This window comes from Nocardia sp. NPDC056541 (genome assembly GCF_042794235.1).
GTDB lineage: Bacteria > Actinomycetota > Actinomycetes > Mycobacteriales > Mycobacteriaceae > Nocardia.
The window spans coordinates 56,477-113,024 of sequence record NZ_JBHTUD010000003.1; the positions used below are offsets into that span (position 1 = coordinate 56,477).

The 56,548-nt window shown below is 68.2% G+C and carries 50 protein-coding genes and 1 pseudogene (2 of these 51 cut by a window edge); 26 read left to right on the forward strand and 25 right to left on the reverse strand.

Features of this window, described 5'->3' with window-relative positions; genetic code table 11:
- Both ACFQ9R_RS05785 and ACFQ9R_RS05790 read right to left on the reverse strand, forming a co-directional pair.
- On the reverse strand, nt 1-501 hold the 5' portion of the coding sequence (locus tag ACFQ9R_RS05785; protein WP_378989192.1) for a TetR/AcrR family transcriptional regulator. 99 nt of this gene lie to the left of the window's left edge; 501 of the gene's 600 nt are visible here — the first part of the coding sequence; the start codon lies at nt 499-501; the stop codon falls past the left edge of the window.
- Between the two features lie 86 nt (nt 502-587).
- Complete coding sequence (locus ACFQ9R_RS05790; RefSeq protein WP_378989193.1) at nt 588-1,766, reverse strand: glycoside hydrolase family 3 N-terminal domain-containing protein; 1,179 nt, start codon at nt 1,764-1,766, stop codon at nt 588-590.
- 114 nt (nt 1,767-1,880) lie between these two features.
- Between ACFQ9R_RS05790 and ACFQ9R_RS05795 the strand changes: the two genes are divergently transcribed.
- The 4 genes from ACFQ9R_RS05795 to ACFQ9R_RS05810 all read left to right on the forward strand — a co-directional run bounded on the left by ACFQ9R_RS05795 (nt 1,881) and on the right by ACFQ9R_RS05810 (nt 8,128).
- Nucleotides 1,881-2,348, forward strand: a complete 468-nt coding sequence (locus tag ACFQ9R_RS05795) for a universal stress protein (protein WP_378989194.1) — start codon at nt 1,881-1,883, stop codon at nt 2,346-2,348.
- Nucleotides 2,349-2,447: 99 nt separating this feature from the next.
- On the forward strand, nt 2,448-3,602 hold the full coding sequence (locus ACFQ9R_RS05800; protein WP_378989195.1) for an isochorismate synthase MenF: 1,155 nt from the start codon (nt 2,448-2,450) through the stop codon (nt 3,600-3,602).
- A 67-nt stretch (nt 3,603-3,669) separates the two neighbouring features.
- Nucleotides 3,670-3,840 carry a DUF2613 domain-containing protein gene (locus ACFQ9R_RS05805; RefSeq protein ID WP_022566695.1) on the forward strand — a complete coding sequence of 57 codons (171 nt, stop codon included), beginning with the start codon at nt 3,670-3,672 and terminating at the stop codon, nt 3,838-3,840.
- Nucleotides 3,791-8,128 carry an alpha-(1->3)-arabinofuranosyltransferase gene (locus ACFQ9R_RS05810; RefSeq protein WP_378989196.1) on the forward strand — a complete coding sequence of 1,446 codons (4,338 nt, stop codon included), beginning with the start codon at nt 3,791-3,793 and terminating at the stop codon, nt 8,126-8,128. The genes ACFQ9R_RS05805 and ACFQ9R_RS05810 overlap by 50 nt, the downstream gene beginning before the upstream one ends.
- 7 nt (nt 8,129-8,135) lie before the next feature.
- Here the strand turns inward: ACFQ9R_RS05810 and ACFQ9R_RS05815 are convergent, their stop codons facing one another.
- Nucleotides 8,136-9,329: an acyltransferase family protein gene (locus ACFQ9R_RS05815; RefSeq protein WP_378989197.1), complete on the reverse strand. Its 1,194-nt coding sequence runs from the start codon at nt 9,327-9,329 to the stop codon at nt 8,136-8,138.
- A 146-nt stretch (nt 9,330-9,475) separates the two neighbouring features.
- Between ACFQ9R_RS05815 and ACFQ9R_RS05820 the strand changes: the two genes are divergently transcribed.
- Complete coding sequence (locus ACFQ9R_RS05820) at nt 9,476-10,666, forward strand: DUF3068 domain-containing protein (protein ID WP_378989198.1); 1,191 nt, start codon at nt 9,476-9,478, stop codon at nt 10,664-10,666.
- Between the two features lie 84 nt (nt 10,667-10,750).
- Here the strand turns inward: ACFQ9R_RS05820 and ACFQ9R_RS05825 are convergent, their stop codons facing one another.
- Nucleotides 10,751-11,947 (reverse strand): polysaccharide biosynthesis protein, encoded by a 1,197-nt coding sequence (locus ACFQ9R_RS05825; RefSeq protein ID WP_378989199.1) that lies wholly within the window; start codon nt 11,945-11,947, stop codon nt 10,751-10,753.
- A gap of 209 nt (nt 11,948-12,156) precedes the next feature.
- Between ACFQ9R_RS05825 and ACFQ9R_RS05830 the strand changes: the two genes are divergently transcribed.
- Nucleotides 12,157-13,998: a hypothetical protein gene (locus ACFQ9R_RS05830; RefSeq protein ID WP_378989200.1), complete on the forward strand. Its 1,842-nt coding sequence runs from the start codon at nt 12,157-12,159 to the stop codon at nt 13,996-13,998.
- On the opposite strand, the gene ACFQ9R_RS05835 is transcribed toward ACFQ9R_RS05830, so the two are convergent.
- Entirely contained in the window at nt 13,995-15,161 is a 1,167-nt protein-coding gene (locus tag ACFQ9R_RS05835; protein ID WP_378989201.1) for a glycosyltransferase family 4 protein, read from the reverse strand. The two genes, ACFQ9R_RS05830 and ACFQ9R_RS05835, sit on opposite strands and share 4 nt — an antisense overlap.
- A 206-nt stretch (nt 15,162-15,367) precedes the next feature.
- On the opposite strand from ACFQ9R_RS05835, the gene ACFQ9R_RS05840 reads away from it, so the two are divergent.
- Nucleotides 15,368-16,168, forward strand: a complete 801-nt coding sequence (locus ACFQ9R_RS05840; protein ID WP_378989202.1) for a methyltransferase domain-containing protein — start codon at nt 15,368-15,370, stop codon at nt 16,166-16,168.
- Here the strand turns inward: ACFQ9R_RS05840 and ACFQ9R_RS05845 are convergent, their stop codons facing one another.
- Nucleotides 16,169-16,465, reverse strand: a complete 297-nt coding sequence (locus ACFQ9R_RS05845) for a hypothetical protein (protein WP_056823697.1) — start codon at nt 16,463-16,465, stop codon at nt 16,169-16,171.
- A 211-nt stretch (nt 16,466-16,676) separates the two neighbouring features.
- Between ACFQ9R_RS05845 and ACFQ9R_RS05850 the strand changes: the two genes are divergently transcribed.
- Nucleotides 16,677-18,131, forward strand: coding sequence for an aldehyde dehydrogenase (locus ACFQ9R_RS05850; protein WP_378989203.1), 1,455 nt, complete (start codon nt 16,677-16,679; stop codon nt 18,129-18,131).
- Here the strand turns inward: ACFQ9R_RS05850 and ACFQ9R_RS05855 are convergent.
- The 4 genes from ACFQ9R_RS05855 to ACFQ9R_RS05870 form a co-directional block, all read right to left on the reverse strand.
- Nucleotides 18,128-18,307 (reverse strand): hypothetical protein, encoded by a 180-nt coding sequence (locus tag ACFQ9R_RS05855; RefSeq protein ID WP_378989204.1) that lies wholly within the window; start codon nt 18,305-18,307, stop codon nt 18,128-18,130. The two genes, ACFQ9R_RS05850 and ACFQ9R_RS05855, sit on opposite strands and share 4 nt — an antisense overlap.
- 235 nt (nt 18,308-18,542) lie before the next feature.
- Nucleotides 18,543-20,372 carry a phosphoenolpyruvate carboxykinase (GTP) gene (locus ACFQ9R_RS05860; protein WP_378989205.1) on the reverse strand — a complete coding sequence of 610 codons (1,830 nt, stop codon included), beginning with the start codon at nt 20,370-20,372 and terminating at the stop codon, nt 18,543-18,545.
- 249 nt (nt 20,373-20,621) lie between these two features.
- Nucleotides 20,622-22,130: a hypothetical protein gene (locus ACFQ9R_RS05865; RefSeq protein ID WP_378989206.1), complete on the reverse strand. Its 1,509-nt coding sequence runs from the start codon at nt 22,128-22,130 to the stop codon at nt 20,622-20,624.
- Entirely contained in the window at nt 22,117-23,226 is a 1,110-nt protein-coding gene (locus ACFQ9R_RS05870; RefSeq protein WP_378989207.1) for a hypothetical protein, read from the reverse strand. The genes ACFQ9R_RS05865 and ACFQ9R_RS05870 overlap by 14 nt, the downstream gene beginning before the upstream one ends.
- Nucleotides 23,227-23,359: 133 nt before the next feature.
- On the opposite strand from ACFQ9R_RS05870, the gene trmB reads away from it, so the two are divergent.
- The 3 genes from trmB to ACFQ9R_RS05885 are packed head-to-tail and all read left to right on the forward strand — an operon-like array spanning nt 23,360 to nt 29,034.
- Nucleotides 23,360-24,163 carry a tRNA (guanosine(46)-N7)-methyltransferase TrmB gene (gene trmB / locus ACFQ9R_RS05875; protein WP_378635039.1) on the forward strand — a complete coding sequence of 268 codons (804 nt, stop codon included), beginning with the start codon at nt 23,360-23,362 and terminating at the stop codon, nt 24,161-24,163.
- A complete protein-coding gene (locus ACFQ9R_RS05880) occupies nt 24,160-24,876 on the forward strand; it encodes an NYN domain-containing protein (RefSeq protein WP_082844190.1) in 717 nt (238 codons plus the stop codon). The genes trmB and ACFQ9R_RS05880 overlap by 4 nt, the downstream gene beginning before the upstream one ends.
- Nucleotides 24,877-29,034, forward strand: coding sequence for an MMPL family transporter (locus ACFQ9R_RS05885; protein WP_378989208.1), 4,158 nt, complete (start codon nt 24,877-24,879; stop codon nt 29,032-29,034). It abuts the gene before it with no gap.
- A 58-nt stretch (nt 29,035-29,092) separates the two neighbouring features.
- Here ACFQ9R_RS05885 and ACFQ9R_RS05890 read toward each other — a convergent pair whose 3' ends face one another.
- The 5 genes from ACFQ9R_RS05890 to ACFQ9R_RS05910 all read right to left on the reverse strand — a co-directional run bounded on the left by ACFQ9R_RS05890 (nt 29,093) and on the right by ACFQ9R_RS05910 (nt 35,231).
- Entirely contained in the window at nt 29,093-30,826 is a 1,734-nt protein-coding gene (locus ACFQ9R_RS05890; RefSeq protein WP_378989209.1) for a DUF2339 domain-containing protein, read from the reverse strand.
- A 603-nt stretch (nt 30,827-31,429) separates the two neighbouring features.
- Nucleotides 31,430-32,101 carry a DUF1707 domain-containing protein gene (locus ACFQ9R_RS05895; RefSeq protein WP_378653837.1) on the reverse strand — a complete coding sequence of 224 codons (672 nt, stop codon included), beginning with the start codon at nt 32,099-32,101 and terminating at the stop codon, nt 31,430-31,432.
- A 62-nt stretch (nt 32,102-32,163) separates the two neighbouring features.
- Nucleotides 32,164-32,814, reverse strand: coding sequence for a response regulator (locus ACFQ9R_RS05900; RefSeq protein WP_378916257.1), 651 nt, complete (start codon nt 32,812-32,814; stop codon nt 32,164-32,166).
- A gap of 16 nt (nt 32,815-32,830) precedes the next feature.
- The gene (gene macS, locus ACFQ9R_RS05905; RefSeq protein ID WP_378989210.1) at nt 32,831-34,009 is read right to left on the reverse strand and encodes a MacS family sensor histidine kinase; all 1,179 of its coding nucleotides are present in this window, start codon (nt 34,007-34,009) and stop codon (nt 32,831-32,833) included.
- Complete coding sequence (locus ACFQ9R_RS05910) at nt 33,990-35,231, reverse strand: AI-2E family transporter (protein WP_378989211.1); 1,242 nt, start codon at nt 35,229-35,231, stop codon at nt 33,990-33,992. The genes macS and ACFQ9R_RS05910 overlap by 20 nt, the downstream gene beginning before the upstream one ends.
- Nucleotides 35,232-35,303: 72 nt before the next feature.
- Between ACFQ9R_RS05910 and ACFQ9R_RS05915 the strand changes: the two genes are divergently transcribed.
- Nucleotides 35,304-36,887, forward strand: a complete 1,584-nt coding sequence (locus ACFQ9R_RS05915) for an adenylate/guanylate cyclase domain-containing protein (RefSeq protein ID WP_378989532.1) — start codon at nt 35,304-35,306, stop codon at nt 36,885-36,887.
- A gap of 9 nt (nt 36,888-36,896) precedes the next feature.
- Nucleotides 36,897-37,970, forward strand: a complete 1,074-nt coding sequence (locus ACFQ9R_RS05920) for a YbhN family protein (protein WP_378989212.1) — start codon at nt 36,897-36,899, stop codon at nt 37,968-37,970.
- On the opposite strand, the gene ACFQ9R_RS05925 is transcribed toward ACFQ9R_RS05920, so the two are convergent.
- Together ACFQ9R_RS05925 and ACFQ9R_RS05930 are read right to left on the reverse strand one after the other, a co-directional pair.
- Entirely contained in the window at nt 37,971-38,327 is a 357-nt protein-coding gene (locus ACFQ9R_RS05925; RefSeq protein ID WP_378989213.1) for a DUF3054 domain-containing protein, read from the reverse strand.
- Nucleotides 38,328-38,399: 72 nt separating this feature from the next.
- Nucleotides 38,400-40,079: an NTF2-like N-terminal transpeptidase domain-containing protein gene (locus tag ACFQ9R_RS05930; RefSeq protein ID WP_378989214.1), complete on the reverse strand. Its 1,680-nt coding sequence runs from the start codon at nt 40,077-40,079 to the stop codon at nt 38,400-38,402.
- A gap of 396 nt (nt 40,080-40,475) precedes the next feature.
- Here ACFQ9R_RS05930 and ACFQ9R_RS05935 point away from each other — a divergent pair, with 396 nt between their 5' ends.
- Together ACFQ9R_RS05935 and aroQ are read left to right on the forward strand one after the other, a co-directional pair.
- A complete protein-coding gene (locus tag ACFQ9R_RS05935) occupies nt 40,476-41,036 on the forward strand; it encodes a hypothetical protein (protein ID WP_378635010.1) in 561 nt (186 codons plus the stop codon).
- Nucleotides 41,037-41,051: 15 nt separating this feature from the next.
- Nucleotides 41,052-41,498: a type II 3-dehydroquinate dehydratase gene (gene aroQ, locus ACFQ9R_RS05940; RefSeq protein WP_378989215.1), complete on the forward strand. Its 447-nt coding sequence runs from the start codon at nt 41,052-41,054 to the stop codon at nt 41,496-41,498.
- Here the strand turns inward: aroQ and ACFQ9R_RS05945 are convergent.
- Entirely contained in the window at nt 41,495-41,941 is a 447-nt protein-coding gene (locus ACFQ9R_RS05945) for a nitroreductase/quinone reductase family protein (protein WP_378989216.1), read from the reverse strand. The two genes, aroQ and ACFQ9R_RS05945, sit on opposite strands and share 4 nt — an antisense overlap.
- A 180-nt stretch (nt 41,942-42,121) precedes the next feature.
- On the opposite strand from ACFQ9R_RS05945, the gene ACFQ9R_RS05950 reads away from it, so the two are divergent.
- The 3 genes from ACFQ9R_RS05950 to ACFQ9R_RS05960 are packed head-to-tail and all read left to right on the forward strand — an operon-like array spanning nt 42,122 to nt 44,128.
- Nucleotides 42,122-43,051, forward strand: a complete 930-nt coding sequence (locus tag ACFQ9R_RS05950; RefSeq protein ID WP_378989217.1) for an ABC transporter ATP-binding protein — start codon at nt 42,122-42,124, stop codon at nt 43,049-43,051.
- Nucleotides 43,048-43,896 (forward strand): ABC transporter permease, encoded by an 849-nt coding sequence (locus ACFQ9R_RS05955; RefSeq protein ID WP_378989218.1) that lies wholly within the window; start codon nt 43,048-43,050, stop codon nt 43,894-43,896. The genes ACFQ9R_RS05950 and ACFQ9R_RS05955 overlap by 4 nt, the downstream gene beginning before the upstream one ends.
- A complete protein-coding gene (locus ACFQ9R_RS05960; RefSeq protein WP_056823747.1) occupies nt 43,886-44,128 on the forward strand; it encodes a helix-turn-helix transcriptional regulator in 243 nt (80 codons plus the stop codon). The genes ACFQ9R_RS05955 and ACFQ9R_RS05960 overlap by 11 nt, the downstream gene beginning before the upstream one ends.
- Nucleotides 44,129-44,174: 46 nt before the next feature.
- On the opposite strand, the gene ACFQ9R_RS05965 is transcribed toward ACFQ9R_RS05960, so the two are convergent.
- Nucleotides 44,175-44,840 carry an NAD(P)-binding domain-containing protein gene (locus ACFQ9R_RS05965; protein WP_378989219.1) on the reverse strand — a complete coding sequence of 222 codons (666 nt, stop codon included), beginning with the start codon at nt 44,838-44,840 and terminating at the stop codon, nt 44,175-44,177.
- Nucleotides 44,840-45,778: pseudogene (locus ACFQ9R_RS05970) on the reverse strand (NAD(P)-dependent oxidoreductase); the annotation flags it as partial. The pseudogene ACFQ9R_RS05970 and the gene ACFQ9R_RS05965, both read right to left, overlap by 1 nt.
- Before the next feature lie 119 nt (nt 45,779-45,897).
- Here ACFQ9R_RS05970 and ACFQ9R_RS05975 point away from each other — a divergent pair.
- Nucleotides 45,898-46,242, forward strand: a complete 345-nt coding sequence (locus tag ACFQ9R_RS05975; protein WP_378989533.1) for a winged helix-turn-helix transcriptional regulator — start codon at nt 45,898-45,900, stop codon at nt 46,240-46,242.
- A gap of 3 nt (nt 46,243-46,245) precedes the next feature.
- Here the strand turns inward: ACFQ9R_RS05975 and ACFQ9R_RS05980 are convergent, their stop codons facing one another.
- A complete protein-coding gene (locus tag ACFQ9R_RS05980) occupies nt 46,246-47,382 on the reverse strand; it encodes a glycerate kinase (protein ID WP_378989220.1) in 1,137 nt (378 codons plus the stop codon).
- 158 nt (nt 47,383-47,540) lie between these two features.
- Between ACFQ9R_RS05980 and ACFQ9R_RS05985 the strand changes: the two genes are divergently transcribed.
- Nucleotides 47,541-47,852 (forward strand): GNAT family N-acetyltransferase, encoded by a 312-nt coding sequence (locus ACFQ9R_RS05985; RefSeq protein ID WP_378634994.1) that lies wholly within the window; start codon nt 47,541-47,543, stop codon nt 47,850-47,852.
- Here the strand turns inward: ACFQ9R_RS05985 and ACFQ9R_RS05990 are convergent.
- Nucleotides 47,846-48,604 carry a lysophospholipid acyltransferase family protein gene (locus tag ACFQ9R_RS05990; protein ID WP_378634992.1) on the reverse strand — a complete coding sequence of 253 codons (759 nt, stop codon included), beginning with the start codon at nt 48,602-48,604 and terminating at the stop codon, nt 47,846-47,848. The two genes, ACFQ9R_RS05985 and ACFQ9R_RS05990, sit on opposite strands and share 7 nt — an antisense overlap.
- A gap of 105 nt (nt 48,605-48,709) precedes the next feature.
- Here ACFQ9R_RS05990 and ACFQ9R_RS05995 point away from each other — a divergent pair, with 105 nt between their 5' ends.
- From ACFQ9R_RS05995 to ACFQ9R_RS06005, 3 genes are all read left to right on the forward strand, one after another.
- On the forward strand, nt 48,710-49,348 hold the full coding sequence (locus tag ACFQ9R_RS05995; RefSeq protein ID WP_378989221.1) for a YqgE/AlgH family protein: 639 nt from the start codon (nt 48,710-48,712) through the stop codon (nt 49,346-49,348).
- Nucleotides 49,349-49,415: 67 nt separating this feature from the next.
- The gene (locus ACFQ9R_RS06000) at nt 49,416-49,925 is read left to right on the forward strand and encodes a sigma-70 family RNA polymerase sigma factor (RefSeq protein WP_067455024.1); all 510 of its coding nucleotides are present in this window, start codon (nt 49,416-49,418) and stop codon (nt 49,923-49,925) included.
- Entirely contained in the window at nt 49,922-50,620 is a 699-nt protein-coding gene (locus tag ACFQ9R_RS06005; RefSeq protein ID WP_378989222.1) for an anti-sigma factor family protein, read from the forward strand. The genes ACFQ9R_RS06000 and ACFQ9R_RS06005 overlap by 4 nt, the downstream gene beginning before the upstream one ends.
- A 52-nt stretch (nt 50,621-50,672) precedes the next feature.
- On the opposite strand, the gene ACFQ9R_RS06010 is transcribed toward ACFQ9R_RS06005, so the two are convergent.
- The 3 genes from ACFQ9R_RS06010 to ACFQ9R_RS06020 all read right to left on the reverse strand — a co-directional run bounded on the left by ACFQ9R_RS06010 (nt 50,673) and on the right by ACFQ9R_RS06020 (nt 53,058).
- On the reverse strand, nt 50,673-51,455 hold the full coding sequence (locus ACFQ9R_RS06010; RefSeq protein ID WP_378989223.1) for an ABC transporter permease: 783 nt from the start codon (nt 51,453-51,455) through the stop codon (nt 50,673-50,675).
- Complete coding sequence (locus ACFQ9R_RS06015) at nt 51,452-52,411, reverse strand: ATP-binding cassette domain-containing protein (RefSeq protein ID WP_378989224.1); 960 nt, start codon at nt 52,409-52,411, stop codon at nt 51,452-51,454. Before ACFQ9R_RS06015 ends, ACFQ9R_RS06010 begins: the two co-directional genes overlap by 4 nt.
- Before the next feature lie 119 nt (nt 52,412-52,530).
- Entirely contained in the window at nt 52,531-53,058 is a 528-nt protein-coding gene (locus tag ACFQ9R_RS06020) for an EXLDI protein (protein ID WP_378989225.1), read from the reverse strand.
- Between the two features lie 140 nt (nt 53,059-53,198).
- On the opposite strand from ACFQ9R_RS06020, the gene ACFQ9R_RS06025 reads away from it, so the two are divergent.
- The 3 genes in view from ACFQ9R_RS06025 to ACFQ9R_RS06035 are tightly spaced (at most 2 nt apart) and all read left to right on the forward strand, a layout consistent with a single transcriptional unit that may run on beyond the window.
- A complete protein-coding gene (locus ACFQ9R_RS06025; RefSeq protein WP_378989226.1) occupies nt 53,199-54,920 on the forward strand; it encodes a thiamine pyrophosphate-binding protein in 1,722 nt (573 codons plus the stop codon).
- Nucleotides 54,917-55,576, forward strand: a complete 660-nt coding sequence (locus tag ACFQ9R_RS06030; RefSeq protein WP_378989227.1) for an SRPBCC family protein — start codon at nt 54,917-54,919, stop codon at nt 55,574-55,576. Before ACFQ9R_RS06025 ends, ACFQ9R_RS06030 begins: the two co-directional genes overlap by 4 nt.
- Before the next feature lie 2 nt (nt 55,577-55,578).
- Nucleotides 55,579-56,548 carry the 5' portion of a 3-oxoacyl-ACP synthase III family protein gene (locus tag ACFQ9R_RS06035; RefSeq protein ID WP_378989534.1) on the forward strand. The gene runs 44 nt beyond the window's last position, so the window shows 970 of its 1,014 coding nt (coding positions 1-970); the start codon lies at nt 55,579-55,581; the stop codon falls past the right edge of the window.

Genomic DNA, 56,548 nt, shown 5'->3' on the forward strand with positions numbered 1-56,548 from the left:
GGCGATGGCCTCACCCGCACCGATCACCGCCGCCGCGACGACCTCGAAATTGGTGCCGGGGTCGGCGTTCTTGGCGCTGGATTCCAGCAGTTTCGCGGTGAGCTCGATGACGCGCTCACGGGCATTGTCGATTTCGGCGGCAAAGGTTTGCTGACCGATAGCCTGACGGTAGAGAACCTGCCAGGACTGCCGATTGCGGTCGACGAAATCGAGGAAACCCTCCAGCGCGGTGCGGACCTGTTCGTGCGGGGTCAACTGCGGGTTACCCGCGGGCGCGACGGCCTCGATGAAACGCAGACCCTCGCGCTGGATGCAGGCGCGGAACAGCTCGTCCTTGGAGCCGTAGTACAGGTAGAGCATGGGTTTGGAGATCTTCGCCTCGGCGGCGATCGCATCCATCGACGTGTCGTGGAAGCCCTTGCGTGCGAATACCTCGACGGCGGCATCGAGCATCTGTTGCTCGCGAACTGCCCGGGGAAGTCGCTTGGTCCCGCCTGCCATCCACTCTCCTACCGCAGGGTGAACCACCTATCTTACTCCAAGGTAAGTTCACCCGCGCTCATTTGCCGCACAGTCGCCGGGTGCGATCAGCAGCCCAGCGCTACGCCCTTGTAGCGCGCCATCCGCAGTACGGAAGTGTCGACCCGGTCGGCGGGCAGTTTGCCACTCGCGACCGACTGTTCCAAACGGTCGAGTACCTGCGGCACCGCATCGCTACTGATCCACAGCGCATTGTCGGCGCCCGCGACGAGCGTGGCCTCGACCGCGTCGGCGATGGACATCCGGGCGGTGATGGCGGCCATGCCGCTGAGATCGTCGGTGAAGATCGGGCCGTCGTAGGGGGCGGCGCCGTAGCCCTTGCCCTCGCGCAGCAGCGTCATCGCGGCCGGGCTGATGCTGGCGGGCACGTCGGGCTCGGTCAGGCCGGGCACGTCGAGGTGGCCGACCATCACCGCCGCGCCGGAGTTCACCAGCTCACGGAACGGCACCAGGTCGGTGTTCTGCATCTGGTCCAGCGGCGGGGTGGTGACGGCGCCGGTGTGCGAGTCACCGGAACCGGAGCCGTGGCCGGGGAAGTGCTTGATCACCGAACCGAGGCCCACCTCGTTGGCCGCGCGGATGTAGGCGCCCGCGAATTCGGTGACGACCTTCGGGTCGTCGCTGTAGGAGCGGTCGCCGATCACACTGTCGTCGGGCTGGCTGCTCACGTCGACATCGGGAGCGAAATCGACGGTGATGCCCAGATCCTTCAGCGCCTTCGACCTGGTCAGCGTGAACTGGTAGTACTGCTCAGGGGTCTGGGTCTGCGCGATCTCACGGGCCGACGGCGCGGCGCCGATCACGTTCTTCGCGCGCGAGACCCGCCCGCCCTCTTCGTCGATGGTCACCATCAACGGGACCTTGGCCTGCGCTTTCACCGCGTCGAGCGCCGACTTGTCCAGCAGGCTCGGATCGGTCCAGCTGCCGACGAAGATGCCGCCCACCTGCTCCGAACTCACCACGTTCGACGCGTCCGCCGAACCGGTGATGCCGACGGTCAGCAGCTGGGCCAGCTTCTCCCGCCGGGAGAGCTTGGCGAGATAGTCTGCGCCGCAATTGCTTTGGGTCGGAGTCGCCGACCCTGGCGAACTCGGCTCTCCGGCGGCAGAGGGGGCGGCCACTCCGCTGCTACCCGCCGCGGGCGTCGTCTCGTTCGACGAACCTCCCGAACAGGCGGTGGCAACGGCGGCGAGGACTGCGAACACGACCACAGGCGATTTCCGCATGCGCTCCACGGTAGCCCGCTCCCGGCGCGAACCCCACCACGGTGGTTCGGATTGATACACACATCCGCGGGTAACCTGAGGGAAAAGCTGCTCCGACCAGCGCAGGAGGTCGTCATGGCATGCGATCGGATGCTCATCGCCTACGACGGTTCCGAACACGCCAAACGAGCCATCGAGTACGCGGGACGATTCCTGACCGCCGAACGCGCGATTCTGCTCACCGCATGGGAACCGATGGTGCGCCAGGCCGCGCGCATCTCCGGGCTCGCCGGGGTGATGCAGCCGGACTGGGTGCCCGACGAGGAGGTGGAGGACATCGCCTACTCCGACGCCCGCAAGATCAACGCCGAAGGCGTGCACCTGGCCGAACTGGCCGGAATCGACGCCGAACCGCGCACCGCCGAGTGCACCACCACGATCTGGAACACCATTGTGGACTGCGCCGATGAGCTCGACGTCGACATCATCGTGGCCGGTACGCGCGGTGCCACGGGGTTGCGCGCGCTGCTGCACAGCAGCGTCGCCGAGGCCGTTCTCAAGCACGGGCACCGGCCGGTCTTCCTGGTGCCACCGGAGCAGTAGCGGTTCGCCACCCCGGAACTTCGTGGCGCCGTCGCGCGGTGAGAGTTCCGTCGCTCTCCCGGATCGGCGCCACATCGGCGGCGTTATGGTCGAAGCACCATGAACGAATTCCTGCTCGCTCGACCCGACGCGGTGTTGCGGACGTCAGGGGTGCGCCAGGCGTACTCCGACCCTCGGCAGGCAGTGGCGGCGCTGCGTGCGTGGCAGAAACGGCCCGACCACGTCACCGATTCGGTCGAGAAACAGCACGACTCGTCCGTCGCGGCACCGACATTGATCGTCGGAGCGCTCCCCTTCGATCCACGCGAACCCGCGGCACTCTGGCAACCGGAGACGGTGCTACACACAGCCGGACCGTGGCGACCCGCGGCGCTCCCGGAATTGCCCGGCGTCCGCGTGGTGGCCGAAATACCCAGTGCGGCAGAACATGTCGCGCGTGTGACGAAGCTGGTCGAGCAACTGGGTGACCCGGCGAACGAGCTGCGCAAGGTAGTGGCCGCACGGTCGATCGTGCTGGAGGCCGACGCACCGCTGGATCCCGAGGTACTGGCGGCACATCTGCTCACCAGGCATCCGAATGCCGCGGTGTACGCGGTCGACCTGTCCACGGCGGGACGATCCGGCGAGACGCTGATCGGGGCGACACCCGAGGTGCTGGTCGCGCGGCACGGCGACCGCGTCAGCCTGAATCCGCTGGCGGGAACCCTGCCGCGCCGCACCGATCCGGCCGATGACGCGGCCCAGGCGCGCGAACTGCTGTCCAGCACGAAGAATCACGACGAGCACGCCTTCGTGATCGACTGGATCCGGCAGCAACTGACCCCCGTCTGCACGGAACTGCGCATCCCCGACGCGCCCGAGCTCCTCAGCACTGAACAGGTCTGGCACCTGGCCACTCCCATTCACGGCGTGCTGCGTGACCCGTCTACCACCGCCCTCGACCTGGCCCTGCTGCTGCACCCGACCCCCGCCGTCAACGGCACCCCGTTCACCGCGTCCCTGGACGCGATCGCGACCGACGAACCGCGACGCGGCTTCTACGGCGGCGCGGTGGGCTGGTGCGGCGACGACGGCGACGGCGAATGGGTCGTGGCGATTCGCGGCGGCGAGCTCTCCGCCGATCGGCGGACGCTGCGGGCGAGTGCGGGCGGCGGGATCGTCGCGGCGTCGGATCCGCGCGCCGAGCTGGCCGAGACGACCGTCAAACTTCGCACCCTGCTGAGCGCCCTGCGTTGCGAGCTGCCCAACGACTGACCGAGCCCGGTAGACCTGCTAGGTTGGCCGGAGACAGGCCCCGTCGTCGAGCGTATTGGAGTGCGCGATGAAGTTTGCTGTTCCGGCTGTTGCCAGCGCGGTCGGCGGCGCCCTGCTGAGCGCGATCGCCGTCTTCGCCATCACGGCGGCGGTGCAGCAGAACACGGCGCCCTCGATCGACCGCAGCGGTGACAAAGACTCGTCGCTGCTCAACGCCCCTGAATACGGCAGCCGCTGACGCCGACGCCCGCGCGTCGCGCCCCGCATCGGGGCAACCGGACAAGGCGCCACTGGGCTGGCGCTGGCTCGTCGGCTCGGTAGTAGCCGCCTTCGTACTGACCTTCGCGCAGGCGCCCGGCCTCACCGTCGCCGACACCAAATACGACCTCGCGCAGAACCCCCTCGGTTTCCTCGCGCGAGCGTCGCACCTGTGGAGCAGCCAGGCCCCGATGGGCCAGGTCCAGAACCAGGCCTACGGCTACTTCTTCCCGCACGGCGCGTTCTTCTCCGCAGGGCACCTGCTGCACCTGCCCGCGTGGGTCACCCAGCGCGTCTGGTGGGCGCTGCTGCTGCTCGCCGGGTTCTGGGGAATCGTCAAGCTGTGCGAAACGCTCGGCATCGGCTCGCGCGGGTCACGGGTGATCGCGGGCATCGCGTTCGCGTTGTCGCCACGGGTACTGACCACGCTCGGCTCGATCTCCTCGGAAACCCTGCCGATGATGCTGGCTCCGTGGGTGCTGCTCGCGCCCGCGGCGCTGGGCACCGCGATCAAACGACGGCGCGGCGGCCCGCTCTCACCGGCGGGAAGCGCGCTGGCGCTGGCGCTGATGGGTTCGGTGAACGCTGTCGCGACCGTGGCGGCGTTCCTGCCGGCGGCACTGTGGTGGGCAACCTATCGGCCGAATCGGCAGTGGTGGCAGTTCACCCGAGCGTGGATTCCACTGCTGGTCCTCGCCACGTTCTGGTGGGTCGTACCGCTGCTGCTGCTGGGCAAGGTGAGTCCGCCGTTCCTCGACTTCATCGAGTCGTCCGGGGTGACGACGCAGTGGGCCGCGTTGAGCGAGGTGCTGCGCGGGACCGATAGCTGGACGCCGTTCGTCTCGCCCGAACGAATCGCCGGCGCGGTGCTGGTGACCCAGCCCGCCGCGGTACTCGCGACCGGCTTGCTCGCGGCGGCGGGGATGGCCGGACTCGCGCGGTCGACGATGCCCTATCGGGGCAGGTTCGCCTTGATCCTGTGCGTGGGACTCGCGGGGATCTGCGCGGGATATGTAGGCACACTCGGTGGGCCGTTCGCCGAATCGGTGCGGATCTTCCTCGACTCCGGCGGTGCGCCACTGCGGAATGTGCACAAGCTCGAACCGCTGATCCGGCTGCCGCTGGTGGTGGGGCTGGCGCATCTGCTCGGCCGGGTCGCCCTGCCCGCCTCCGTGCCGATGCCGGTGTGGCGCAGCTCTTTCGCCCATCCCGAACGCGACCGGCTCGTCGCGGTCGCCGCGCTGGTCCTGGCCGCGCTCACCCTCGCGACCTCACTGGCGTGGACCGGGCGGCTGGCCCCGCGCGGCGCCTACGACCGGGTGCCCGCCTACTGGACCGACACCGCCGACTGGCTGGCCGACAACGCCGCCGACACCCGCGCACTGGTGGTACCCGGTGCGCCGTTCGGCAGCCAGATCTGGGGACTCACCCGCGACGAGCCGCTGCAAGCCCTGGCCAGTACCCCCTGGGCCGTGCGCGATTCGGTTCCCCTGAACCCGCCGGGCACGATTCGCGCGATGGACTCGGTGCAGCGGCTCATCGCCGACGGCAGGCCGTCGACCGGCCTCGCCGCCACCCTCGCCGACCAGGGCATCGGAATCCTGGTGTTGCGCAACGACCTCGACCCCGAGACCTCGCGTTCGACTCGTCCGATGCTGGCGCACCGCGCGATCGAGGGCTCGCCGGGCCTCACCAGGGTGACCTCGTTCGGCGCGAACATCGGGCCGCGCGCGGCGGATGCGGGACTGGTGGTCGACAACGATCTCCAGCCCGCCTACCCGGCCGTCGAGATCTACCGGGTCGACGTACCGCCGCCCGGCACGCCCGTCGACGTGCGCAGCGGCACCGGCGCGCCGCCAGGGTTCCCCGGCGCGTACACCGTCCCGCTGGAGTCGACCCCCGTTGTCCAGGGTGGCCCCGAAGTGCTGGAGCGGGTGCGCCGCGACGCGGGGAACCCCACGGCGCCGGTGCTTCTCGACGCCGACGCGCGACGTGCCGGGTTACCTCCGCGGCCCGTGCTGCTGACCGACACCCCGATGGATCGCGAGTCCGACTTCGGCCGGGTCGACAACCACAACTCCGCGGTCCGCGCCGCCGACGACGCCCGGCGCACCCACAACCTGGTCCCCGACTACCCGGTCGAAGGCGCCGAACTCGTGCAGGGCGAATGGTCGGGCGCGAAGGTCACCGCGTCCAGCTCCGCCGCCGATGCCACCCAGATCGGCGGAGCGGCGCCCGGCAGCTCCACCGCGGCCGCCGTGGACGGCGATCCGAGCACCGCGTGGATCAGCAACGGCTCCGAATCCGCTCTCGGGCAATGGATTCGACTCGATCTCGACAAGCCGATCGCCAACGGCTCGCTGCGTTTCACCACCACGGCGGCGGCGCTGGGTGATCCCGTGAAGTGGGTCGAGGTCCGCACCTCGCGCGGAACGGTGTCGGCGCGGATCACCGAACCCGGTGAGCCCGTGTCCGTGGCGCTGCCCGCGGGCAAATCCGACTGGGTGATGATCAGCGCCGCTCGCACCGAAACAGGCACTCGTGGCGGGCAATTCGGGATCAGCGAACTCACGCTCGACGACTACTCCAACCGGGAAGCGCCGGAGCGCGTGGATATCCGGCACCGGGTCGTGCTGCCCGAGGTGGCCGCGGGAACCGTCGTCAGCGGGTGGGATCTCGGACAGGAATTCCCCGGCCGCGGTAACTGTTTCGACGGCCCCGACCGCGTGCACTGCAGCAAGGGGCTCGGGTTGCCCGCCGAGGAGCCGGGCGTCTTCGGGCGCACGCTGTCGGTGCCGGAACCACTCACCGTCGGCACCGACCTCACCGTGCGCACCCGGCCGGGGCCCGCGCTGGAGGCGCTGCTCACCGACCCGACCAGGCCGGTGGCACGGGGTCAGGCCGATGTCGCCGACCTGCGCGGCGCCGCCTTCGCCGCTACCGACGGCGATCCGAAGACCACCTGGACGGCACCGGAGTCCACCGTGCGTGAACCGGCGGGCGGCAAACCCACGCTGGTACTGGAACTTCCGGAACCGACACTGGTGACCGGACTCGACATCACCACCGCGCTCGGCGGCTTGCCCGCGACGGCGACCTCCGTCGCGGTGAACCTGGGCAACGGCCCGCAGATCCGCGAACTGCCCGAACGCGACCACGGCGATCCGGCCCGAATCTCGCTGTACCCCACCGAGACCGATCGCATCGAGATCAGCATCCAGAGCTGGAACGAGGTGCTCGACCGCACCGCACTCGGCTTCGTCCTCACCCAGCCCGCGGGCCTGGCCGAGGTCGACGTGCTCGGTCCCGAGTATCCCGCCCACGCTCCCGGCGACCGGCTCATCACCATCGGCTGCGAGGCGGGCCCGGTGATCGCCATCGGTGGACGCGCCGTGCACACCACGATCACCGCCACCGCCGACGAACTCCGTTCGGGTGCACCGGTTTCCGCGCGTGCCTGCCCCGAGGACGCAGCCGACATCGAGTTGCTCCCCGGCCGTCCCGACCTCACCGTGGTCCCCACCGAACTGTTCACCGTCGACCGCCTTCGCCTCCCCCGCACCGACCCTTACCCCGGCGCGCCCAGCGCGCCGACGGACGAGACTTCGGGCAACCCCGGCGAAACCGGCGAACCCTCCAACCCCGGCGAAACCACCTCAGCCGCACCTACTCCCGCCGACCCGACCGAGCAGAAGCCGGGCACTCAACTGCTGGTCCTTCCGCTCAGCACCAACGTCGGCTGGCAGGCGCACACCGCCGACGGACAGGAGCTGTCGCCTGTTGTCGTCGACGGCTGGCAGCAGGCCTGGCTCGTTCCGCCCGGAACGAACGGGGAGATCACCGTCTCGTTCCCGGCGGACCGCTGGTATCGGCTGGCGATCTTCGGCGGGCTGTTGCTGCTGATCCCCCTGGTGCTGCTCGCCGTTCCGCGCCGACGTGCCGTGCCCGACGCCGGGCCCGCACCGAGCACCTGGGGTGTCGGCTGGGTCGCGGCGATCGGGCTGACCGGTGTGATCGCGGTGATCTCCGGGCCGTTCGGTGCGGCGTTCACACTGATCACCTTGGGCTGCAATTATTTCCGGCCCGCGCTGACGGAGCGGACCCTGCCCTGGCTCGCGGGCCTCGGGACGCTGGCCTCGGCCGCGGCACTGTCGACCGGGACCTGGCGCTCCGGCACCGAATACATGGGCGGCTCGCTGCTGGCCCAGGCACCGGCCGTCATCGCCGTCGTCGCCGTCGGGGTGGCGGCGCTCCCCCGCCGTCGCTGAGCGCGACTCAGCGCACCGCCGGACGCCGCGCCGATTCCGGCCGGTGTTCGTCGACTCGCGCGGACCCGGTCCGCCGATCCCACCGGGCCGCCCAGCGGCGGGCCGGTTCCTCGATCAGGGCGAAGCTCGCGGCGGCCAACGGGAGCGTGAGCGCGGTGGTCAGGGTGATCACGTAGAGGAAGTCACCGTTGAAGGGCACGATGCCGAAGACCGGGAAGACCACGGTGAGCACCACCAGGTGCCACAGGAAGATGCCGTAGGACCAGCGGCCGAGCATCGCGGCGGTGCGCGATTCCAGCCAGCGGTGCGGGGCGCCGGACAGCCGCAGCACCGGGGGTGCGAGCAGACAGAACCCGAAGATCATGCCCAGTGCCATCTTCATCGCGTACTGCCACGGTTGCGCGCGTTCCAGGCCGGCCGGGCCGCCGAACTCGGTCGCCGAGAGCAGGAACGCGGCGAGCGCCACCGCCCACATCAGCGGCTGACTCGACAGCACTCGCGCCCACCGGACCTCGGGTCGCACGAGGTGGATCAGTTCCGCCAGGAGCATCCCCGCCGCGAACCACGGCAGGTAGGCGGGCAGCCAGTTGTCGGCGTGGATCGCCTCCGGCGTCGGGATCGGCCACAGGTTCCAGGTCAGACTCACCGCGACCAGCCCGCACAGCACCGGCACCCGCCACCGCGCCGCGGAGCCGCGCAGTCGCACGACCAGCCAGGCCAGCACCGGCAGCACCAGGTAGAAAGCCATCTCCACCGACAGGCTCCACATCTGGGTGAGCCCATCGGTCAATGTCAACGGCACGAACACCTGCAGCAGGAACAGATTCGACACCCACACCCGCAGGTTCGCCGAATGCGCCGCGCCGGGCAGCAACAGCAGCACGAACACCACGACGACCCAGTACGCGGGCATCACCCTGGCCACCCGGTGCAACAGGTAGCGAGAGGTCCGCGGTGCGCGGCCGAGCCCGTGCGCGGCCGCCGCGTGCGGGCGCCACAGCAGGAAACCCGACAGCGCGAAGAACACCGCGACCGCCATATCGAAGCGTTCCAGGATCGGGCCGAGGACCGGCACCCCGGTCGTTCCGGTCTGGAACGCGACGTGCGTGACCAGCACACCGAGCGCCGCCATCCCGCGCATCCCTTCGAGGGCGGGAATGAAGGCGCGCGGGCGCGAAACGGGGGCGGTGGCGGTCGTCATCGGGGTCCAGTCTGCCGTGTCGGCGATTTCCACGGCACAGCACCGCACCTTCGCGGCCTGGGCTGTTAGTGTCGGGGCTCACGAGTGCCTGTGGTGCAATACCAGACCACCGGGCCATCCGTGTTCGAACGACGAGGAGAGTTTGCATGGCACTGAGTGCCGGTACCAGAAGAACGGTCGCCTGCGTGCTCGTGGGTCTGGGCGCGGCATTACTCGTCGCCGCGCTGATGATCCCCACCTACACGGTGAGCAAAGTCGCCAAGACTCCACTCGATCTCGAGATCACGACGATCGCGGAGAACCAGAAGGGCGAGGAGAGCCTCGTCCTCGACTCCAAGTCGCTGACCTCCGGTGACGGTGCCGCCGTGGTGAACAAGGATGTGCCGCTGATCTCCCAGCGTTTCGTCACCGTCGAGGAGCCCTCCGACGCCGACGAGATGACGCTGCAGGCAGGCCAGACACTGCGGCGCACCGACGTGCAGGGCGATACCGGCCTGCTCACCGCCGCCATCGACCGCGTCACCATCTCGCGCACCACCGGCATGCCGGTGGACACCGACCCCAACGGGTCGATCGCGGTGACCGTGAACAAGGACGGCAGCGTCATGGAGCCGGTGCAGCACACCGGCATCGGCTACCGCTTCCCGATCGGCACCGAGAAGAAGACCTACCCGTACTTCGACATCAACGTGCGAAAGTCCTTCGACGCGAACTTCATCGAAGAGACCGAGATCAACAACATGAAGGTGTACCGCTTCCAGATGGAGGCGCCGGTCACCAGCACCTGGGACGTCGTGCAGTCGCCGACCAACCGGCTCACCCTGCCCGCCAGCAAGTGGGGCGTGGAGGGTGGCGACACCCCGGTCACCATGACGCGCTACTACACCAACGTGCGTGACCTGTGGGTCGAGCCGCAGACCGGCACCGTGATCAAGGGTGGGGAATCGATCCACCTGTTCTACGCGCGGTCCGGGGACAAGCCCGAGGTCACCGCGCTGAAGTCGCACCTGGTGTTCGACGAGGCGACCGTCGAGTCGCAGATCGCCATCGCCAAGGAGAACACCGACAAGCTCTCGCTGTTCGGGCGTGTGGTGCCGATCGTGTTCGGCGTGCTGGGTGTACTGGCGCTGCTGGCGGGGTTGTTCCTCGGACTGCGCGGCGGCGGCACCGCGGCTCATGCGAGTCCGCGGGGATCGCGTCCGACGCCCGCGCCCACCGCCGCGCCGGATGACACCCCGACTACTCGGTGGGACGGCGACGACGCGCCGACCACGCAGTTCCCCCGTGGGGACTACGACGCGCCTACCGAGCAGATCGACATCGACAAGCGGCCCTAGGCGGACACGCTCTACAACAGCCCCGGTCTTCGGCCGGGGCTGTTGTGTTTTTCCGGGACACCTCCGCCGAACCGGCCGGTTCGGTCAGTGCAGGACCGAGTCGGCCGGAGCGGGGTGGGTGCGGGCCGCGCGAAGAACGACGGCGGCGACGATCGTGGTGGTGACCGCCGCTACGGAGACAGCCGTGCCGATCAGGGATTCGATCGTGCGGGCGAAGGCGAGCATCAGGGTCACCTCGACGGCCAGGCCGATCCAGGTGACGGCCGCCAAGGCGGTGCGTTCGACCGCGATGGCCGAGAGCAGAGCGCCCTGGAGGACCGCCAGGATCGCACCGTGCAGGGCGAACAGCCACAGCATGCCCTGGATGGGGGCATAGTCGGCGCCGGCGAACAGGGGGGCCAAGGGAGCGGCCAGCGCCGCGCCCAGCACCGCGACGACGCCGATCACCGAGAGCACCGAGAGGGCGTCGCGGATCGCACGGGCGGAATGGGTGGGCTGGGCCATCCGGGGATACAGCACGACGCCGACCGCCTGCGGCAGCCAGAACGCGATCTTGGTGGCGATGGTGCCCAGCGAGTAGCGGCTGGCGTCGACCTCGTCGAGGACGATGCGGACCACGATCAGGTCGACCGAGGACAGCGCCATCAGCGCCGCCTGCACCTGCACGGCACGCAACACGGGAAGGACGCCGACGGTCTTCGTCATCGGTTCCCGGCTGTTTCCGGCATCGCCGCTGTCATCGGTCGGCGGATCCGCCGACTCGGTCGTCGAGCGCGCGATGCGACCGGCCACGATCGCCGCGCCGACGATGCCCGCGGCCCCCGCCCACAGCGCACCGGCAGCACCACCGCCCAGCGCGAGTGCGAGCAGCGCGGGCGCCACCCGGGCCGTACCCGCCATCGCGAGCACGGTGGCCAGCGCGCGGAAGTGATTGCCGCCCTGCAGAATTCCCTGCTCACCCGAGAGGATCACCAACGCGGGTGCCGCGCCGAGGGCGGCGGCAGCGGCCCACACGCCCACGTCGAGCACCACGGCCACCACCGGAATCAGCACCACCGCGACCGCGGCGACCAACGCGGCACACCGCCACATCATCGCCCGCACCGCACGTAGCGACGCCCCGCGCACCACCTCTCTCGCCACTACGTTCTGCATGGCAAGGGCCGGGACCGCGCACAGCAACTGCACCGCGAGCAGACTCGCGAACTCGCTGTATCCCTCGACTCCCAACCAGCTCGCTGCCAGCAATTGCAGCAGGTACCCGGCGACGTTGGCGGTCATGGCGCCAGCCGTCACCCAGGTCAGATCGGCAACGACAGGCGGGCGGCGGACTGAGGACACGCCTCATGGTCGCACTTCACTGTGTTCGCCATCACGCCCACCCCGAAAATGTGAGTCCAAGCGGACTCACCTTCGAGCGATTCAGCCCCGAACAGCGCCTATTCGACCCCGGCCACGGCGCAGCCCGACGGGACGTAAGGTGCGTGGACGTGACGAGTAGCGGGCGAGCAAGGGCCTTGGTGGCCGGATACTGCGCTCTGCTCACGATGATCATCGTCGGACCGCTCGCCGGATCGGGCTACCTGCTGCTGCGCGACGCGGTGAGCACCCCACGTTCCTTCCTCACCGATTCGGCACTCGGCGTGGGCGCGGCCGCACCTCGCGCCGTTCCGCAGGACGCCGTGCTCGCCGTGCTCTCGCCGGTGATCGACGGCGGAATTCTCGTGAAGGCGATCCTGATCGTCGCGCTGTGGTCGGCCGGATACGGCGCCGCGGTACTCGCGCGACGGCTCGTCTCCGCTTCTACCGGAGCACAATTGGTCGCCGCGACCCTCGCGCTGTGGAATCCCTATGTGGCGGAACGACTTCTTCAAGGCCACTGGAGCCTGCTCGCCGGTTACGCCGCGCTCCCGTGGACCGCGCTCGCCGCCGCGCGCATCCGAACAGCCACCAGCAGAACGGAATCCGGCGACGATGCGGGGCCGGGCAGCCGGTTCGGATTCGTCGCGTCGCTCGGTGGATGGGCGGCGCTGACCGCGAGTTTCGCCGCTGCCGGGTTGACGCCGACCGGCTCGTTGCTGGCCGCGGTGATCGGGCTCGCGCTGGTCGGGCGGCGGGCCTTCTTCCCCGCCGTCGCGCTGTGGATCGTGACCTGCGCGCCGTGGCTGACCGCGACCGCGCTCGGATCAGGAGCCGAGCCGTCGGACCCGGCCGGCGTCTCGGCGTTCGCGGCACGGGCCGAACCGTGGCTCGGCACGCTCGGCAGCCTCGCCGGGCTGGGCGGGATCTGGAACGGCGAAGCGGTCCCCGCGAGCCGCACGACCCCGCTCGCCCTGCTCGGCACACTCTTGCTGCTCGGCATCGTCGCGTGCGGGGTGCGGGCGGTATGGGCGCTCGGACGTGACGGGCGAGCGCTGCTGGTGATCGCGACGGTGGCGATCGTGCTGCCCGCCCTCGGCGCGACCAGCTGGGGACTGGCCGCCGGAGAATGGCTGGTGGTGCACGTTCCCGGGGCCGGGCTGCTGCGGGATACGCAAAAGTACGTGGCGTTGGCGATGCCCGCCTACGCGCTGTGCGCGGCGGCCGCGTGCCGAACCGTCACCGTGGCAGCCCGCCGAGTACTGGCCAACGCCCCGGAAGCTTCTGCCGCCGAAGGGCACCCGGAAATTCGTGAGGGCCGGACCGGATTTCGCCCCGCCGCAATCCTTTTCATTCTTCTGCTCACCCTCCCGCTGGCCGACCTCGCCTGGGGAGTCGGCGGCGCCGTGCGCCCCGTCCACTACCCCGCGGGCTGGCAACAGGTGGTCGACCACATCGACACTCCCGGCGACATAGCGGTACTTCCCGCCGGGATGTTCCGCCGATTCCCGTACAGCGGAACAGCTCCCGTCCTCGACTCGGCTCCCCGCATCCTCCCCAACGATGTCCTGCAGACCGGCGAACTCCGAGTTCGCGGCTACGCGGTGACCGGAGAGGGCAACCGCGCCCGCACCGTCGAGCAAGCGCTCCTCGAAGGTGCTCCGGCCACCGAACTAGCGGCCCTCGGCGTCGGCTGGATCCTGATCGAACGCACCACCCCCGGCCCGCTCGGCGCCTCCGAGAAAACTCTCACCACGGCCGAATTGACGTATCAGGACAAAGACCTGGCGCTCTACCGCGTGCCTTCCCCCACCCTGCTCGACATCGCCACCCCGGCCCAGCGCCGAACCTCCGCCGCGGCCCACCTGCTCTGGGCGGCCCTGCTACTCACGGGACTGATTGCCGCGGCCGTGCGCCCGGACCGGACGGGCACCCGGCGAGATCGAGAGGCAGCGGGTAACCGAGTCGACTAGACCCGGGCCGGGGAGACCAATCCGCTGACGGTGCGGCCGCGCGCGGCGGCGGCGAGGACCTCGAAGACACCGGCGCCGGTCTGTTCCCAGGAGAACTCGTTGGCACGGGCCCTGGCCTTCTCGCCCATCACCAGGCGGGTATCCGGGTCGGCCAGGAGGTCCCCGGCGGCCGCAGCCAGGGCGGGGGCGTCGTCGACCAGCACGCCGGTGACGCCGTCGACGATGGAGTCGGTGAGACCTCGGGAACTGCGGTAGCCGATGGTGGGGACGCCGTGCTGGGCGGCTTCGATGACGGCCAGGCCCCAGCCTTCCTTGCGCGAGGGCATCACGTGGACCCAGGCCGTCGAGAGGATCTCGTGTTTGCGGCGTTCGTCGACGTGGCCGTGGAAGGTGACGGCGTCGGCGATGCCGAGTGCGTCGGCGCAGGCACGCAGGTTGGGGGCCCACCAGCCGTCGCCGATGACGTCGAGGTGCACGTCGGGGAAGCGTTCGCGCAGGTGGGCGACCGCGGTGAGGGCATCTTCGATCTGCTTGTGCGGGACGAGGCGCGACAGGACCGCGATGCGCGGGTGGGTGGCGCGGGTGGCGTCGTCGCCGGGGACGACCGCGGCGGGGACCGGTTCGGCACCGTTGCGGACCACGGCGATGCGCTCACGGTCCACACCGAGCGCGGACAGCTCCTCGGCCGACGGCAGCGACACGGTGAGGTACTGGTTGTCGCGGTGCACGCGCGGGGACAGCGTGGATTCGATCCACCAGCCGATCCGCCCGACCAGGCGACCGGCGACCGGCCACTGCTCACGGTGTCCGTGGTGCACCAGCACCACCGACGGCACACCCGTCGCGGTGGCGAAGAAGGGAATGCCGTTCTGGGTGTCGATCACGACGTCGGGGCGCAGGCCGCGCAGCGGGCCGATACCGAGCCGACCGGCCACGATGGCAGCGAGCGCGCGGGGGTAGACGGTGAAGCGGCCGCCCGCGCGACTGATGTCGATGCCGTCGATCCGCTCACGCTTGGGGGCGCCCGGGTAACCCGCCGTACGCAGGGTGACCTTGATGCCACGCGCGGCCAGCTGGGCGCCTACCTGCTCCAGATACCGTTCGCTACCGCCACCCTGTGGGTGCCCGGTGTCACGCCAGCAGAGTAGGAGGACTTCACGCACGGTCGGGGCTCGCATTCGGTTCGGTGGCAGACAAACGTCGGCCCCCACACTAGCGGGTGTGCTCCACGCAACACGGTTGTATCGACCGCGCCCGCCCAGATCAGCCCGTCGCACCCGAGCCGACCCCGTGAAGACGAACCCAACCCACCCACCCAACGCCCCCACCACCAGCCGCGACCGAAGGGCCTGCCCATAAACTCCTGCCCGTGCCGATCGCCACCCAGCCGACAACCGAGCAGCCCGTCCATCGACGCGACCGATCGAGGTTCGCGCGCCGGGCCTCTCTGCGCCGCTCGCTGCGCCTGCTCACCAGCTTCCGCTTCGAGCAGTCCGACCCGGCCCGTTTCTACGGCGGCATCGCCACCGACAGCGCGGAACTGATCGGCGACTTCTACGCCGACATCACCGGCCGCGACCTCACCGGCACCGTCGTCCTCGACGTGGGCGGCGGCCCCGGCTACTTCGCCGACGAGTTCACCGCGGTGGGCGCCCGCTACGTCTCGGTGGAGCCCGACCCGTCGGAGATGCACGCGGCCGGGCTGCGGGTGTCGGGTTCGGTACGCGGGTCGGGGATGGCGCTGCCGTTCCTCGACAACTCCGTCGACGTCTGCTTCTCCTCCAACGTCGCCGAACACGTGCCGCAGCCGTGGCTGATGGCGGACGAGATGGTGCGGGTGACCAAGCCCGGCGGCCTCATCGTGTACTCGTACACGGTGTGGCACGGACCGTTCGGTGGGCACGAGACCGGCCTCTGGCACTACCTCGGTGGCGAGTACGCGGCCCGCCGGTACCGGCGCAAGAACGGACACGAACCGAAGAACAGGTTCGGCCGATCACTGTTCGCGGTGACCGCGGCGGATGGGTTGCACTGGGCAGCAACGACTTCAGCCGACGTGCGGACTATTTTTCCGCGTTATCACCCACACTGGGCCTGGTGGCTCGTCCGAGTTCCGGTCATTCGCGAGTTACTGGTCAGCAACTTGGTGGTGGTGGCTACCAAAGCATGATCACGCCAGCCAGCTCAAGCGCCGCGACCTCCGCATCGGCTCGGGCAACACCCTGACCCACGGCGATTCCTGAATCGCCAGGCCCACGGTCTCCAACGTGGTCAGGCCGACCTGATCGGCCAGCGCGCCGACCATCGCAACCGCCTCAGCGGCCTGGATAGCGGCAGTCGCCTGCTCGATCGTGAGTGTGCGGCCGGGCAGGAATGAGACAACCCATCCGCCACTGCCCACACTTTTCGCTTGATGGTCGGTCTGGTCGCTGGTCATCAACGATCGGCCGATCACTTGCACAGCCATGAGTCGGTCTCCCCAATTCGCTGTTAATGTTCGATGAATCGAGCGAGCTGATCAGTAGCTAAAGCATCCCCTTTTCACCAGCGGAACGCAATAGTGCGTTTCCCCGAAAAGCGAACCGACAGGTTGGAATTCACCATCTTCACAGTCGTTGCGCCGCAGCGAATTAGAACAGGTTGCAGACAATTCGCCCGCAAAACTGTAACGTGTTCTCATGCACTACGACAGTCTGTTCATCGGCGGGAAGTGGACCACCCCGGCCGGTAGTGACCGCATTTCGGTGGTCTCCCCTGCAACGGAGGAGACCGTGGGCAGCGTGCCGGCGGTAACGAACGCCGATGTCGACGCCGCGGTCGCCGCGGCGCGCGACGCGTTCGACAGCGGGCCGTGGCCATCAACGCCTCCACTGGAACGAGCGGAGGTACTCAGCAAGGTCGCGCGGCTGATCGAGCAGCGTTCGCCCGAATTGCTCGCCGCGCTCACCGCGGAGATGGGCGCGCCGACGTTAGCGGCCTTGACACTCAACCAGATTCCCGCCGTCGCGGCACTCGACGCCCTCGTCGAGCTCGCGAAGACGTTCGCCTGGAACGAGACTCGAGTCGGCCTGTTCGGAACCTCGCGTGTCTCACGGGAACCCCGCGGTGTCGTCGCCGCGATCACCGCCTGGAATGTCCCGTTGTTCCTCGCCGCGAACAAGCTCGGACCCGCGTTGCTGGCCGGCTGCACCGTGGTGCTCAAGCCGTCGCCACTGACTCCGCTGACCGCGAACATCCTCGCCGACCTCTTCACCGAGGCGGGCCTGCCCGACGGCGTGCTCTCGGTGCTGCCCGCCGACGCCGAGGCCAGTGAATACCTCGCGGGCCACCCCGGCGTCGACAAGGTGACCTTCACCGGCAGCACCCCGGTGGGCAGGAAGCTGGCCGCGCTGGCCGGTGCGCAGCTCAAGACCGTGTCGCTGGAGCTCGGCGGCAAGTCGGCCGCCATCGTGCTGCCCGACGTCGACCTCGCCGCGAGCATTCCCGTGCTCGCGTTCTCCGGGCTGATGAACAGCGGGCAGGGCTGCGTGGCGCAGACCCGAATCCTCGCGCCGCGCAGTCGCTATGACGAGATCGTCGAGGCGTTGGTCGCGCACGTCAAGACCATGCAGACCGGTGATCCGACCGATCCCGCCACCCAGCTCGGCCCGCTGATCAGCGAAAAGCAGCGTGACCGCGTGGAGGGCTACATCGCCAAGGGCAAGGCCGAGGGCGCGCGGCTGGTACTCGGCGGCGGCAGGCCCGCGGGCGTGGACCGCGGCTGGTTCGTCGAGCCGACGATCTTCGCCGACGTCGACAACGCGAGCACCATCGCCCAGGAGGAGATCTTCGGCCCGGTGCTCTCGGTGATCCCGTACGAGACCGAGGACGAGGCCATCGCCATCGCCAACGACTCCGACTACGGTCTGGCCGGATCGGTCTGGACCACCGATATCGAGCACGGCGTCGAGGTCGCGGCCCGGATCCGCACCGGTACCTTCGCGATCAACTGGTACGCCTTCGACCCGACCGCACCGTTCGGTGGCTACAAGAACTCGGGCATCGGCCGTGAGAACGGCCCCGAGGGCCTCGACGCGTTCTGTGAGCAGAAGTCGGTCCTCATGCCCATGGGATGGACCGACGCCACGGCTTAGTTCTCCGGCATATGGACCCGCAGGACCGGCTGCGCGGCCACCTCACCCCGGGCGGGTAGGTCGACGACCTCGACCCGCCAGCCCGGGGGCAGGGCCCGTTCCAGTCGGCCCGCCACGCGCTGCATGGGCGTGCTCGAATAGGTGTCGGACTCGAATCCGGTCACCAGATCTGTCATGCGTCAAACCACCTCTCAGCGTCGATCTCGTCGTTGACCGCATGGCGGTGCAGGGAGTCTCGCAGGGGTATCAGCTCGAGAGGAAATATAGGCGAAGGTAACGCTGCCGCCACACGCGACTCTCTGACACCGACAGATGTACCCAGAACGAGACTGTGGAAATCGTCCGACGACCTGAGACGAACAGAACCGCCCGTACCGAAACGGTACGGGCGGTTCAGTGTTTGCGGGGCGACTAGCCCAGGCGCTCCTTGAGTGCCTCGAACTCGTCACGCACGCCCGAAGGCAGCTTGTCGCCGACGAACTCGAACCATTCCTCGATCGACGGGATCTCCTTGCGCCACTCGTCGGCGTTCACCGCGAGTGCCTCGTCGACATCGGCGGCGACCACGTCGAGGCCGTCCAGGTCGAGATCGGCAGCCGAAGGCACATTGCCGACCGCGGTGGCCGTGGCGCCCGAGCGGCCCTCGATGCGGCCGACGATCCACTCCAGCACGCGGGAGTTCTCACCGAATCCGGGCCACAGGAAGCGGCCGTCGTCGCCACGACGGAACCAGTTCACGTAGAAGATCTTCGGCAGCTTGTTCGCGTCGGCGTTCTTGCCGAGGTCGATCCAGTGGTTGAGGTAGTCGCCCACGTGGTAGCCGAGGAACGGCAGCATCGCCATCGGGTCGCGACGGACGGTGCCGACCTTGCCCTCGGCGGCGGCGGTCTGCTCCGAGCCCATGGTGGCGCCCATGAACACGCCGTGCTCCCAGCCGAACGACTCGGTCACCAGCGGAACGGTGGTCTTACGGCGACCGCCGAACAGGATGGCCGAGATCGGCACGCCCTGCGGGTCGTCCCACTCCGGCGCGAGGGTCGGGCACTGCGACATCGGGGTGCAGTAGCGCGAGTTCGGGTGCGCGGCGTGGCCCTCCGACTCGGGGGTCCAGTCGTTGCCCTTCCAGTCGATCAGGTGCTGCGGGTCGCCTTCGAGACCCTCCCACCACACATCGTTGTCGTCGGTCTGGGCGACGTTGGTGTACACGGTGTTGCCCGCGTCGATGGTGGCCATCGCGTTGGGGTTGGAGCTGTGGTTGGTGCCCGGCGCGACGCCGAAGAAACCGAACTCCGGGTTCACGGCGTAGAGCTGACCGTCCTTGCCGAAACGCATCCAGGCGATGTCGTCGCCCAGGGTCTCCGCGCGCCAGCCGGGGATGGTCGGCTGGATCATCGCGAGGTTGGTCTTGCCACAGGCGCTCGGAAACGCGGCGGCGACGTAGTAGTTCTTGTTCTCGGGCGAGATCAGCTTGAGGATCAGCATGTGCTCGGCCAGCCAGCCCTCGTCGTGGGCCATCGCCGAGGCGATGCGCAGCGAGTAGCACTTCTTGCCGAGCAGCGCGTTGCCGCCGTAGCCCGAACCGAAGGACCAGATCTCACGGTCCTCGGGGAAGTGGGTGATGTACTTGGTGTCGCTGCACGGCCACGGCACATCGGCCTGGCCCTCGGCCAGCGGCGCGCCCACGGAGTGCAGCGCCTTCACGAACGGCTTGTCGGCGCCCAGCTTGTCGAGCGCGGCCTGGCCCATCCGGGTCATCACGCGCATCGAGACGACCACATACTCGGAGTCGGTGATCTCCACGCCCAGCTTGGGGTCCTCGGCGCCGAGCGGGCCCATGCAGAACGGCACCACGTACATGGTGCGGCCCTTCATCGAGCCGCGGTACAGCTCGGTCATGGTGGCGCGCATCTCGGCGGGGTCGACCCAGTTGTTGGTCGGACCGGCGTCGGCCTCGGTGGCGGAACAGATGTAGGTGCGCGATTCGACGCGGGCCACATCGGAGGGATCGGACAGCGCGAGGAAGGAGTTGGGCTTCTTCTTCTCGTCGAGCTGCTGGAAGGTGCCTGCCTCGACCAGCTGAGTGGTCAGGCGATCCCATTCCGCGTCGGAGCCGTCGGCCCAGACCACGCGATCGGGCTGAGTGAGCTCTGCGACTTCCTGTACCCAGGCGAGCAGTTCACTGTGCTCGGTCGGCGCCGTGCCGTCGGATCCACGAAGACCAGGAATGGTCGCTGAGGTCATGAAAACTCTCCTGAGATGGGCGGTTGTTCGATCCATCGATCGCCACCATGGGCGGGTAAGGCGTCCGCAGTGACCAACCGTCGCACAACCCCGATAGACGGCTAGGAAGGCCGTACACGGACGGTGGCCGCGCATCGACTGGCAAGAGCGGACGCCCAGGTTCCTGCCTCAAGGTTAACGCGATATGACGACCGATATGGCATCGGGCTCCCTAACAGGTACCCACCGGTGTATCGGTCAATCCCGCGCTCACAGTCGATCGAGCGTGGCGATGTCACGCTCACAGGCCGTCAGCTGTGCGGGACGCTCGGCGACGAGCCTGCGCGCGAGCGCGTCGAGTTCGGTGACACGCCGATCCACGGCCACCGCTCGCGCGGTCGATTCCCGAACCACGTGCTCGGCCAATTCGGCCTCGATGTCCACGAGCACTCCCGCGACACGCTGTTCGAGCTGGGCTTTGACGTTCACCAATGCCTCGGAGACCCACTGGGCCATGTGGTTGCGTTCGGCGAGTTGGCCGCGGGCGCGCACGACCCAGTAGGCCGCGCCCGCGCCGAGCAGCAGCGTCACCGGGACGCTCGCCACGTCTAGTGTCGGGACCAGCGACAGCGGTGCCACGACCAATCGGCCGAGGCCGACGCCGGCCGACGCGCCGAGCGCGATCATGAGGTGATCTTCGACACCTCGGTGTCTCTTGCCGGGATCCGGACCGACTCGCGGCGCCGGATCGCGGCGCCGGGTGGTCGGCGCGGCAGTACCGATCCGGCGCGCCGCTTCGCTGACCCGTTCGTCGATGACGGCGTCGACCGAGACCGACAACTCACCGGCCGCCTGCTGCAAACGCTGTGGGTAGGCGCGCAGTTCGGCGCGGTCGCAGCGGTCGAGTTCGGCGCGCGAGCGGGTGTGCAGTGCGCGCACCATCGCGCCGAGCTCGGTGGTCAGGTCGACGCGGGCGAGCTGCACCTGGCTGCGCACGGCGGCGAGACCGGTCTGGCGACCGCCGTCGCGCTCGGCGACCAGTCCGATGCGTTCCTCCCTGATCCGTGCGGTGTCCGTGCCGGAGCGCAGTGCGGTGATCTGTTCGTCGATTCTCGCTCTGGTGTCGGTGAGCACCCGGGTGCGGACCGCGGTGCGGCGCTGGGCACCGTCGGCCGGTCCCTTCGCGGTGGCCGCGGCCAGGGTGGCGTGCAGTCCGGCCACGCCGGAGCGATCGAGCAGGGCCGAATCGTCGGTGGCGCGGGCGGCGGCGGCCAGCCGGGCCGAGACGGCGACGATGTCGAGGTCGGTGATGCCGCGCGCGGCGAGCAGTTCCAGGTTGCGGTCGCGGGTCGCGCGCCAGTCCTGATAGGCGTGAAAGCCGTTCATGGCGAGCAGGATTCGCTGATCGGCGGCGCGTAGACGGTCGATCAGGGCGAACATGCCGGCACCGAGGACACTGCCCGCGTCGAAGAGGATGAGCGCCGCGGCCGGGTCGTTGCCCACGGTCGGATCGGCCAGGTCGATATGGGGTTCGAAGCGGGCGAGTTCGGTGCGCAGCAGAGTGGTGTTGGCGTCGTCGGGGGCGTAGAAGTCGACGCTGCTGCCCTCCCCCGCGGCGGCCATCGCCCGGAGCAGGGCGCCACCCTGCGGGTTCCACCGGTCGATCACCGTGTCCACCGCCGCGGGTAGGGCACCGGGGTCGTCGGCGGACGCGGCACTCGTATCGCCGCTCGCGTCGACGGCCGGGCGCTGGCCGGGCGGGACCTCAGAGGCCTGCACTGGACATCCGCTCCCAGGCTCTGACATAGCCGTTGTGCACGCGCAGCGCGGCCCGCCGGGCAGCGGGTGGCATGTCGCTCGACACGACGGCACGCCAGCGGGTGGCGCGGGCGAGCGCCTCGTCGGCGTCGCCGGGCGCGGGTGACGGGTAGCCGGCGGCCAGGTGGGAGACCTGCGGACAGGCCAATCCGGCGCACAGACCGGCCCAGAGCGCTTCGTCTCCGGTGAGATAGTGCTCGATCAGTTCTCGCGCGCGGCCGCCGTCGCCGGGGACCGCGCGGGCGGCCAGCCGGGTCAGCTCGTCGAGCAGTTCGCCGCCGCGCACCGCTTCCACCTGCTCGTACCGGCGGTGGACCAGCTTGTGCAGCGGATCGACACCGCTAGCGGAGTGCAGGATCTGGATAATCGCCGACGCGGGCAGATCGGGATCGGCGCGCAGGGCCGACAGCGCGCAGTCCACACCGTAGAGATCCCAGTTGGCGATCAGCCGTCTGCGCGCTTCCTGGTCGGAGCCGACGCCGATGAACAGATCGGCGGCGAGCACCGACGGCACATCGGGGCCGACCGCGAGCCTGCGCAGATCGCTCAGATCCTCGGCGCTCACCGCTCCCGACCTGGTCCTGGCGGCGACCGAGGCGACGATCGGCACGATCGGCAGGCCGAGCTCCTGCGCGTGCCGCTGTGCCGCGGCCACGGCCTCGCCCCAGCGCGCGCCCACCGCGTCGGCCTTGTTGAGCACCACCACGCCGCGACCCTGCGGCACGGTCGCGAGCAGGCGGTAGTCGGCGGCCTGCGGCGCACCGGCCAGCACATAGATGACCAGATCGCCGTCGAGGACCGGGTCGGGCAGCTCGGGCTGATCGACCGGCGCGGTCTCCTGCGCCGACAACAGGGCCAGCGCGGCCATCACGGTGGTCCGCCCGCTCAGCGCACGCCCGGTGATCTGGATGTGCAGCGGACGACGACGGCGCGCAGCCGCCGCGGCGAGCTGTTCGGCGATCCCCGGATCACCCCCGCGACCTGCACCTAGAACCGAGATCAGCGCGTCGAGCTGGTCCGCGGGTCGTGTCTGTGCGAATTCAGTGGCTGTCGGCATTGCGCACACCCCCTTTTCGGAGGGCATTGTGTCAGATCCGCGCCGAGCCGGGGCGGGGCGAACCTTCTGCCGACCTGGGCGGATCAGCGGTCCCCCGAACTCGCCTGCGACGTAGCTCCGCGCATGCTGGACAATGGACGACGTGAACGACGCCGCCAACCACGCCGAGCCGACCAGCCACAAGCTGTCGGAGATGCCGAACGACGCGGGCAGGCGCTCGCTCACCGGCTCCCGGCTGTACCCGCGCGTCACGAGCTTCCGCTCGCGGCGAGGCGCGCTGACGCCGAATCAGCAGACCTCATGGGACCGCACCTGGCCGGTGATCGGGCGCGATGTGTCCAACGATCCGGTCGAAGCCGACGCCTGGTTCGGGCGCGAGGCGCCGCTGGTGATCGAGATCGGTACCGGCACCGGTACGGCGACGGCCGCCATGGCGAAGGCCGAACCGCACCTGAATCTCATCGGCATCGAGGTGTATCAGCCCGGACTGGCCCAGCTGGTCCAGCAGATCGAGCGCGAGGAGATCGAGAACATCCGGTTGCTGCGCGGCGACGCCGTGGACGTCCTGGAGAACATGGTTGCCCCGGAGTCGCTGATCGGTGTTCGGGTGTTCTTTCCCGACCCGTGGCCGAAGGCCCGCCACCACAAGCGCAGGCTGCTCCAGGCGCCGACCTTCGCCTTGATCGCCAGCAGACTCAAGCCCGGCGGCGTGCTGCACGTGGCCACCGACCACGCGGATTACGCCGAACATATTCTCGAAGTAGGCTCCAAGGAACCGCTGTTCACCGGCTTGAACGACACCACCGGCGGCGACAGCGCCGCCAACCGCACTACCGCGCCGATCGGTTTCGAACGGCCCGTCACCAAGTTCGAAGGCAAAGGCCTGCGTGCCGGTAGCGCCATCAACGAGTTCATATGGGGGAAGATCGACAGATGAGCGTGAGTGAGATCGCCCCCGAGATGCCGGTGCCCGCCCAGGCAGGCTCCGGTTCCGAGGCGTTGAGCGGTTCCGATGTTCGACGTGTCCTGCTGGTCTGGGACGCGCCGAACCTCGACATGGGGCTCGGCGCCATCCTCGGTGGGCGTCCCACCGCCGCTTACCGCCCCCGCTTCGACGCCCTCGGCCGCTGGCTGCTGGCCCGCACCGCCGAGATCTCGGTCGCCTCCAAGGGACGCATCGAGGCCGAGGCCACCGTCTTCACCAATATCGCGCCCGGCACCGCCGACGTGGTCCGCCCGTGGGTGGAAGCGCTGCGCAATGTCGGTTTCGCGGTGTTCGCCAAGCCCAAGATCGACGAGGACTCCGATGTCGACGCCGACATGCTCGCGCACATCGCGACCCGGCAACGCGACGGTGGTTTAGCCGGCATCATGGTCGCCTCGGCCGACGGCCAAGCCTTCCGTGAACCCTTGGAAGCCATCGCGGCCAAGGGAATCCCAGCTCAGGTGCTCGGATTCCGTGAGCACGCGAGTTGGGCGGTCACTTCGGATACCCTCGGGTTCGTCGACCTCGAGGACATCCCCGGCGTGTTCCGCGAACCGCTACCGCGGGTGAGTCTCGAGTCGCTGCCCGACGAGGGCGCTTGGCTGCAGCCGTTCCGGCCGCTGTCTGCGCTACTCACTTCTCGCCCTGGTCAAGGAGTCGCTTAAGTGTTCACCCGCTGGGGCGATCTGGTCTACCGGTTCCGCTTCGTCGTCATCGTTGTCGTCGGTGCGGCGATGTTGGCGTTGGGCGCCTACGGCATGGGGCTCGGCCCCCGCCTGACTCAGAGCGGCTGGTTCGATCCGGGCTCGGAGTCGGTGAAGGGCGCGGAGATCGCCGACGGGTCATACGGGCGCGACCACAACGCCGACGTGATCGTCATGTACAACGCCCCCGAGGGCAAAACGATCGATGACCCGGAGTTCCAGCAGAAGATCGTCGCCAGCCTGACCGGGGTTGTCGCCGAACATCCCGATCAGATCGGCAAGATCAACGGCACCTATTGGAAGGTGGGCGACGCGCCCGCTGTGCCGTCGGCGTTCGGGTCGAAGGACAAGAAACACGCGTTCGCCTCGATCGCCATCGCCGGTGACAACGACACGGTCATGATGGCCAATTACCGTGCCGTGCAAGACGTCTTCTACATCCCGGGCGTCGACGTCGAGGTCTCGGGCTTGCAGCCCATCGCGGTCACGCTGACCGACACCCTCGACCACGACTCCAAGCGGATGGAAGTGCTGGCCTTCCCCGCGGTGGCGATCCTGCTGTTCTTCATCTTCGGTGGCATCGTCGCCGCCGCGCTGCCGCTGATCATCGGTGGTCTGACGATCATCGGTGCCACCGGCATCGTGACGGTGCTGACCAATTTCACCGAGGTCAACATCTTCGTCACCGGCGTCGTCTCGATGATCGGGCTCGGTCTCGCGATCGACTACGGCCTGTTCATAGTCAGCCGTTTCCGCGAGGAACTGGCCGAGGGGTACAGCACACCCGCCGCTGTGCGGCGCTCGGTGATGACCGCCGGACGAACAGTTGTCTTCTCCGCGACGATGATCATCGCCAGCCTCGGCGGCATCCTGATCTTCCCGCAGGGCTTCCTGCGGTCGGTCGCGTACGGCACCATCGCTGCCGTCTCGCTGGCGGCACTGACCGCGATCACGATCCTGCCCGCGATGCTGGGCATCCTCGGCCCCCGCGTCGACGCGCTCGGTCTCAAGCGGTTCCGCAAGACCAAGACCGCCGAGCAGATCGAGAACGGCTTCTGGGGCAACACGACCCGCTGGGTCATGAAGCACCCGCTCAAGATCGCTATTCCGATCACCGTCGGTCTGTTGTTGCTGATCATCCCGGTCAAGGACCTGGCGTTCGGCGGCATCAACGAGAAGTACCTCCCGCCGGACAATACGACCCGGTCCGCACTCGAGCACTTCTACGAAGTCTTCCCGCAGAAGAAGACCGACCCGATCCAGCTGGTCTTCGTCTCGGACAACACCAACGCGATCGGCAAGGTCTGGAAGGAAGCCAACCAGGCTCCCGGGCTGGTCGGTCCGTTCGAGGTGCCGGTCAAGTCGCCGACCAACCCCGAGGTGTTCCGCACCTCGGCGACCCTGGTCGATCCCACCGGCGGCGCCGAACCGACGATCGACTATCTCCGCTCGATCGAAATACCCGACGGCGTCACGATGTACGTCACCGGTCAGCCCGCGCTCATGGCCGACAGCATCGACACGCTCCTGGAACTGATGCCGTGGATGATCTTGCTCGTGCTGGTCACCACCACCGTGCTGATGTTCCTGACGTTCGGTTCGCTGGTGCTGCCGATCAAGGCCGCGTTGATGAGCGCGCTCGGTCTCGGCGCGACCCTCGGCATCCTCACGTGGATCTTCGTCGACGGCCACGGCGCCGGGGTGCTGAACTTCACGCCACAGCCGATCAGCGCACCGGTCTTGATGCTGATCATCGCGATCATCTACGGCTTGTCGACCGACTATGAGGTCTTCCTGCTCTCCCGCATGGTGGAGGCACGCGCCCAAGGCGCGTCGACCACCGAAGCCGTGCGGATCGGCACCGCCCAAACCGGCAGGATCATCACCGCTGCCGCACTGATTCTGCTGGTGGTGACCGGCGCGTTCGCGTTCTCCGACATGGTGATGATGCAGTACATCGCCTACGGCATGATCGCGGCGCTGTTCATCGACGCCACCATTCTGCGCATGCTGCTCGTCCCGGCGATCATGAAGCTGCTCGGCGACGATTGCTGGTGGGCGCCCAAGTGGATGAAGCGCATCCAGGAGAAGATCGGCCTCGGCGAACCCATCCTCGACGACGAGCGCCCGGAACACGGTGGCGTGGTCGACCTGGTGAAGACCACCCCGATCACCGACCCGCCGACCATGCAGATGACGGTGGTCCCCGATTCCAAGCTGGCCCGCACCCCGCGCAGGCCGCGCACGGTCGCCGAGATCGAGGCCGAGGCCCCGACCCAGCGCATCGACAAGATCACCGACACCGACACCGCCGAACCTGCCCGTTCGCGCCAGCCGATGTCGCCCGATCCGACGCGTCCTCGCGCCTCGGTGTTGTCCTCGGGCGAGCCGACCCGGGAGTTGCCCGTGGTCAAGCCGGGTACGCCGGCGACAGTCGCTCCGGAGGACACGGCGAAGCAGGAGGACTCCGGTCCCGACCTGCCGAAGTACGTTTCCGGCGAGCCGACCCAGGTGCTGCCGATCGTGAAGCCGGATGCTCCGAATCCCGTTCAGGGACCTGATGATTCGACCACGGATACCGCCGAGGACGAAGACCGTGGCTATTCGGGGCCGAGCTTCGGCACACCCCCCATTCCCCTCGCCGATCTCGGCGATCCCCGAACCGGCCCCGGTGGTGCCGCTCGCTCGACCAACGGGCGCGGACGCACGAACGGCACCGCCGAAACCCCCACCGGCCCGTCGATCTCGCGACCCGGACCGGTCGACACCGGGTCCGGCCTCGATCTGCCCGGCATCGTCACCGGGGTTCCGCCGCGTGGCTCCGAACGCGTACAGCCGCCTTCGGGCTACAACACCTCCGGCGTGATCGGTGAGACTCCGCCGGTGCCCCGGGTGTCGACCCCCGACGAGACCGGCGACAGCGCCGGATTCGGCACCCCCCCTGCCGATTCGCCGCCGCGACCCAGCATTGTGCCCCCGGCCAGGCCGAACACGGCGACACCGCCGCCGCGTGGGATCGTCCCGCCGCAGGCGCCGAGGATCGTGAACACGCCCCCGAACGCGACACCCCCCGCGCCTGCGAGCGAGACTCCGTCGAGCGGAACTTTCAACGGGTTCAGCCCGGTGACCGCGTCGAACCTCAGGCCGGTCACGCCCGACTCCCCCGCGCCCGATCCGGTCGATGCGGCCCCTCCGGCGGAGCCGAGCCGTCCGTCAGAGCAGAGTCGTCCGTTCGAACAGAGCCGTCCATTCGCGCCGAGCCGTCCGACCGAGCCGAGCCGTCCGACCGAACAGAGCCGTCCGACGGAGCAGGCCGATCCCCCTGTGCGCGAGACGGATTCGCGCCCGTATGAGGTCGATACAGCGAGCCCTGACTTCACAGCGGCGCCCGGCGTGCATCGCGCCGAGTCTCACCAGGGCAGTCCGGCTCGCGCGGAAACGGAACCCGAGTCGCCGATCCCGCCGCAGGGCATCTTCGGCACCGCGGTACCCGTGGAACCGCAGCCGAGCTCCCCGTGGAACAACGGCATGACCGGCCCCGGCACACCACGCGGTTTCACCTCGTCCGACCAGGACAGCGGACCTCGCTTCTCGCCGGTCACCCCATCCTCGGCCGACGAGGCGAACGGTGATCGTCCCGTCGTCGATTCCTCCGGCGACCGGCCGACTTCGGCTCGACCGGCAAACGTGGTGCGTCCGCAGATCGCGCCGCCCGGATTCACCGAGGTCCGACCCGAGACCGCGCCTTCACCCCGGCAGCCGGATTCGGCAACCGGCGAAACATCGGCCGCCAGTGGGGAACCGGTCGGCGAGGCACCGGCGACCGACCAGATCGGCACCCCCGGTCAGTGGCAGGCGCCTTCCGGTTTCACCGCTGTTCCGACGCCGCCCGCATCGCCTGCGGAGCCTTCCGACGATGCGTCCCTGGATACTCCTGCCGCCGAAACCGATGCCACCGCAGCGGAATCCCCCGCCGATACGCGCAACGAGATCGAGAACTGGATGGCTCAGCTGCGCTCGTCGCGCCGCGGTACGGCCGCGGACGAGGGCCGCCACCATGGCAACGAGGGCCGGACGGTGAGCGTGAACGAACTGCTGCGCCGACGCGAGGACGACTGACGATCGCAGTGCGGACACGCGACCGGCGGGGCTTTCGAGCTCCGCCGGTTCGTTGTTTCTAGGAGACCTGGCGCGGCGGTGCGGCCTCGGCGAAGGCACGTGCGTAGCGGGTTCCGGTGAGTAGCAACAGGATTCCGACGGCCAGGAACGCGGTGACGCGGACCAGGCCGGACAGTGTCGCCAGATCGAACAGGAACAGTTTCGCCAGTGCGGCCGCGGCGACCAGCAGGCCGGACACCAGGCAGACTTTCGCCACGGCGGGCGAACTGGCGAGACGACGCAAACCGTAGAACAGCGAGCCGGTGGCCACCGCCATCCACACGATGGTCGCGAGGCTGTGCCCGACGATGAAACCATCGGCACCGCCGAGAGATACGCCGAGGGACACCGCGGCGACCAGCACGTAGTACAGCCCCGCGATACTCACTGCTATCCACACCCCGGTGACGAGCGCCGGATCGTCGCACCGCGGCAACCGTGGCACGGTCCACGCCACCATCGCCGCCACACCCAACCCGACCACGGCCGCCACGGCAGTCGCGACATCGAGTTCCCGCTCCGCGAGCCCCTGCAGCGCAAGTGTTTCCGGCGTAGCTGTCGCCAGCATCACCAGCCCACCGAGCAACGCGAACGCGATACCGAGCCCGGCGCCCACCCGGGTGCGACTGACGGCGGCCACCGCGAGAAACCCCAGACCGGCCGCGAACAGCGTGGTCGGTAGCAGTCGAGGGTGACCGCTCGTCGCCGCCACGCAGGTCTGCGACAGAGCTACGGCACCGGTCAGACCCGCCACCAGTGCCGTGTGCCGCGCGATCGGCAACACTGCGACAGGCCGAACATCCTCGGCATCAGGAACATTCGCGGGGCGGGAAGGCGTCGCGGCGGGGCCTACTCCCGTCAGGCGCGGAATCACCGCGGTGGCCGCGAGGCCGAGCAGGACAGCGGCCAGAGCCGCGGTGATCGAGGCGCTCACCATTCGGTCGAACAGTACGGCGACGGCGAGCACCGGAAGTGCGGTCAGCGCGATCGTGATGCTCGCGGTGATGTCATCGTGCCTGCGCCGCACCGCGAGCAGCGCGCCGACCAGACCGACCACCGCACAGGCGATCGCGGCAACCAGCAGACCCTGCCGCTGCTGCGCCTCCGAGCCCGAGATCACCCCTTCGATCCCGCTGAACGCCACCATCCCCAGCACGGCGAGCACCACCGGCACAGTGCGCGCCACGTGGAGCACCGGCCAATCCCTGCGCATCTGCACCGGCACCCCGGCCGCCTGCAACACCACCAGGAACCCGAGCAACATCAACTCGGTGGTCAACGCGGGCGACAGCACCGCGGCCCCCACCACCACCCCCACGGCCAGCGGCTGTGACTGCCACCGTACCGCGATTCCCACCCCGATCAACGCCACCACCAGCGCCACCGCGAGCCCCACCCCGCCAGGGACCCATCGGTAATATCCCGTCACCGCAACGACATCCAGATACATCCCGGCGATACCGGTGGCCACCAACGCGATTGCGCCGACCCGGCCGCCGGGCCGACCGAAAACCCGCCACCCGAGTCCGACGAGCACCACCGAAAGAGCTGCCCCAGCAACGACTCTCGCTATCGGGCCGAAGAACCCCGCCTGTGCGGCCAACACCAACAGCATCAGCACGCCGACCAAGGTCACGCCGACCCCGGCCACCGCCAGCACCCGGGAAATCACCCCTTCCCGCTGCCACCACGGCACCCGAGCCTCGCGCCCCGGCCCACGCATCTGCATCTGCATCGGCATCGGCATCGGCATCGGCGCGAAGGGTCGACCAGCCGGATAAGTTCCCTGCCCCCACCCGGACCCAACCTGACGCCCCTGCCCCGCGCCCACGGGCACAGCCGCTCCATGCGCCGACGCGTAGGTCGCTGTGTGGCCAACACCTGCCCACCCCGCCTGACCGAGGTCAGCGCCCCGAGGCGGACCGCCGTGACCAGGCCCGAAGCCCGCAACAGTCGGCGGGCCCACAACAGTCGGCGGGCCCGCGACGGGCGCACGCCCCACAGCAGGCGGGCCCGCAACAGCCGCAGGCCCCACAGCAGGCGACCCCGCAACAGTCGCAGGCCCCGCAACAGCCGCACTCGACGTCGAGGGCACCACCTCGCCCTCGCGCAGCGCTTCTTCGGCCCGCAACTGCGCGGAAAGCACGTCCAGATCGCCCCCCAGCTGACCCATCCTGGCGCCCAGCGCGGTGAACTCCCCCGAGAGCCGCGCTACGAGCGCGGGATCAATAGCGGTACTCATATCCCCATCGTCGGCGCCCGACACCCGCCGAACATGAGTAGAAACCCCCGTCAGCCCCCGGTTCCTACCCGAATCAGCCCGGGTAGCCCTCGATGTCTCCCCGACTACCCGGGGTCATGACCCCAGAAACCGTCGCCACTGCACCATCAACGGATACTTCGCCGTCACCGACCCGAACCGGATACGTCCGTGTACGACAAGGTGCAGAGGTCCGATCGGCGGCCCCGTACGCACCTTGTTGTTGGCCGAGGACCCCACCAGATCGAGACCGTTGAGGTCGACGGTGGCCGCAGCTGGGACGAGCAATGTGAGGCTCGTGCAGTAGTCGTCGACCTGAATCTCCACGATCTGCGTCTGCATCACCGCCTCGGTGAAGTCCAAGGTCACCCCGGACATCAGGTTGTTGAGGTGCAGCACCGGCGGCACCTGCCACGGCCCGCGTCGATGCACCCCCGACAACCGGCTGCGGATCGCGCTCGGATTCGATCCACCGGCCGGAACCGGGATGTGTCGTGGGCGCGGCATCGCGGCGGGCTGCGGTGTGCCCGCCACCCGCATACCGGGCAGGTCGACCAGCACGGCGTTGAGTTCACCGCGGGTCTTGGCGGCCAGCGCGGTGTCCATCCGCTCGGTGAACTCCCCGAGCGACAACATGCCGAGCCCGACGGCACGCTGCAGCAGCTGACCGACATGCTCACGCTCGGCATCGGAAACACGCAGCTCACGGTCACCGACGGGACCAGCCGTCGCGGCACCGGGTACGAAGAGGGATTCAGGACCGCCCATGTCATCGAGGGTAGCCAGACACCCCTACCGAGCACATCAGGGCAAACCCCTAATCACTGTGGCTACTCGAGCCCCTGCTCGATCGCGTAGCGGGTGAGCTCGACCCGATTCGCCAGCTGCAACTTGCGCAACGTCGCCTGCACGTGGTTCTCCACGGTCCGGTGCGAGAGATTCAATCGAGTAGCGATCTGCTTGGCCGACAACCCCTTGGCCACCATCCGCAGAACTTCGGTCTCCCGCTCGGTCAACGACGGCCGATGCGGCTGATCGGCGGCCGCCGGTGCGGTCGCCATCCGCCGATACTCGCCGAGCACCAACCCGGCCAGCCCGGGCGTGAACACCGGCTGACCAGCGGCAGTGGCCGTCACAGCGTCGATCAGCTCGGCGGCGGACGCGCTCTTCACCAGATATCCGCTGGCTCCGGCCTTGATCGCGTCGAGCACATCGTCGCGCTCGGCCGAGGCCGACAGCACCAGCACCCGGCTGTGCGGCGACACCCGCAGCACTTCGGCGGTGGCCGCGGCCCCGTTCCCGTCGGTGAGCTGCATATCCATCAACACCACGTCCGGCTGTACGGCCGCGGCCCGGCGGGAGGCCGTGCCGACGCCGTCGGCGGTGGCCAGTACCTCGAAACCGGCTTCGGCGAGATCGCGCGAAACACCCTCACGCCACATCGGATGGTCGTCGACCACCATCACCGTGATCACCGGCATCGCCCAGCTCCTCTTCTCAGCGCGCCGGATGGCGCGGAATCCGGAATTCCCACTCGGTACCGAGGTCCGCGCCCTCGGTCAACAACTCGGCACTGCCGCCCAGTGCCTCGATCCGGCCGACGATCGACCGCGAAACCCCCATCCGCCCTTCGGCTTCGGCCGCTTCCAGCCGTCCCGTCGCGATCCCCACACCGTCGTCGCGCACGCTCACCACCAAGCCGTCACCGGTGTCTTCGAGCAGCACATAGGCTTTCGCGTCGGCGCCGGCGTGCAGCGAGACATTCGACAGCGCGGTGTTCACCGCCGCCGCGATCTCCTGGGCGACCATCCGTCCGACCAGCACCGGATCGCCCGGCGTGGCGACCGAGATCTTCGGCGTGGCGTGCGCGGTCAGCAGTGGCCGCAGATCCACGTCGCCCGACCCCGGATCTGGCAGCTCCGCCTGCTCGGACAGCAGCACCCGCAACGCCACCTCCTGTTCTCCGGCTCGCTGCGCGAGTTCCTGTGCGGGCCCGCCTATCTCGCTTCCACGGCGTTTGATGAACGCCAGCACCTGCAACACCCCGTCGTGCACCTCGCGAGCCAGCCGCTCCCGCTCCTGCGCCGCCGCCGTGATCCGCAACGCCCGTTCGAGCTGCCCCTGCGCCCGTCGAGCGGTATTGGCGGCCAACCCGAGCGCCAACCCGACCGAAACGAGTACCGGTGCGGTCGCGTCGCCCCAGACGTCCTGTCCCCACTGATCCCGCACGGTCACCACAACGGCCGACATGGCAAGTCCGGCGACAACACCCGCGACAGGTCCGCGCAGAATGGCCATCGAGATCACCGAGTTCGCGATCCACAACGTCGTCGGCAGGGTCTGATGTCCGTGGTACCAATCGTAGTCCGCGACAAGCCGAGTCGAGGCGATCAGCGCGATCGTCACCACCTGGTCGCCGAACACCACCCAGCCGCGGATCTTCCCGGTCGCCTCGGGGAAGTACCACTGCGACAGCAGCAGCGCCGAACTGCCCGACCAGATCGCCATCACCGCGATCAGCATCCAGCTCAGTCGCGGATGCTCGTAATACGACACCGACGCGATCTGCTGACCGATCGCGTACAGCAGCGTGACCAGCCGAAACGCCTGCGCCGCCCGCCACAGCGGCGCGGTCGCGGCGTCGGCCGAGCTCAGCTCAGCGGTGTGAGTCCGCATCGCCGGACTCGGCTTCTTCCATGCGCAGCCGCTTCGCCACGTCGAAGCGGCCCGGCGGCTCCGGTTTGTCGGGTTCGGCGCTGAACCGTTTTCGCTCCTCGGTGGCGACCAGCTCGCCGAAGGCCTCCTCCGGACTGTCGGCGAGCAGATAGCGAATCGCCGTGTTGCCCACCGCGATCAACGGCACGGCGAGCAGTGCCCCCGCGATCCCGCCGACGACCAAGCCCGCGGTGATGGCCAGCACCACGGCCAGCGGATGGATACTCACGGCCCGCCCGAGCAGCAGCGGTTGCAGCACATGGCCTTCCAGCTGCATCACCGCGATGATGATGCCGAGCACGATCAGCGCGGTCACCAGGCCCTTGGTGACCAAGGCGATGAACACGGCGACGAACCCGGCGAAGAACGCGCCGATGATCGGGATGAACGCGCTGATGAACACCAGCGAGGCCAGCGGCAAGGCCAACGGCACATGCAGAATCGCCAGCCCTGCTCCTATACCGATCGCGTCGACGGCGGCCACCGCGACGGTGGCACGCACGAACCCGACCAGCGTTCCGAAGCCCAGTTCACCGGCGGTGCGGACCTTTTCTCGGTGCGCGGTGGGGATGATCCGGGTGACGAAGTTCCAGATCTGATCTCCGCCGTAGAGGAAGAAGATGAGAATGAACAGGATCAGGAAGGCACCGGTGAGAATGTGGCCGATGGCGGTGGCGGTGGTCAGCGCGCCGCTGGTCAGGCTCTCGCGGTTGTCCTGAATGGTGCGCACGATGGTGTCGCCCGCGCTGCGGATCTGCTGATCGCTCAGATGCGGCGGACCGTTGATCAGCCAGTCCTGCACCTTGTGCACGCTGTTGGTGACCTCGTTGGACAGCCCCGGCACACCGTCGACGAACTGTTCGACGACGAAGGTCAGCACCCCCGCCAGCAGACCGATCGACCCCAGCAGCGCGACGAACACGCCCAGCGAACGCGGAATCCCCACCCGCTGCATCCAATCGACCATCGGCGCGAGCAGCGCGGCGGCGAGCAGCGCGATGGCCAGCGGGATCACCACCGTGGCGAACTTCTGCACGAGCATTCCGACCGCGAGCAGGGCGCCGAAGATGATCAGCAGCCGCCAACTCCACGCGGCGGCTTTGCGGACCAGGGGATGAACTGCCTCGGCGTCCGAGCGCCACGGCGTTGACGCGGTCCCGGAATCTACCTTCTGGTCGGTCACTCGAGAGAGCCTATCGGTCCGAACGCTAGATTGGTGGTCGTGTCGGCGCCCCTGGAAGCGGTCAAACAGACCATGCGAACGCGCTGGCCGCTGTATCTGACGTCTGTGCTGCTGGCGAACGCCTTCGGCGCGGTGCTGGTGTGGGCCTTCATCCAATACGGCCTGCCGGTTCCGGAGGGCGATCCGGGTGGGGTGCGCCAGACCGGTCTGCTCGCGCCGCTGCTCGTTTTCGGGGTGGCCGCGGTGCTGAGCATCTTCGCCGCGGCCCTCATGCTGCGGCCGGTGATGCGCTGGCAGATGCGCGGCGGGCCACCGAGCAGACGCGAGCAGATGGCGGCCCTGCACGTGCCGCTGCGGCAGTCGATCGTGCACCTGGTGCTGTGGATCATCGGCGGCGGGATCCTGGCCGCGCTGATCATCACCGAATCGCCCGAACTGGCGGGTGCGGTGATCGTCACCGAATGTATGGCCGCCACCATCGTGTTCGGCTTCACCTACATGCTGGGCGAACGCATCCTGCGCCCGGTCGCCGCGGAGGCGCTGACCGAGGGCACCTTCGACCACACGCTCACCCCCGGCGTCGGCACCCGGATGGCGATGACCTGGGGCATGGGCACCTTCGCGCCGACCATCGCGATCGTGCTGCTGTGCGTCACCCAGATCTCCTCGGACGTGAAGTTCTCGGCGAAGTCGCTCGCGATCTCGATCCTGCTGCTGTGTGGCGTGGTGATCCTGCAGGCGCTGGCGCTGTCGATGCTGACCGGTTCCTCGATCTCCGACCCGGTGCGGCAGTTGTCCCAGGCCATCAACAGGGTGCAGGCCGGCTCGCGTGACGTGCAGGTGGAGGTCTACGACGGGAGCGAGATCGGGCTGTTGCAGGTCGGCTTCAACCGGATGATGGACGAGGCGGCCAAGCGCCGCAAGCTGCAGGAACTGTTCGGCCAGCACGTCGGCGAGGACGTGGCGCAGCGGGCACTGGACTACGGCACCGAACTCGGTGGTGAGACCCGATTCGTCGCGGTGCTGTTCGTGGACATGGTCGGTTCCACCGCCGCCGCGGCCGAACGCCCGCCGACCGAGGTGGTGAGCCTGCTCAACGAGTTCTTCCGGGTGGTGGTCGACGTGATCGACAGCCACCACGGTTTCGTCAACAAGTTCGTCGGCGACGCGGCGCTCGCCATCTTCGGCGCCCCGCTGGATCGCCCCGACGCGCCGAGCGCCGCCCTCGCCGCGGCCCGCGACTTGCGCGAGGCCCTGCGCGAGGTGACCAGCCTCGACATCGGCATCGGCGTCTCGGCGGGCCTGGCGGTGGCCGGAAACATCGGCGCCGCAAATCGTTTCGAATACACCGTGATCGGCGACCCCGTCAACGAGGCGTCGCGGCTCACCGAATTGGCCAAAGATCATCCCGGCCGCGTTCTCGCTTCGGGCAGCGCGCTCTACTTCGCCGACGAAAGCGAGCAAGAACATTGGATAACCGGAGACGAGGTCCAATTGCGCGGCAGACGCAGAAAAACCCGCCTGGCCTGGCCGAAGTCGGCGATCGCCGCGCCGCGCGGGGACGAGGAAGAACAGATGCGTTCGTTGGGCGTACCTGCGCCTTCGCTCCGGCCGTGCGCAGTCTGCGGACGGCCGGAAGCCGACTGTGTTCACTAGGCTGAGACCGTGACGGCCGACGGCGACCTAGCAGGCGCACCGGCCGAGCGCCGCCGCCGCCGCTTTCGGTGGGTCAAGTGGGTGCTCGGCGCGGTGATCCTCGCGCTGCTCGTCGGCGAAGGCGTGTACCTGTGGCCCCGCCTGCACGAATCCTGGCGCACACTCACCGAGATCCACTGGGGCTGGCTGTTCCTGTGCATCGTGTTGCAGGCGATGTCGATGAGCGGTTTCGGGCGGGTGCAGAAACAACTGCTGCACGCCGGTGGGGTGGACGTCAGTCAGGGGAAATCGGTATCGGTGGTCTACGGCGCGACCGCGATGTCGCTGACGCTGCCCGCCGGACAGGTCTTCTCCACCGCGTTCACCTACCGCCAGACCCGGCGCTGGGGCGCGAGCCCGATCGTGGCCTCCTGGCAGCTGGTCTTCTCCGGCGTGGTCGCCGCCGCGGGGCTGGCGCTGCTCGGGATCGCCGGCGCCGCGCTGGTCGGACAGGGAATCGGCTTCAAATTCGTCGTCTCGCTGGTGGTCCTCGCCCTGGTGGTGTTCGCAGGCAACTATCTCGCCCGCCATCCCGGCACGCTCGAGGCCGTGCTGCGGCGGGTACTCGCGCTGGTGAATCGGCTGCGGAAGAAACCCGCCGATCACGGCATCGCCAAGCTGGCCGAGATCCGGGCGCAACTCGAGTCGGTCGATCTGGGGAAGAAGGACGCGGCGCTCGTCGGGGTGTGGGCGCTGGTGCACCGGTTCGCCGACGTGGCGTGTCTCGGCACCGCCTGTTACGCGATCGGCGCCGATCCCAAGTTGTCCGGGCTGCTCATCGCCTTCGCGGCGGGCAAGGCGGTGGGGTCGATTCCGTTCGCGCCGGGCGGCATCGTCTACGTGGACGCGACGCTGATCTACAGTCTCACCGCGGCCGCGGGCCTGCCCGCCGCGCAGGCCGTCGCGGCCGCGTTCGTATACCGGCTGGTCAGCTTCATCCTGGTCGCCGTGGTCGGCTGGATCGTCTTCGCGTTCCTGTTCCGCACACCACAGGCCGACGACGAAGAATACGAGCAAGAGTTCAAGCAGCAGCGACGAATCTGATCAACGCAGCGCGCGAATGGCCGCCCGCCAACCCAGCAGGAACAGCGCGAGGACGCAGGCCGCGACGATCATGAAACTCAGTGCGACGCCCTGACCGCTGATGGCGCGCAACACCATCCCGCCGACCAGGGTGCTCGCCCAGATCAGAATTCCGGTGGGCCACAACGCCGTTGCGTCGAACCGCGTGTTCCGTGCGAGGTAGACCGCTAAAATCCAGCCGAGGATCAGTCCTAACCCGAAGGGCCACACCGTTTTCAGCAGACCGGCGATGACGGCTTCGTCGTGACTGCGCCTCCCGATCGCGCAGAAGACGATCACCAATAGAGCATCGATACCGAACGGCGCGTATCTCTTCACCGACGTAGCGTAACCGGTCAAGATCGACTTCGAGACCGGGTTCATAGCCACTGAGCAGTGATAACTCTCGCTTTACGGCTCCGGCGTCGCCAGCGATTTCAGCAGCACGGCCGCGAGTCGTGAAGTGGCGTCACCACTGTCGACATCGGCGATGTGCACCGCGAAGACCAGGTCGCCCATCGTCGCCAGCAGCCAACCGTCGGCGCCGCCCGTCGCGGCGAAGGCGGTGATATCGCGGAATCCGCGCAGGGCGGCGGTTTCGGGCTTGCCGATGCCTTCGTTCATCATTCCGCGCAGCCGGTCGACCGCGGGCTGGGGCAGCGCGGGAACCGGCGTATCGGTGGTGCCCGGCTTGCCCGCCTCGATCATCGGCGGCGCCACCGACCCACGCGAAATGGCCGCCGCGGCGATCGCCATCCCGAAGGGGCTCACCTGCACCGCGTCGGCACCCGCACCCTGACGCACCTGCTCGGTGCTGCGGCCGGGCGTGCTGATCCGCCCGGTCACCTCGTCGAGCCCGGCCACCTTGAAGTCGACGCCGACGCCGAGCGCCGTGGCCGCCTCGGCCGCCTCCTGCACGGTGACGTCCTGCGGCGGCTTGTTCTTGATCGCCGCGGCCACGGTGCGGAACAGCTCCATCGTGCCGCCCGCCGGGAACAGTCCGGTGAAGGCGATCGGTCCCTTCTCCGTCGCGTACGAGTTCTGCGCGACCGCGACGACCGCACCGGTCGACGGCTGAATGGCCACGACCGTGGCCGCGGTCCCCGCGCTCACCACGGCGTCTTCGGCGGCGCGCTGTAGTCGCTGATCCATCGTCGCGGCGATGTCCGGCCCGGCCGGTCCCTGGTATCCGGCCACCTGGTTGACGAACCTGCCGTCGGCCTCGAAGATCTGCACACCCCAGCCCGCGGTGGCCTCGAGGCTGTCCTGCCACACCTCGCGCAGCGCGTCGAGCATCGGCGAACGGGTGCGCCGGTCGGCCGAGATCAGTTTGGGCTGCTTCTCCATCACCACACCCGGCACCTTGGCCATCCGTGGTTCCAGGATCGCGAAATCCCCGTCACGCAGGTTCACCGCGACGATCGGCTTGCCCTGCGAGCCTGCCAGCTGCTGCATCAGCGACGGCCCGGTGATCAGGGGCGCGACCGGCTCGATGGCGTCGGCGAGCGCGTTGGTGGTGCCGACGAGGTCGCCGGTGCGGCTCGGGTCGATCTTGATGACGTTGAGCGTCTGCTCGGTCATCAGCGTTTCGCCGGGCAGGTCGACAACCTTGGGCGGCGGCTTCGCGGTGGTACGCACGAGCTTGACAGTGCGATTGTTCGTCAGCTGCGGCATGACCACCGCGGGCTCCCAGGAGATCCGCCAGCCGATGGCGAGCTTGCGCACGGTGCCCTGCAGTGTGTAGGTCCAGTCCTTCTTCTCGCCGAAGTTCCAGGCGACTTCCATGCTGAAGATCGCCGACTGCTTGTCGAGGTCGATAACCTGCGACGCCTCGTAGTCGACGGTGCCCGTTTGCAGGCCCTCGAACATTTGCTTCATGGTTGCCGAAGCGGCAGCGGGGTACGAGGTCAGGTCGGCGGCTTTGCCGTAGTCCTGATCGTCGAGGTACTCGGTGAACCGCTGGACCACCGTCTCCGACTCGCTCGTCTTCCCACCCACTCCGCACGAGCACAGCGCGATGGCGAGGGTCGCAACCCCCGCGATCGCCATTGCGCCCCGGACGCGAAAGCGGCGGGATCCCCACACATCCATATCGCCCACTCTTCACTCTTGCCACTCCGGTAACAAATCCACCGTACCGGAAGTTGACCCGTCTCCAATGCCCCGGTCAGTCGGGATACTCCCCGACCTCGACACCTCGATTGTGCCGGAAATCTCGCCCCGATGAGGGTCCGTTTTCCAACCTCGCCCAGTAAGCGGCAACAACTGCTGCGTCAACCGTACCGACAGCCGCGCCAGGTGGTGCGGATCTCGCATTTGTCCGGCGATTCAACGCGAGGGTACCCAGGCCGCCTCCGCCCACACGCACGGCATCGCCTTTACCGAGTCGATACGCACTCGTTCACGCAGAGCGGAATTCACCGCGCTGATATCGGCGTAATCTTGTAATCAACGCAACGTGCGCAAGACAGATAGCAGGTGATTTCCATGCGGAACGATCGACGCGAGCGCGGATTCGGCCGACCCGGCGGATGGCAGCAAGCCGACCTTCCCGATCCCGCCGACGCCCCCGACTGGTTCGCCGGACGATTGCCCGCCGACTGGTTCACCGGGCCGGTGGACATCGAGATCGACCGCGACGAGATCGTCGTGGTCGGCGAACTGCCCGTCCCCGGCGACGCGAGCACCCCGGCGGCCACGAAAGAAGGCGCGCTGGCCCGCTTCCGCGAGTCGACCCGCCCGGCCCGCATGCAGATCGCCGACGAGGCCCAGCGACGTTACGGCCGCAGCGTCGCGTGGGGCGTGCGAGTAGACGGCGAACGGATCCTGTTCACCCACCTGGCCGTCCCCGTGATGACCCGTCTCCGTCAGCCCGAACGCCAGGTCCTCGACACCCTGATCGACGCGGGCGTCGCCCGCTCCCGCGCCGACGCCCTGGCCTGGACGGTCAAACTCGCAGGCAAACACGCCGAAACCTGGCTGGCCGAACTCCGCGAAGCCATGCGCAAGGTCGACGACCTGCGCTCGGAGGGCCCCACGGGCTTGTGACTTACAGTGGCCTGCATGGAAACCGTGCAGGCCACTGGTCCGATCCTCGTCATCAACGGACCGAACCTGAACATGCTCGGTACCCGTCAGCCCGAGATCTACGGCGCCGACACCCTCGACGATGTCGTCGCACTGTGCGAGCAGACCGCCGCCCGATTCGAACGCAAGGTCATCGCGTTCCAGTCCAACCACGAAGGCGCGCTGATCGACCGGATCCACCAGGCCCGCGGCGAGGTGTCGGCCATCGTCATCAACCCCGGCGGCCTCACCCATACGTCGGTGGCCCTGCGCGACGCCCTGGTGATCCCGGAGGTGCCGATCGTCGAGGTGCACATCAGTAATGTGCACGCGCGCGAGGAGTTCCGGCACCATTCGTTCGTCTCCCCGATCGCGACCGCGGTCATCGCCGGCCTCGGCATCCAGGGCTATGCCGCCGCGATCGAATACCTGAGCAAGCCCTAGCTGAGCCGGAAGACGGGGAAACCCGGTGCGATAGCGATCAATTCGGCATCGGTCGCGTCTTTGGTGAGGCCCTCGAAGAACTTGCCGACCTCCCAGCCCCACTTCTCCAGGTACAGCCGGAGCAGCGGCACCTTGTCGGTGTCGGCGACCTCGGCGGCGGTGAACCGTTCGGTCTTGCGGCCGAGGCGCAGTTCACCATCGCCCGCCACGCGCAGATTGCGCACCCATTGGACGTGCCCACGCGGCGCGACCAGGTAGCGCTCACCGTCGGCGGCCGTCATCACGTTGACCATGGTGGTGCGCCATTCCCCGCTCTTGCGGCCGCGCACCGCCAGCAGCCGCGACCCCATGATGCTGATCCCCAGCTTGGGCAGCAGGTTGGCGATCTTGTTGACGATCGGGTCGATGCCGGTCGGGGGGAGGTGGCGGGTCGCGTTGTCCATGTTGATCACTCCTGAACTGTGAGCACTGCTCTCTGTTGAGTACAAGCATGCGCGCTCCGCGAGCCGAAGTCAAGAGCAGTGCTCACAGTTTTCGGAATGTCCCATTTCGGCGAAGCATTGCCACGATGAAATGTAGTACGTATGCTACAAATCATCGAAGGTCGATGACTGGGAGGACTCATGGCTTCGAACAACAACGCTGTTCTCGATGTCGCGCAACTACGGATGCGGTACGACGAGACCGACGTCCTGCACGATGTGACATTTCAAGCCGAGCGCGGGGAAGTGCTCGTCATGCTCGGCCCCAACGGCGCGGGCAAAACCACCACGATCGAGATCCTCGAGGGGTTCCGCAGGAGGTCGGCCGGCCAGGTCGAGGTGCTGGGGGCCGATCCCGAACACGGTGACGAACTCTGGCGCGCCCGCATCGGCGTGGTGCTCCAATCCTGGCGTGACCACGCGAAATGGCGAGTGGCCGAACTGCTCGGCCATCTGGGTGGGTACTACAGCCCCTATTCCACGGCCCGGGTGACAAGACCGTGGGACACCGATGAACTCATCGAGTTGGTCGGGCTGACCGATCAGCGCGATGCGAAGATCGCCACCCTGTCCGGCGGGCAGCGACGCAGACTCGATGTGGCGATCGGCATCGTCGGCCGACCGGAACTGCTCTTCATGGACGAGCCGACCGCGGGCTTCGATCCCGCTGCCCGGCGCGACTTCCACGATCTGGTCCATCGATTGGCCGATCTGGACGAGACCACCGTCCTGCTCACCACCCACGACCTGGACGAAGCCGCGAAACTGGCGGACCGGATCCTGATCCTGGCCGGTGGCCGGATCATCGCCGACGGCTCGCCGGAGGAGCTCAGCACCGCCACCGCGGGCGAGGCCGAGGTGCGCTGGACCCGCGACGGCCAACGTTTCGTCCACACGACGACCGAGTCGACGAAGTACGTCCACGAACTGTTCAAACAGCACGGCGACCTGATCGAGGACCTCGAGGTGCAGCGCGCGTCGCTGGAGGACACCTATATGGCGCTGGTCCGCCGTTTCGAATCCGGCACGGCCGCCGAACCCGTTCGCTCACTGCAGGAGGTCACGCGATGAATCCCACGCTGGTAGCGGTCAGGGGCGGCCTGGCCGCGATGTGGATCGAACTGCGGCAGCTCTACACCAACGGGACGAGTCTGGTAGCCCAGTTCCTCACTCCCACACTGTTCTTGATCGCGATCTTCTTCCTGCGCGACCGGACCTACCAGGACACCGAGCTGTCACTCGGTGAACTCGCGGTGCCCGGCCTGCTCGGCAGCATCATCGCGTTCAACGGCCTGTACGGCATCGCCGAGGTCCTCGCCCTCGACCGGGAGGACGGAACCTTGTTGCGCGCCAAGACGATTCCGAACGGGATCCTCGGCTACTTCATCGGCAAGATCGGCACGACCGCGGCCGCGGTACTCGTCCAGCTGATGGTGGTGCTGACCATCGGTGCCGTGATCATCGGTGGATTCTCGATGCCCGGCGGCGGCCTGGTCACGCTGGCGTGGGTGATCGTGCTCGGTCTGCTGGCCACGCTGCCGATCGGCGCCATCCTGGGCGGATTGATCGTCGGCGCCCGCGACATCTTCCTGCTGACACTGCCGCTGATGGGACTGATCGCCATTTCCGGCATCTGGTACCCGATCACCGCGCTCCCCGGCTGGGTGCAGGGCCTGGCCCAGCTGTTCCCGATGTATTGGCTCGGCCTGGGCATGCGCTCCGGGCTGCTCCCCGCCGAGGCGGCGGCCATCGAGATCGACGGGTCGTGGCGGCACCTCGAGACCGCCGCGGTACTCGGCGTATGGTCGATCGTCGGGTTGTTGCTCGCGCCGATCGTGCTGCGGCGGGCGGCCCGCCATGAGTCGGGATCCAGCGTGGCCGTGCGCCGCGAGAAAGCGATGCAGCGTGCCTTCTGAGGTCATCTACAACCGCATCGCGATGTTGCGCGCCGAGCGCGGCATCTCGCGGCGGGACCTGGCCGAAGCGCTCGGTGTGCACTACCAGACCGTCGGTTACCTCGAACGCGGCGAATACAGCCCCAGCCTGCACCTGGCCCTGCGGCTCGCGGCCTACTTCGAGGTAGCGGTGGAAGTGGTGTTCTCCACCGAGCCGTTCCCGAGATTGGGATCGGGCGCCGAGACCGCGTGACCACCGAAAACCGTTCGGCACCACCGTGCCGAACGGTTTCAGCGTGTCATCCGCGAAATACCTGGAACGTCGATTCGGGCGTACCGGCCGATCGCTCCCAATATGACGAAACCGATTCGGCCAGAACGGTGTCCACGCCGACCTCGGCACCGGTCGCCACCACATGTCGCGCGCCGGCCGTCATCATTCGCAGGTACGCCGGATCGGGCGGATCCCCGTCCTCGGCGATTCCCGCCCACGCGGCGTACAGCTCGCCGACACTGCCCAGTGACCGCTGGGCGTAGGGCATGAACCGGGCTATCTCGGAACCGGACCGGTCGATGATCGCCAGCGCCTGCTCGTGCGGCTGAGCCATCACCCCACCGGCGAGAAATTCGCCGCCGCGAGCCCGGACGAACGCCGCCCCCTGCCGAGTCCGCTGCGGCGAATCCGAGGACAGGTTGACCACAACCTTGCCGGTCAGATCGGCGCCGCCGAGAATCTCGTCCATCGCGTCGTAGTGGGTCAGGCTGAGCACGATGAGCTCCGCCGCCGCCACCGCGTCGGCGACCGTCTCGGCGCGATGGGCACCCAGACCGTCGGCCTTGCCGGGGGTGCGGTTCCAGACCGTCACCGTGAAACCCGCGGCGCGGTAGGTGCGCACGATCTGCTGCCCCATCGGGCCGAGGCCGATGACGGTGACCGCCTCGGCCGCTCGGCCGGAAGTCGACATCACGACGCCTCGCCGCGGAACAACGCGTACGGCGAGATCTGCCTGCCTGTCGCCTCGGACGCGGTGACGGCCTTGCGCCAGAACGACTGGGCGAGCTGGGACAGGCTCGCGTCGACGCCTGCCTCTTCGCTGGCGTCGATGATGTGCTGGGCGCCCGCGTCCATCATCTTCAGGTGCGAGAGCTCCGCGAAGCCGCCTGCCTTGTTCGCCTCGGCGAACTGTTCGATGAAGAACGGGTAGGCGCCGGCGGAGCGGACGGCGAACGGTACGAACTGGTCGATGCTGTGGCCGGAGTTCGCGATCATCGCCGACGCCTGGTCGAACGCCAGCAACCACGGATGGAAGGTGATCAGCAGGGCCTGGTAGAAGATCTGGGCCAAGCCGTCGTCCGCGCCCAGGTATTCCTGCGGGCTGAGCGGGCGCAGCAGCTCGGCGTGCGCGTCGAAGACCGTCTTCGGGCCGCTGTAGAAGATGTAGGACGAGGGATGGACGATGTTGTCGCCCGCCGACATCACGCCGCCGGAGAGGAATTCGGCGCCCCGCTCGCGAACCCACCGCGCGCCCGCCCGCGCCTTGTCCGGTGAGTCGGAGGACAGGTTGGCGATCACCTTGCCGGGCAGGTGGTCGATCGCCTGGCCGAGCACGTCGTACATGGCGTCGTAATGGGTGAGGCTGAGCACGGAGACCTCGTTGGCATCGAGCGCCTCGGCGACGGTGCCTGCGCGCTCGGCACCCAGCGCCACCATGGCATCGACCTTGGCGGTGCTGCGATTCCACACCGTCACCTCGACGCCCGCTTCGAGGAAGGCCCTGGTCATCGCCTGGCCCATCGGGCCGAGGCCGAGAACGGAAACGGAACGGGGAGCGGTCTGCTCGGACATGGTGTGGCCCTTCGATTCTCGATACTGGTTGGTTCGGCGCCGCTTTCGATGGTGGTCGGCGCGAGTATCGTCGGGAAGACCGAACGTTCGGGTGTGGTTGCTTACCCAGAGGTTCGAAATACGGTCAGAAGGGTGTGGCGACGTTGAGCAGTGACGCAGATCACGATGTGTGCGGTATGAGCCTGGCCATCGACGTCGTCGGCGGTAAATGGAAGCTGCACCTGATGTGGGTGCTCGGCGCCGGGCCGCAGCGATTCGGTCAGATCCGGCGGATGCTCGAGGGTGTGAGCGAGAAGGTGCTCGCCGAGAACCTGCGGCACCTGGAGAGCACCGGCGTGGTGCACCGCGAGATCTTCCCCGAGATCCCGCCGCGGGTGGAGTACTCGCTCACCCCGCTCGGCGAGGCCCTTCGCCTCGCGCTGGAACCGCTCGAGACCTGGGGCGACGAGAATCGCGAGGCGCTGGCCACCACTACCCGGCCGACTGCCCCGCAGCCTTCGTCCTCCCGAATCGCGCTGTAACCGTCAGCGCATCCGGCACAAGTGCTCCATGGCGATCCGTTCGCCGATGCGTTCGAGTAGGTCGGCCGCCGCGATGATCGAGCGCGCGGGATCGGGCTCGAGGTCGCTGAGCGGATAACACGCGGCGAATCCCGCGGCTCGAATCTCCCCTGGCGACAACAGGGTTCGCCCTACCGCCGCGATCACCGGCACGCCCGCCTTCTTCGCCGCCGCCGCGACCCCGACCGGCGCCTTCCCGTGCATGCTCTGGTGATCCAGTGAGCCCTCACCGGTGACTACCAGCCTGGCCCCCTCGATGAGGGCCGGGAATTCCAGCAGCTCGAGCAGTACATCGATCCCGCTGCGCACCTGCGCGCCCAGCACCGCGAGCGCCCCGAACCCGGTGCCGCCCGCCGCGCCCGCCCCACCGATCTCCGCATAGCCCCTGCCCAGCACGGCCGCCCAGTTGGTAAGCCCCGCTTCGAGTTTCAGCATCTGCCGAGCACTGGCGCCCTTCTGTGGCGCGTACACCGCTACCGCACCAGCCGGCCCGAGCAACGGATTGTCCACATCGCAGGCCAGCGTGAACAGCGTCGTCGCGACCGCCGGATGCAACCCACCTCGATCCACCGAGGCGACCTGCTCGAGCAACGCGGCCACGTCCCCGCGGCCCGCCAGTTCCCGCCCCTCCTGATCGAGCAACCGCAACCCGAGCGCCCGCAACAACCCCGACCCACCGTCGGTCGAAGCGCTGCCGCCGAGCCCGAGCACGATCTCCCGCGCCCCGCCGTCGAGCGCGTGCACGATGGCAACCCCCAGCCCGAACGTATCGGCCCGCAGCGGATCCAGCCGCCCACCGGGCAACTTCACCAGCCCCACGGCAGCCGCCAACTCCACCACCGCGGTATCCCCCCGCACCGCGTACACCGCCGTCGATTGCTCCCCCGTGGGCCCGGGCGCGGCGACCTCCACCCGCTTCCACCCCGACGCCACGAAGGCGTCGACCATCCCGTCACCACCGTCGGCCACCGGCACACACCGCACCTGCGCCTTCGGCGCACGCCGAGCGATTCCCCTGGCCAGAGCCCTGGCCACCTCCGGCGCGGTCAACGACCCCTTGAACTTGTCGGGAGCGAGCACGACAAGCGGTTCGCCGGCCATCTGTTCCGCCTCTCCGTGTATTCATAGTGTCGTTTCCGAGCTCGACCGTTCGCTCTCGGCCTTTCGTCAGGCGCGCAACGGCTCGGAGGTGGTCGGGGAGTGACCCATGTTCTCATTTGCTCAGTGGGTTGTCCTCCCGAACACGGTAGCGTCGACCTATGGCGACCGAGGTCCGCAACAACACCGCGCTCGAGCGGTTCGAACTCACCGCCGACGGTCAACCCGCCGGCTACATCGAATACCAGGACACCGGGGACGAACGCGCCCTCGTGCACACCGAGATCTACCCCCGATTCGAAGGCCGAGGACTGGCGAACACCCTGGTCAAAGCCGCGCTGGACACGAGCAGAGACCAAGGTTTCAGCGTCCTGCCGATGTGCCCGGTCGTCCTGCATTTCATCACCACCCGCCCCGACTACATCGCCTACGTCCCGCAACGAGCCAGAGAGTTGTTCGGTCTACCTCAGTAGCGCGCGACGGCCCCGTCGACAGCCAGTTGCAGCTCGTCTTTGACCAGCCTGGCGATGTCGGCGGGTCGCTGCGGCAACTCGAGAATCGGCGCCCGGAAGTAGGCGCTGCCCGACACCACCTCGGCCGCGGTCGGTTCGACACCGGCCGCATAGGACCCGTAGTTCATCCCCATGGCGACCAGCGCGGGCGCGGCGTCCAGTTTGGCCGCGCGGAACGCGATATGCCCGATTCCGCTGCCGACCGCCTGCACCTTGGTGTGATCTACCTCATTGCATGTCCCCTCGGGGAAGATCGCGAGGTGATCACCGGCGGCCAACCGCTGCGCGCACACATCCATCATCCGCTGACCTGCGGCATTGACCGCGCGAATGCCGTGGTCCTTGCCGCGGAACACCGGGATCCCGCCCATCATGTCCACCTTGCGCCGCTGCTCGGGATCGAGGAAGAGCTCGTCCTTCGCCAGCACCCGCACCCGCCCGATCTTCGAGCGCAGCGGTGAGCGCCACGCCGTCGCCGCGACCGTGTACGGGTCGCTGGTCGAGAGGTGGTTGATCGCGTAGATCACCGGCCGACCGCTGCGGATCAGCGCCTTCAACTGCTGTTTCGCGCCTTCGGCGAACGTCACGCGCGGCCGGAACCGCCGGGCCAGCACCGCGTACGAGGCAAGCGCCTTCCACCTGTTCTGCTGATGCCGCAGGTAGTAGTCGTACACAGCGTCGTTGTCGTCGAGCAGGACTTCGGGCGAGTGCATAGCGCGACCCTACCGGTCGATCGCGGGGTCCACGCACGAAGAAATTCCGGTTCCGATCCGCTGCGCGGGAAGCGCGCACCGCCGCTCCAATGCGATGATGGCTCGGTGGCAGGCGGAGACGACCCGGACGAGCGCCGGACTCGCGACGGGCACGGCGACGATCGGCGGCGCGGTCAGCCGGCGGTGAACGTCCGCGCGGGCAATCTGCTGGTGTCCGCGACAGACCTGGTGGAACCTACTTTCCGGCGCACCGTCGTGTATGTGATCGAGCACAACGACGCGGGCAGCCTCGGCGTGGTGCTGAACCGGCCGAGTGAGACCCCGGTCGTGGATGTGCTGCCCGCCTGGGCGGACCTGGCCGCCACCCCGACCGATCTCTACATCGGCGGCCCGGTCAAACGCGATGCGGCGCTGTGCCTGGGGGTGCTGCGCGCCGGCGTCGACATCTCCGACATCCGCGGCCTGCGCCGGGTCGACGGCCGGGTGGTGCTGGTCGATCTGGACGCCGACCCCGCCGAGATCGGACCGCTCCTGGACAAGATCCGGATCTTCGCCGGCTACGCGGGCTGGTCGATGGGCCAGCTCGACGGCGAACTCGACAACGACGATTGGATCGTGGTCTCGGCGCTGCCGTCGGATCCGATCGCCACCGACCGCCACGACCTGTGGTCCGCGGTCTTGCGCCGTCAGCCGTTGCCGCTGGCCCTGCTGGCGACACACCCGATTGAACTCGAACGCAACTGATCCCGTTACTCCTTCACACGAGCAGGAGTGACATATGAATTTCGACGAGCAGTGACCAGGGCCGCCGATGAACGATGGTCGCGACGAACTGATGCGCGCGCTCTACGCCGAGCACGCACCCGCGCTGTGGCGTTTCACCCTCGGCTTGGTACGCGATCCCGGCCGGGCCGAGGACATCGTGCAGGAGACTCTGCTGCGCGCCTGGCAACGCCCGGCCGTGCTGGAGCAGACCGAGACCTCACCGCGCGCCTGGTTGTTCACCGTGGCTCGTAATCTCGCGGTCGACGAGCATCGCAGTGCCAGGCACCGCCGCGAGTTCGGCACCGACAACCCACCCGAGCAGGTGAGCCCCGACCAATCGGATCGGGCGCTCGACGGCTGGCTGGTCGCCGACGCGCTCAGCACGCTCAGCCCGGATCATCGCGAGGTGATCGTGCGGGCCTACTATCGCGGCCTCGGCATGGCCCAGATCGCCGACGAGCTGGGCATCCCGCCGGGAACCGTGAAATCGCGCTTGCACTACGGCATGCGCGCCATGCGACTCGCGCTACAGGAGATGGGGGTGACGAACCGATGACCGACCTCGCCGACGAGTACAGCACCTGGGACGCGGCCTATGTCCTCGGTTCACTCGGTGCCGCCGAGCGGCGCGAATACGAGGCGCATCTGCTCGGTTGCGCGCCCTGCCAGCAGGCCGTCGCCGAGTTGTCCGGGCTGCCGGGCATGCTCGCCCTGGTCGACCGCGATACCGCGCTGTCGATGATCGCCTCGCCCGAGCCGGCTCCGTCACAGGTCCCCGATCTGCTCCCGTCGCTGGCCGCGGCGGCCGAACGGCGCAGGCGGCGGCGGCGCTGGACGAGCATCGGCAGCGCGGTGGCGGCTGCCGCGGCAGCGGTGGCGATCGCGATTCCGGTGACCGTCACCGTGGCGCGCTCGGAGACGCCGACCGAGCAGATCGTCGCGGAGCAGCAGATGCAGGCGGTGGAGCAGACGCCGGTGAGCGCGCAGGTGAAGCTGGTGCGCGACGGTGACCGCACGCGCCTGGTGATGACCTGCAGCTACGCGCCGAGCGCCTACGGCTCCGGCTACACCCGCACCTACGGGCTGGTGGTGACCGCGGGTGAGCAGCGCTTCGAACTCGACCGGTGGCCCGCGGGCCCCGGCACCGAGCTGACGGTGGATCGCACCATCGACGCCCCGCCGGATTCGATCAGCACAGTGGAGATCACGTCCGTCGATTCCGGCCGGACGCTCTTGGTCGCCCAGGTCTGAACGCGACACGGTCCGGTCTCCGCGGGGGAGACCGGACCGTGTGCGCGACAGGCTACTTCGCTTGCTTGCGGAAGATCGACTTCGACCACAGGAAGCCGCCGCCGGCGATGACCGCGCACCAGACCAGCGAGACCCAGCCGTTGGCGCCGATCTCGGTACCCATCAGCAGTCCGCGCAGCGTCTCGGTGATCGGGGTGAAGGGCTGGTATTCGGCGAACTGACGCATGCCGACCGGCATCGTGTCGGTGGCGACCAGACCACTGCCGAGGAAGGGCAGCAGCACGATGGGAAACGGTGCGTTGCTGGCACTTTCGGGGGTGGGCGAGAGCAGGCCGAGCGCGATGGCGAGCCAGGTGAAGGCGAAGGTCACCAGGGCGAGCAGCCCAAACGCGCCGACCCACTCCACGACGTTCGCGTTCGGCCGGAAGCCGACCAGCATCGCGACGGCGGTCATCGCGACAACACCCGCCATCGCCTGGATGAGCGCTCCGAGCACATGCCCGGTGAGCACCGACGACTGCGAGATCGCCATCACCCGAAAGCGATTCACGATGCCCTTGCTCGCGTCGGTGGCGATCGAGACCGCTACCGACACCGTCAGGTAGGCGGGCAACAGCAGCATCATGCCGGGCGCCAGATAGTCGATATAGCTACCGCCCGAGGACTTCTCGAGCGCCCCGCCGAAGACGTATTTGAACACCAGCATCAGCACGATCGGCATGATGATGATGCTGAACGTCATGCTGGGATAGCGCTTGACGTGAATCATGTTGCGCCGCAGCATCGTCATGGTGTCGGCGACGGCGTAGGACTTGGACTTGATCTGAGTGGTCATCGCAGAGACTCCTGCTCGATGGTGGCGCGGCCGGTGAGGGTGAGGAAGACGTCGTCGAGGTTGGGGGTGTGCACGGAAATGCCGCCCGCTTCGATGTTTTCGGCGTCGAGGAGGTCGAGGACGGCACGCAGGGAACGCACGCCGCCGTCGCTGGGCACGGCGAGGGTCAGCCCGTCGGTGCCCTCGACCACCTTCGCCGTCGAGCCGAACGCGCGCTGAGCGGCGTCCACATCGGGCTGATCGGTGAAGTCGATGCGGATGTGGCCGCCGGGGATCAGGCGCTTCAGTTCTGCCGCAGTGCCTTCCGCGACGATCCGGCCGTTGTCGAGCACCGCGATGCGATCGGCCAGCTGGTCGGCCTCCTCGAGGTACTGGGTGGTGAGGAAGACGGTGACGCCGAGATCGTCGACCAGGCCGCGGATGATCTCCCAGATGGAGCGGCGGCTGCGCGGATCGAGGCCGGTGGTCGGTTCGTCGAGGAAGATCACCCGCGGATTGCCGACCAGCGTCATCGCCAGATCGAGCCTGCGGGTCATGCCGCCGGAGTAGGTGCTCGCGGGCTTGTCAGCTGCCTCGACCAGGTCGAAACGTCGCAGCAATTCGTCGGCGAGCGTGCGGGTCTCGCGGCGCGGCAGATGGTTCAGATCCCCCATCATGTGCAGGTTCTCCCGGCCGGTCAGTAGCTCGTCGACCGCGGCGAACTGCCCCGTGACGCCGATCAGCTCGCGCACCCCGCCTCGGTCGGTCGCCACATCATGGCCGCCCACGGTGCACTCGCCGCCGTCGGCGGCGATCAGTGTGGTGAGGATCTGCACGGTGGTGGTCTTGCCCGCGCCGTTGGGGCCGAGCAACGAGAACACGGTGCCCTCGGCGACGGTGATGTCGATGCCGTCGAGAACTGTTTTGTCGCCGTAGGCCTTTTGGAGACCGCGTGCGGTGATGGCCGAGTTGACCATGATCGTCCCTTTCCACAGGATTACATTCATTGCTGCGAATAAGTGCATGAGTTATCGACACAGCCCCCAGGGGCTGCGGTTGATGTGTGCGGTGTGCGGTTGTTCGTCCGAGGACGGAGCTAGATGTCGAGTTCCTCGATCTGCGGGTGCGCGGTGATGTCCTCGACCTTGCGATAGAGCTTGTCGGGCACGCGATCCTTCAGGGCTTTCAGGTCGTCGAGGATCTCGTACTCGTAGTCGCCCCAGTCCCACGGCCGGTCACCGATGCCGAACATGCGGCGCCAGTACTTCCAGTCCTTCATGTCGCCCGCGGCGTCCCCGGTCGGGTATTCCGACCACAGCGCCGAGTGCGTGTGGAGCACGAGCTTGCCCTTGCGGCTGCGGTAGACCTGCTGGTGCAGCACCCGCTTATCGCCGACATCGCGCCATTCACCCAGCAGCACGCCCTGGAAGCGCACCTGCCGGACACCGTCGCGACCCACCTGCAGGACAACCTCTTCGAAGCCGGCCTCACGACCTTCCTCCAGTTCGATGAGCCTGCGCAGCGCGCTGACCACGGTGCTGGAGAGGTTTCCGCCGACGAGCTCCTGCGCCCGCTGGAACACGGGGAGATCGTCGTCGGCTACGTAGATCGTCTTGTTGGGCATGAACCCACTATACGTATATGTGTACGTACACACAAGGGGTGGTTTTCACCCACCCTCTGAACTCCCCCTCGGCGCGCCTCGTAACCCCATCAGACGCGGTGAACCACGGCGTCACATTTCGTCGCGGAGAAGGAGGTCCGATGCCGGACAGAGTGGTGGACTACCTGGTACGAACGGTAGCCGACCGGGGAATCACCGAGATCTTCGGCGTCGACGGCGCCAATATCGAGGACCTCTACGACGCGATCTTCGAGGCGGACGGCGCACCGGCCGGCATCGTCGCCAAGCACGAGTTCTCCGCGGCGACCATGGCCGACGGATATGCGCGCAGCACCGGCGGACTGGGTGTCGTGGCCGCCACGTCCGGCGGTGGTGCAGTCAATCTCGTTGCCGGACTTGCCGAATCGTTCACATCCCGGGTGCCGGTGCTGGCGTTGATCGGACAGCCACCGACCAGCTTGGAAGGTCTCGGCGCGTTTCAGGATTCGAGCGGCTTGTCCGAATCCATCGACGCTGCAGCGTTGTTCGCGACGATCAGCAAGTACTGCGCTCGGGTGACCGATCCGCTCGAGCTGCCCGCACAGCTCGCCGCGGCGATCACAGCCGCGGAGAGTGGTGGACCGGCGGTGCTGCTGATACCGAAAGATGTTCAGCAGCAACTGATGCCGGATGTCATCGTCGCGCGACAGTTCGACGCCGTTGTGACCCCATCCGACGGAGCACGGCCAGATCGCGCCTCGCCGATTTCGCCGGCAGCGACGTCTCCGCACACGATCGCGACCGAACTCACCAACGCCCAGCGCACCGGGAAACTGGTGATCATCGCCGGTGACCAGGTCGCCCGCGACGATGCCCGTGCGGAACTCGCCGAACTGGTCGCCACACTCGATGCCGCCATCGGTGTGGCCCCCGATGCCAAGGACGTGTACTCCAACACCGGTCCCGGCTACTGCGGTGTGGCGGGCAGCATGGGCCATGCCGAGCTGGTCGAAGCCGTGTCGGCGGCCAGCGCCTGCCTGCTCGTCGGCACCCGCCTCCCGGTCACTGCCCGCGCGGGGCTCGACGCGGCCCTCGCCGACCTGCCGGTCCTCAGCATCGGCGCACATGCGCCGTACCTCGCGGCCACCCACGCCACCAGCGCGGATCTCGCGCAAACCATCGCGACGCTGCTGGCCGACATCGGAGCGGGGGCCACAACGAGCCGGGGTTCCGCCGAGCTCACGCCGATGCCCGTCCCCCCAGCGGCGGGACCTGGCCTGCGCTATCGCACCGTCGTCGAGGCGATCCAGCGCGCGCTGCCCGAGGGCGCCGACATTTTCGCCGACGCGGGTAACACCGGCGCTTCAGTGGTGCATTACCTACGGGTACCCGAGCGCGGACGTTTCACGGTCGCACTCGGGATGGGCGGAATGGGCTACGCGTTCGGTGCGGGTATCGGATCCGCGTTCGCCCGCCGCGACGCGCCCGACGGCCCGCACCGCACCGTCGTCATCGCCGGTGACGGCTCGTTCTTCATGCACGGCATGGAGATCCACACCGCGATCGAACACGACCTGCCCATCACCTTCGTGGTGTTCAACAACAACGCGCACGCCATGTGCGTCACCCGTGAACAGCTCTACTACCGGGACCGCTACAGCTTCAACCGTTTTCAGCCGTCACATCTGGGAGCGGGCATCGCCGCCATGTTCCCCGGGCTGCCCGCCCGCACCGTCTACGACGCCCCCCGATTGTCCGGCGCACTGGATCTCAGCTTCGCCGCCACCGGGCCGTCGTTCCTCGAAATCCTCTGCGACCCCGACGAAGTCCCGCCTTTCCTCCCCTTTCTGTCAGCCCTCGAATCATCCAGGAGCACACCGTGACCACCAGCGCCCTGCCTGCCCTGTCCGACATCCCCGAGGAGGTGGTACCCGGCGTCCTCCGCATCGAGAACTCCGACCGCGAGACCACAACGCCGATCATCATGGACATGCTGAGGTCGGTGTATCCGCACGACCAGATCTTCGGCGACTACTGCCCCGTGCAGACCTACATCGCGGCCCCGCCGCGTGAGGTCTACGAATACCTCGCCGACACCCGCTCGCTCGAGGAATGGACCTACAGCCTGCGCGGATTCACCGAAACCGAGGAGCCCGGCCTGTGGCTGTCCTACGACCGTCTCGGTGACGCGACCAAGTGTTTCACCCGCACCGTCGCCCATCCCGACGCGATGACCGTCGACTATCACTGCGCGTGGGACCAGTCCGAGCACCTCTGGATGATCTACCTGATGCGGGTAGTCGACGCCCAGGTGGTGTTCAACAAACCCGGCTCGGTGGTGACGTGGATCAACTGCAAGCACCCCTTCTACGACGAGAACGGCTACCCCGAAACCGCGCCGCCGAAGCGGCCCGTCTGGGTGGGCGACTTCTGGGAGATGTTCTCCGCCGGACACCAGCTCGAGCTGGACAACCTCAAAGCCATTTGTGAATACCGCGCGGCCAACGGGCTGCCGATCAAGCCGGAGTGGATGCAGTGAACATGCCGCAGGTGAGTCTGATCGACGTCGCGAGCTATCTGCCCGGCGACCCCGTCCCGACCGACTACTTCACCCAGTTCTCCCGCTCGGAGCGGATGGCGAAGAACGTGATGTTCCGTTCGCCGACCGGCCGTCATCACATCGGCCGCGACGAGACCGCCGTCGACATGGCCGAGCAGGCTTTCGCCCAGCTGCGCGAACGCCACGGCGCCGACCTCGCGTCCGAGATCGACATCATCATCACTCACACCCAACTGCCCGACAATCCGGTGCTGGGCGCGGGCCCCGAACTGGCTCGCCGGCTGGGCGCTCGTCCGTCGCAGGTACTCGATGTGCACAACAGCGGGTGCGCCGCGTTCGTCCAGATGATGGCGATGGCCCGGATGATGATGGCCACCAGCGAGGCGAAGACCGCGCTGATCGTCGCCGCGCAGAATTGTGCGGGCCCGGTGTTCACCCAGCCCGATATCCGGAAATTGGCGCAGGCGCCGGTGCCGGGCGACGGGTGCGGAATCGGCCTGCTGCGCAAGGATGATTCGGGCCCGATCCTCGATATCGAAACCCGCACCTATCCCGAATTCGCCGGTGACATGGACTTTTCCACGAACGGTCCCCGCAAGTACTGGGAGCCGGGCGAGGGCCAGGGCTGCGTGAGCTTCTCCGAATCCAAGATCACCAAGGTGTTCGCGCGTGGCAATCGGCTGGTGCCGGAGGTGGCGCTGGAGGTCTGCAAGCGGATCGGGGTGAAGAGCAGCGATATCGACACCTTCGTCACCAATCAGCCCAACCGGCTGTTCCTGCGCAACTGGCACGACGCGCTGGAGCTGCCCGCCGAACGTCATCCCGATACCTTCGACGAGTGCGGAAACCTGTTCGCCGCGGGCATTCCCGTCACTCTCGATGCGGAGAACCGAGCAGGCCGGTTGCGCAACGGGTCGGTGGTTCTGCTGTCGGCGTTCGCGCACGCGGGTG

Excerpts from the sequence above, each read along its gene's own strand:
- ACFQ9R_RS05845 (WP_056823697.1), bottom strand. The coding sequence starts at position 16,465 with ATGGCTGTGCAAGTGATCGGCCGATCGTTGATGACCAGCGACCAGACC.
- ACFQ9R_RS05900 (WP_378916257.1), bottom strand. The coding sequence starts at position 32,814 with ATGCCGGTGATCACGGTGATGGTGGTCGACGACCATCCGATGTGGCGT.
- ACFQ9R_RS05895 (WP_378653837.1), bottom strand. The coding sequence starts at position 32,101 with ATGGGCGGTCCTGAATCCCTCTTCGTACCCGGTGCCGCGACGGCTGGT.
- ACFQ9R_RS06005 (WP_378989222.1), top strand. The coding sequence starts at position 49,922 with ATGACCGACCTCGCCGACGAGTACAGCACCTGGGACGCGGCCTATGTC.
- ACFQ9R_RS05965 (WP_378989219.1), bottom strand. The coding sequence starts at position 44,840 with ATGTCGACTTCCGGCCGAGCGGCCGAGGCGGTCACCGTCATCGGCCTC.
- ACFQ9R_RS05800 (WP_378989195.1), top strand. The coding sequence starts at position 2,448 with ATGAACGAATTCCTGCTCGCTCGACCCGACGCGGTGTTGCGGACGTCA.
- ACFQ9R_RS05850 (WP_378989203.1), top strand. The coding sequence starts at position 16,677 with ATGCACTACGACAGTCTGTTCATCGGCGGGAAGTGGACCACCCCGGCC.
- ACFQ9R_RS06015 (WP_378989224.1), bottom strand. The coding sequence starts at position 52,411 with ATGGTCAACTCGGCCATCACCGCACGCGGTCTCCAAAAGGCCTACGGC.
- ACFQ9R_RS05870 (WP_378989207.1), bottom strand. The coding sequence starts at position 23,226 with ATGCCGACAGCCACTGAATTCGCACAGACACGACCCGCGGACCAGCTC.
- ACFQ9R_RS05930 (WP_378989214.1), bottom strand. The coding sequence starts at position 40,079 with ATGGATGTGTGGGGATCCCGCCGCTTTCGCGTCCGGGGCGCAATGGCG.
- ACFQ9R_RS05790 (WP_378989193.1), bottom strand. The coding sequence starts at position 1,766 with ATGCGGAAATCGCCTGTGGTCGTGTTCGCAGTCCTCGCCGCCGTTGCC.
- aroQ (WP_378989215.1), top strand. The coding sequence starts at position 41,052 with ATGGAAACCGTGCAGGCCACTGGTCCGATCCTCGTCATCAACGGACCG.
- ACFQ9R_RS05855 (WP_378989204.1), bottom strand. The coding sequence starts at position 18,307 with ATGACAGATCTGGTGACCGGATTCGAGTCCGACACCTATTCGAGCACG.
- macS (WP_378989210.1), bottom strand. The coding sequence starts at position 34,009 with ATGCGGACTCACACCGCTGAGCTGAGCTCGGCCGACGCCGCGACCGCG.
- ACFQ9R_RS06025 (WP_378989226.1), top strand. The coding sequence starts at position 53,199 with ATGCCGGACAGAGTGGTGGACTACCTGGTACGAACGGTAGCCGACCGG.
- ACFQ9R_RS05975 (WP_378989533.1), top strand. The coding sequence starts at position 45,898 with ATGAGCCTGGCCATCGACGTCGTCGGCGGTAAATGGAAGCTGCACCTG.
- ACFQ9R_RS05860 (WP_378989205.1), bottom strand. The coding sequence starts at position 20,372 with ATGACCTCAGCGACCATTCCTGGTCTTCGTGGATCCGACGGCACGGCG.
- ACFQ9R_RS05955 (WP_378989218.1), top strand. The coding sequence starts at position 43,048 with ATGAATCCCACGCTGGTAGCGGTCAGGGGCGGCCTGGCCGCGATGTGG.
- ACFQ9R_RS05805 (WP_022566695.1), top strand. The coding sequence starts at position 3,670 with ATGAAGTTTGCTGTTCCGGCTGTTGCCAGCGCGGTCGGCGGCGCCCTG.
- ACFQ9R_RS05990 (WP_378634992.1), bottom strand. The coding sequence starts at position 48,604 with ATGCACTCGCCCGAAGTCCTGCTCGACGACAACGACGCTGTGTACGAC.
- ACFQ9R_RS06000 (WP_067455024.1), top strand. The coding sequence starts at position 49,416 with ATGAACGATGGTCGCGACGAACTGATGCGCGCGCTCTACGCCGAGCAC.
- ACFQ9R_RS05935 (WP_378635010.1), top strand. The coding sequence starts at position 40,476 with ATGCGGAACGATCGACGCGAGCGCGGATTCGGCCGACCCGGCGGATGG.
- ACFQ9R_RS06020 (WP_378989225.1), bottom strand. The coding sequence starts at position 53,058 with ATGCCCAACAAGACGATCTACGTAGCCGACGACGATCTCCCCGTGTTC.
- ACFQ9R_RS06010 (WP_378989223.1), bottom strand. The coding sequence starts at position 51,455 with ATGACCACTCAGATCAAGTCCAAGTCCTACGCCGTCGCCGACACCATG.
- ACFQ9R_RS05980 (WP_378989220.1), bottom strand. The coding sequence starts at position 47,382 with ATGGCCGGCGAACCGCTTGTCGTGCTCGCTCCCGACAAGTTCAAGGGG.
- ACFQ9R_RS05880 (WP_082844190.1), top strand. The coding sequence starts at position 24,160 with ATGAGCGTGAGTGAGATCGCCCCCGAGATGCCGGTGCCCGCCCAGGCA.
- ACFQ9R_RS05825 (WP_378989199.1), bottom strand. The coding sequence starts at position 11,947 with ATGACCGCCAACGTCGCCGGGTACCTGCTGCAATTGCTGGCAGCGAGC.
- ACFQ9R_RS05950 (WP_378989217.1), top strand. The coding sequence starts at position 42,122 with ATGGCTTCGAACAACAACGCTGTTCTCGATGTCGCGCAACTACGGATG.
- ACFQ9R_RS05815 (WP_378989197.1), bottom strand. The coding sequence starts at position 9,329 with ATGACGACCGCCACCGCCCCCGTTTCGCGCCCGCGCGCCTTCATTCCC.
- trmB (WP_378635039.1), top strand. The coding sequence starts at position 23,360 with ATGGACGACGTGAACGACGCCGCCAACCACGCCGAGCCGACCAGCCAC.
- ACFQ9R_RS05945 (WP_378989216.1), bottom strand. The coding sequence starts at position 41,941 with ATGGACAACGCGACCCGCCACCTCCCCCCGACCGGCATCGACCCGATC.
- ACFQ9R_RS05820 (WP_378989198.1), top strand. The coding sequence starts at position 9,476 with ATGGCACTGAGTGCCGGTACCAGAAGAACGGTCGCCTGCGTGCTCGTG.
- ACFQ9R_RS05915 (WP_378989532.1), top strand. The coding sequence starts at position 35,304 with ATGCGAACGCGCTGGCCGCTGTATCTGACGTCTGTGCTGCTGGCGAAC.
- ACFQ9R_RS05890 (WP_378989209.1), bottom strand. The coding sequence starts at position 30,826 with ATGCCGATGCCGATGCCGATGCAGATGCAGATGCGTGGGCCGGGGCGC.
- ACFQ9R_RS05985 (WP_378634994.1), top strand. The coding sequence starts at position 47,541 with ATGGCGACCGAGGTCCGCAACAACACCGCGCTCGAGCGGTTCGAACTC.
- ACFQ9R_RS05795 (WP_378989194.1), top strand. The coding sequence starts at position 1,881 with ATGGCATGCGATCGGATGCTCATCGCCTACGACGGTTCCGAACACGCC.